Genomic DNA, 52,722 nt, shown 5'->3' on the forward strand with positions numbered 1-52,722 from the left:
TCGAGCGCGACGGCGAGGCCGGCAGGCCGGAGCCGTGCGCCTGAGGCGCACGCCCGGCGCCGGACGCGCGCCTGCGAGCGGATGGTGCCGGGAGTGGGGATCGAACCCACACGCTCCTCACGGAGCACAGGATTTTAAGTCCCGTGCGTCTGCCAGTTTCGCCATCCCGGCATGGCGGTCCGCCCGACGCCGCCTGCCCGACCCGCCTGTCCATCCGTCATGCGTCATGAGGCATGACGCATGACGCATGACCAATGACTAGTGCACCACCCCGCCCGAGGTGGCGCCCGGCTGCTTGACGGCATCGTTCAGCAGCGCCTCGAGCTTGGCCTGCGTCATCGCGAACGGGCCCGCCACCGCCGACGCACTGTGGATCTCCAGTGCGAGCACCACGCCTTCCTGGTACGGACTCACGATCCAGTTGATCCCGTGGAACGTCGTCACGGGCTCGTCGTCGCGGCCAGGATTGATGGTGCGGTCGATCGCCTTCAGCGTGGAGTGCATCATCGTGCTGGCATCGTCGACGGTCCAGGCCGACGGGTCGGTCCCGCCGATGTGGTGGACCGTCTCGGTGAACACCTTCTCGTCGCCGCGCAACATGATCTCGACCTGGTACGTCATCGTGCCCTCTGGGAAAACGTGCAAGACCTGCAGTGGCCCAGAATTGCACAAAGCGCCCGCCTTGTCAGCGCGCACCGCGCCGGCGACCGCCAGGCGCCGCGCGGGGCCCTGCTACACTCCCCGCGTGTTGACGCCGGGTGAATTCGTGGGCCGCGTGGCCGAGTGGGTGGCGACGTTCAACCGCGGCAGCCTCGACCTGCCCGACGGCCTGCTCCACAAGGACGCCACCTTCAGGCTCAACGGCGTCGCGTACCAGGACACGCTCGGCCGCCCGGCGTCCGATCCCATCGTCCGCCTCGTGTCACGCGGGCCCGGCGGGTACCGGCTCCTGGTGAAGGCCCTGCACTACACGCTGACGACACCCGAGGTCGCGCTGCGCAACCTCGACGTGCACCACGGCCTGGCCACGGGGCACGTCGACCTGAGCGGCGTGCTCCGCGACACCGCCGAGGCGTGGGTGGCCAACGCAGACATCGTGATGACCATCGACCTCGATGGACACATCACCGAAGTCGCCGTGCAGATGGACGACGACCGCGTGGCCCGCCTGCAGCGCGCGCGGCAGTGAGTTCATTCGTCATGCGTCATGCCTCATTCCTCATGAGTCATGAGTCATGACGCATGAGAAGGAACAAGGCAGAAGAAGGCACAAGGGAGAAGGGAAAAGGGAGAAGGGAGACCGGCGGCGTCAGGAATTCGCGTCGCTCGCGAACCAGCGTGCGCGCAGGGTGGCGACGATGGCGGCGTCGACCGGCGCGGCGAAGGTCTCGCCCGTCCGCGCCAGGCGGCCCACGTGCAGTTCGTGCAGCGTCCCCACGGCTGCGAGGGCGGCCACAGCCTCCGACGACACGCCGCCGCCCACGATCACGCGCACCGGGGCGATGTCGCGCTGCAGGGTGGCCAGTGCTGCCGCCCGCTCGGTCCAGTTGGCGCCGGCGCCGGCAGAGAGCACGCGATCGACCTGCGGGCAGCGCCGCAGGGCATCCACCGGGGCAATCGTCAGTCGCTCGACGGCGCGATGCACCGTGATGCGCGCCTTGGGCACGCGTTCGGCGACCAGCGCAAGGGCGTCCTCGTCGAGCGCACGGCCCTCCCCTTCAGCCGGACGGATATAGCCGGTCACCACGTCCACCGGGAGGTCCGAGAACAGCGCCGCATCGCGGGCGATCTCGGCCCGATGCGCGGCGTCGCCCACCTCGAACGTGTTGCGCGGGCGCACCATCACGCGCAGGGGCAGGCGCACCCGCGCCAGCAATGCCTCGACCAGGCGGACGTCTGGCGTGAGGCCATCCTCGTGGATGTCGCGCACGACCTCCAGGCGTGTCGCGCCGCCGGCCTCGGCGGCCAGGCCGTCTTCCAGCGACAGGGCGATGATCTCGAGATGGGTCTCCGTACCGGCCGTGCTCACACGGCACCTCCCAGGTGGCGCGCGAGCGTGTCGGGATCGGTGGTCGGGGCCTGACAGGTGAACCCCTCGCACACGTACGCCGTCGGACGCCCGTCGCGCAGGGTCAGCGTCTCGAGAAACGGCAACAAGTGGGCCAGGTGCGCCTGCGCGTGGCCGGGCGCCACGGGCACCACGACGGAGAACGGCAGGTAGGTCTGCGCCACCACGTCGTGCAGCGCGAGCGTCGCCGGATCGTCGGGCGCGCCAACGATGACGATCTGCCGGAGGCCGGCGTGGTAGGTCGCCAGGTCCGCCAGCAGGAAGGGCACGGCCCGCGCCGCCCTGCCGATGGCCGGGCCACCGCGGGCGAGCGTGCGCTCGACGCGCGCGAGGGCTTCGGGGTCGGGCGCGAGGTGGACCAGGCGGAGCAGGTTCATCGCCGCGACGGCGCTCGCGGCAGGCTCGGCGCCGTCGTAGTCCTCCTTCATGCGCAGGAGGACCGTGGGGTCGTCGCCGGTCGTCGAGAACCAGCCGCCCCCGACGTCGTCCCAGAAGCGCTCGTCGAGTTGCGCCTGCAGATCGCGCGCCCATTCGAGCCAGGCCGCATCGCCGGTCGCCTCGAAGAGTTCGAGCAGCCCCCAGGCGAGGTACGCGTAATCCTCCGCATACCCGTCGATGGCGGCCTCGCCGTCACGCCAGCGACGCAGCAACACGCCGCGGTTGGCGTCCCACAGCGCGGCGCGCACGAACTGGGCGGCGCGCTCGGCGGCGCGCAGCCACGTCGGCGCCTGGGCGCTGCGTCCGCGCAACTGCCGGGCCGCACGCGCGAACGCGGCGATCGCCAGGCCGTTCCACGCCGTGAGCACCTTGTCGTCGAGCGAGGGCCGCGGGCGCTGCCGCCGCGCCTCGTGCAGGCGGAGGCGGGCCGTGCGCAGGTCACGAATGATGTCGTCGACCGAGTGCCCGAACGCCTGCGCCAGGTCCTCGATGTCGCGGGCGACGTACAGCACGTTGCGCCCGCGGAACTCGCCGAGGGGGTCGGCGGCGTTGCCCTCGGGGCGCACGCCGAAGCGGGCGGCCACGAGCGGGGCGAGCGCCTCGCCGACGGCGTCGATCACCTCCTCGAGACTCCAGAGGTAGTACGCGCCCTCGAGTCGGCGCGCGTGCGGACGGTCGGCCTCGTCGGCCGGCACGCTGTCGGCGTCTTCGGCCGACAGGACGCCGCCGTCGACGCCCGTCAGCTCGCGCGCGACGTAGCCCAGCGTGTCCTCGGCCACCGAGACGTAGAACGGGTCGCCGGAGGCCTGAGCGGCTTCGAGCAGGGCCAGCACCATCTGGGCCTGGTCGTACAGCATCTTCTCGAAGTGCGGCACGCGCCACTCGGCATCGACGGAGTACCGGTGGAAGCCCCCGGCCACGTGGTCGCGCAGCCCCCCGGTGCTCATCGCCCGCAGCGTCTCGAGCGTCATCTCGAGCCCCTCGGGATTGCCAGAGAGGGCGTGATGACGCAGCAGGAAGAGGAACTCGGACGGGCGCGGGAACTTGGGCGCCGGGCCAAAGCCGCCGAGGCGCGCGTCGTAGGCCTTCACGTACTCGGCGAGGCCCTCGTCGAGGGCCTGCCGCGGGGCGACGTGTACCCCGCCGTCGGGGGGGGCCTCCGGCCGCGTCGCCTCGCGCAGGCGTGCCGCCAGCGTTGCGGCCGAGGCCGTGACACGCGCGCGCTCGTCGCGCCAGGCGCGGCCGATCTCCTCGAGGACGTCGAGGAACCCGGGGCGCCCGTGACGACTCGTGGGCGGGAAGTAGGTGCCGCCGTAGAACGGCTCGAGGTCGGGCGTGAGGAAGACGCTCATCGGCCAGCCGCCCTGCCCGGTCGTGGCCTGCACGAAGAGCATGTAGACGCGGTCGATGTCGGGCCGCTCCTCGCGGTCCACCTTGATGCTGACGAAGTGGGCGTTGAGCGCGGCGGCGATGCCGGCGTGCTCGAACGACTCGTGCTCCATCACGTGACACCAGTGGCACGTGCTGTAGCCGACCGACAGGAAGATCGGCTTCTGCTCGGCCCTGGCGCGGGCGAGGGCCTCGGGGCCCCAGGGGTACCAGTCCACGGGATTGCCGGCGTGCTGGAGCAGGTACGGGCTGCGCTCACCGGCCAGGCGATTGGCCATCAGGTCATCTTAGCCCTGTTGTAATATCGCCGACTGGAGACCGTGTCGTGACCGCCGATCCTCGCAAGCGAGTGGCCCTGCTGGTGGAAGATGAGTTCGAGGATGCCGACCTGGCCGGCACCGCCGACCTGCTGCGGTCGTCCGGGCTCGAGGTCGTCTTCGTGGGCCCGATCGCGGGCCGCCACTACCACGGCAGGAAGGGCCTCGAGGTCACGGCCGACCTCGCGGCGGGCAAGGCCACGGTGCGCGACTTCGATGCCGTGGTCATCCCGGGGGGCCATGCGCCCGATCGGATCCGCCTGCGCCACGCGATGACGGACCTGGTGCGCGACATGATCGCGGCCAACAAGCCCGTGGCGGCCATCGACCGCGGCGCCCAGGTGCTGATCTCGGTCAAGGCCGTGGGTGGCCGGACGATCACCTGCTGGCCCTCGATCGCCATCGACATCAAGAACGCCGGCGGCCGCTACGTCGACCGCCCGGTCGTCGAGGACGGATGCGTGATCACGGCCCGCAAGGCCGACGACGTGCCCCACTTCGCGGCGGCGATCCTGAAGGCGCTCGGCAACCTGCAGCCGGCGTCCTGAGCGCCCCCCTTCCGTGACCGAGATCCCGCGCCACGACATCATCCGGCACCTGGGCCACCGGCGGACCATCATCGGCGAGGCGCCGGGGCGGGTGAACCTGATCGGGGAGCACACCGACTACTCCGGCGGGTTCGTGCTCCCCACGGTGATTCCGCAGACGACGGCCGTCGCGGTCGCCGCCAACGCGGACGTGGCCTCGCGCGCCTGGAGCGCCTCGGTCCCCCACGACGAGCAGCGGGCGCGCTTCGTGGTCGGCGAGGAACAGCGCCGCGGCGCCTGGGTCGACTACGTGCAGGGCGCCAGCGCCGTGCTGCGGGCGGCCGGCCATCCGGTGGGCGGCTTCGACGCCGTGATCCGGTCCGAGGTGCCGCTCGGCAGCGGCCTGTCCTCGAGCGCGGCCCTCTCGGTGTCGGTACTGCGGGCGCTGCGCGAGCTCTTCCAGTTGCGCATCGACGACGTCGTCCTGGCCGGGCTGGCGCGCCGGGTGGAGACCGACTTCATCGGCGTGCCGGTCGGCGTGATGGACCCGATCGCCTGCGCGCTCGGGGCCATCAACCACGCGCTGTTCCTCGACACGCGGGACCTGTCGTGGCAGCTCGTGCGGATCCCGTCGACGGCCGAGATCGCGGTGGTCAACTCGGGCATCCGGCACAGCATCTCGTCGGGGCACTACCGCATCCGCCGCCAGGAACTCGAGGCCGGCATCCGCGCGCTCGGCGTGCACGAGCCGCGCGAGATCACCGACGTCGAGATGCGCCGCCTCGAGTCGCTGCCGGCCCTGCTGCAGAAGCGCGTGCGCCACGTGATCACCGAGAACGCCCGCGTCCTCGAAGCCGTCGAAGCCCTCCGCAAGCGCGACATCGTCAGGTTCGGCCAGCTGATGAATGCCTCGCACCAGTCGTTGCGCGACGACTACGAGGTGTCGGTGCCCGAGATCGACCGCATGGTGGAGATCGCCCGGGCCCAGCGCGGCGTGCTCGGCGCGCGCATCACCGGTGGCGGGTTCGGCGGGTCGATCGTGCTGCTCACCACGGCCGGCAACGCGGCACGCGCCGCGGAGGCCGTCGCCAAGGCCTCGCGCGACGAACTGCGCCTGACGCCGCAGGTGCTGATCCCACCGGCGAAGTAGACGGCGGTCTCAGGGCTCAGGGCTCAGGGCTCAGGAAGACGGACTAGAATCGGCCGCACATGACCGGCCTCGATTACGGCGTCCTCGCGGCGTACTTCCTGCTCATCTTCGGGATCGGCTTCTCCTTCGCGCGCGGCACCCGCTCCTCGCAGGCGTATTTCCTCGCCGACCGCAACGTCGGCTGGTTCGCCATCGGCACATCGCTGTTCGCGACCAACATCTCGAGCGAGCACTTCATCGGCCTGGCGGGCTCGGGCGCGACCACGGGGCTGGCCGTGGGCCACTTCGAGTGGCTGGCGGTGTTCATGGTGCTCACGCTCGGGTGGGTGTTCACGCCGTTCTACCTGCGAAGCGCCGTGTTCACGATGCCGGAGTTCCTCGAGCGCCGCTATGGCCCGGCGTGCCGGTGGTACCTCACGACGGTCTCCGTGCTGGCCTACATCTTCACGAAGATCTCGGTGTCGCTCTACGCCGGGTCGCTCCTGCTGGAGACCCTGCTCGGCTGGGACTTCTACACGTCGGCGGTGGTGATGGTGGTGGCCACCGGTGTGTACACGGTGGCCGGCGGCCTGTCGGCGGTGATCTACACGGAACTGGTGCAGGCCATCATCCTGCTCGCGGGGGCCGTGGTGCTCACGCTGCTCGGGCTGCGCGAAGTGGGTGGATGGAGCGCATTGCGCGCGCAGGTACCGGCCGACTTCTTCTCGATGATCCGGCCGGTGTCACATCCCGACTTCCCGTGGACGGGCATCTTCTTCGGAGCGCCGATCCTCGGCCTCTGGTACTGGTGCACCGACCAGGCGATGGTGCAGCGGGTGCTCGGCGCGCGCAGCGAGTCGGACGCTCGCGGCGGCACCATGCTTGCCGCGCTGCTGAAGGTGACGCCGGTGTTCGTGCTGGTGCTGCCCGGGATCATCGCCAAGGCGCTCTACGCCGACGTCAACGGCGACAACGCCTACCCGCTGCTGGTGCTGCGGCTGCTGCCGTCGGGGCTCACCGGCCTGATGGTGGCCGCGCTGATGGCGGCGCTGATGTCGTCGCTGGCGGCCACCTTCAACTCGAGCTCCACGCTGGTCACCTTCGACGTGTACCGGAAGCTCCGGCCCGACGCGACCGAGGCACGGCTGGTACGCGTCGGCCAGTTGGCCACGGTGGTGATGGTGGTGCTCGGCATCCTGTGGGTGCCGTTCATCCGTGGCATGAGCTCACAGGTGTTCGTCTACCTGCAGAGCGTGTCGGCCTACATCAGCCCGCCCATCGCGGTGGTCTTCCTGTTCGGCGTCTTCTGGCCGCGCGCCACGCGGCAGGGCGCCGTGGCGGCGCTGGCCTCCGGTGCGGTGATCGGCGGCGCGCGGTTCGTGCTCGAAGTGATCAAGGCGCGCCCGCTGGTGGCCGACAGCCCGGCCCTGACGGCGTTCGTGACGATCAACTTCCTGCACTTCGCGATCGTCCTGTTCCTGATCGCGACGACGCTGCTGGTGGTGGTGTCGCTGGCGACCCCGCCCCCGCCCGCCGCGCAACTGCGCGGCCTGACGTTCGCCACGCTCGAAGGCGGCTACGCCCGCACGCCCGCCGAGCGCGCCACGATGCGCTGGCAGGCGCCGCTCTCGATCGCGCTGATGCTCGGCGTCATCGTGCTCTGGGTGGTGTTCAGGTAGGGAACGGCAGTCGGCGGTCGGCAGTCGGCAGTCTGAACCGTCCGCTGGGGCTGCCAGAGCCGGTAGGGTCGGCCATCTCCCCCGCATTCGGCGTTCGGCGTTCGGCGTTCGGCGTTAAGCGTCAACCGCCGCGACCTGCTGCCGCGCCATGCGCCTGATCTGGGCGTAGGCGACGGTGAGCTCGACGCCGTACAGCAGGACCGCCGCCGACACGTACACCCAGAGCAGGAACACGACAACGCCGGCAATCGTGCCGTGGACGCTGAAGCGCGACAGGTCGTGGACGTACCAGCTGAACCCGGCCAGGGCGGCGCGCCACAGCAGGCCGGCGATGATGGCGCCCGGCCACACGTCGCGGAAGCGCACCTTGTTGGTGTTGGGCACGAAGTAGAAGATCAGGCCCGTCACGGCGATGAACATGAAGGTGCTGGCCCAGCGCCCCCAGAAGCCCCGCACCCACGCGGCGGCCGGGGTCTCCCCCACCCGCGCGGCGAACCAGTTGGACTCGACGACGCTGCCGACGCTGATGATGGCCAGGGCCACGACCAGCAGCACACTGGCGGCGGCGAGCATCAGGAACGCGACGAGCTTGTGCTTGAGGAACGTCGGCTGCCGCTCCACCCGCCAGGCGTAGTTGACGGCCGTGGTGATGGCGCCGAACACCCCGAGCGCCGACCAGATCATCAGCAGGCTCGCGAAGAACCCCAGTTGGAAGCGCTGCTGGCGGAAGGCGTCGATCTGCGCCGAGAGGAAGTCGAACTGCCGCGGGAAGTACCGGAGCACGAAGCCGAGCACCCGGAGCCGCGCGTCCTCGTCGGTGGTGACGCTGCCGACGATCGAGAACAGCACGAGGAACAACGGGAACAGCGACAGCAGCGCGTAGTAGGAAATCGACGACGCGTAGGTCAGGTTGTCGCTGTTGAAGAAGCGGACGAGGGCGCGCCACGAGGCCACCGCCACGGCGCGCGGCACCGACAGGACCAGGCGCCAGGCCTGCCAGGGCCACGGCGAACGCTGATCGCCCGGGGCGGGCACGGCGGCAAGGGCGTGGCGTCGGCGCACGGTGAAGGGCGGGCGGGGCCTGGCCCCGCCCGCAACGGAATCACGCGGGTCAGCTGAAGGGCTGATCCGGGTCGGCGATGGCCTCGGGGTCGCGTCCCTCGCGAACGGCCTGGGCGGCTTCGCGCGCCTTGTCGGCGGCCGTCTGGACCATGGCCTTGCCCCGCTCGGCAAACTGCGCCACGCGATCGGAGGCCGACCCGAGGCCCTCGCGCGCCTTGTCCTTCACGCGCTGCGCCCGCTCGGCGACCTCGCGGCGGGTCTCGTCGCCCGGCTTGGGCGCGAACAGCAGCGCGAGGCCGGCGCCGAGCATCGACCCCGCGATGAAGCCGATCAGGAAGGTCGCACCGCTGTTGCGGCTGGTGTCGTCGTGGCTCATGAGTCTCTCCCCGGGCTAGGCGCGCCCGGATTCCCGCGTGATGTCGCGCAGCGCCGACCAGCTCTGGTCGGCCACGCCCCGGGCGTGCTGCACCGAGGTCTGCAGGTCCTGCAGCCGCCCGATCATGTCCTCGAGTCCGGGCCCGAGCTGGTCGCGCAACTCCCGTCCGTCGCGGGTCAGGAACAGGTAGCCCGCCACCGCACCGCCCAGGGCGCCTGCGACAGCGGCCAGCATGATCTTCGTCCGATCGGTCACGCGCTCGATCCTCCGGCGTCGCCGCCCCGGGCTCCCCGGGGGTGCGGCACGCGTCCAGCCATTTCACCACGGGGACGCCGTGGGAGCCAGCGCCCCGGGGCGCGTCAGGCCGGTGGCTCGCTCGGCACCTCTGCCGCAAGGCGCCGTCGGGGCCGCGGCGGTGAGGTGATGCCGTGCTTCTTCATCTTGCTGTACAGCGTCGGCCGGTACAGGCCGAGCTGCTGCGCCGCATCCTGCTTGTTCCAGTTGGTGCGCTGCAGCGCCTGCAGGATGGCCATGCGCTCGATCGCGGCCAGGGTCGCCGTGGCCGGGAGGAGGTCGGGCGCCCCTCCCGCCGGCGTGGCGAGCGCCGTCACCGAGTCGGGCAGGTCGTCGGGCTGCAGGTCCGGGCCGCGTGCCACGAGGACACCGCGCTCGATCACGTTCTCGAGTTCCCGCACGTTGCCCGGCCAGCGATGCTGCATCAGCCGGTGGTACGCCGCCGGGCTGACACCACGCAGGTTCCGGCCATGCCGTGCGTTGTACAGGCCCAGGAAATGCTGGCACAGCGGCGCGAGGTCCTCGAGCCGCTCGCGCAGCGCCGGGACGCGCATCGTGATGGTGTTGATGCGGAAGTACAGGTCCTCGCGCAGGCGTCCGTCACGCAACGCGGCCTCGACGTCGACGTTGGTCGCGCAGATCAGGCGGAAGTCGACGCGTACGCTGCGATCGCTGCCGATCGGCCTGAACTCCCGCTCCTGCAGCACCCGCAGCAGCTTGGCCTGCAGGTACGACGGCATCTCGCCGATCTCGTCGAGCAGCAGCGAGCCGCCCTCGGCCATCGCCAGCAGGCCCGCCTTGTCGGTGAACGCCCCGGTGAACGCGCCGCGACGGTAGCCGAACAGCTCGGCCTCGATCAGCTCCTTGGGCAGGGCCGCGCAGTTGATCTTGATGAAGGGGCCGTGCGCCCGCGCGCTGTGCGTGTGGACGGCGTTGGCGATGAGTTCCTTGCCCGTCCCGTTCTCGCCGAGCACGAGGATGTTGGCGTCGCTCCCGGCGACGGCGCCCACCAACTCGTAGAGCTCGAGCATCTTCTTGCTCTGCCCGATCATCTCCGGGAAGCGACGGGGCGCGTCGAGCTGGCGCCGCAGCTGGCGATTCTCGGCGCGCAAGCGCACCCGCTCGGCCGCACGTTCGAGTTCCTCGGCGAGTTCGTCGGCTTCCACCGGTCGGCTCACAACGGCGAACGCACCGACGCGGAGCCACTCGGCGGCGCGCAAGGAGTCGTCGGCTGGACGCACGACGACGGCGTCGGTCTCGGGCAGGTGCTGGCGCCAGTGCCGCAGCGCCTCCGGGCCATCGACGGCACGACCGCTACCGATCACCAGCAGGATGTCGGGCGCCCAGGCCTCCGACGCGGCTTCGACCCCGTCGGCGTCGGTGGCCCGGAGGTCTACGACCCGACGCTCCTGGAGCCGATCCAGTCCGATGCGGATGCCGGCATCGGGCACACCCACCATCAGCAGCCGCAGGGGCGCGTCAGTCGGCATGTCGTCCTTGCAGACAGAGGCCGACGCTCACTCTGTCTCGACTCCAGACGCTCACTGTCAGCTTTACATGCATGAGTCCGGCCAGCGTATCAAACATGAACGGTCATGACCTAACGAAGGACGTGACCGGTCGCGCCTATCAGGCCTGGCTGCGTTCGAGCCGCCGGCCCGCTGCGGCCTATAATCCGGCCATGCCTCAGGATGCCGAGTCCCGGCCGGCCCCCCAGCCGCGCGAGACGACGCCCGCCCGACCGCAGCCCGCGTGCGATCCGCCGACGGTGTGCGACCGGTGTGGCGCCGAGATGTTCCGGATGCACGCCGTCTGGCGCTGCCCTGCCTGCGGCTACAAGACCGACTGCTGCGGCTGGTGATCGCGTGGACCGCCTGACGTCGGCCCTCGATCCCCGCAGCGATACGTTCACGCGCAACGCGGCCCGGATGCGGGCCCTCGTGGACGACCTGCGCGCCCGGCGAGACGCGGCGCGGGCGGGCGGTGGCGCCGAGGCGCAGGCGCGACAACGGGCGCAAGGCAAGCTGACGGTCCGGGAGCGACTGGATCACCTGCTCGACCGCGGCACGCCATTCCTCGAGTGCTCGCCGCTCGCGGCCGACGGCCTCTACGACGGCGACGCGCCTGGAGCGGGCCTGGTGACCGGCGTCGGGCGCGTGTCGGGGCGCGAGGTCCTGATCGTGGCCAACGACGCCACGGTCAAGGGCGGCACCTACTTCCCCCTCACCGTGAAGAAGCACCTGCGCGCGCAGGAGATCGCGCTCCAGAACCACCTGCCGTGCCTGTACCTGGTGGACTCCGGGGGCGCGTTCCTGCCGCTGCAGGCCGAGGTGTTCCCGGACCGCGATCACTTCGGCCGGATCTTCTCGAACCAGGCGCGCATGTCGGCGGCAGGCCTGGCGCAGATCGCCGTCGTCATGGGCTCGTGCACGGCCGGCGGCGCCTACGTGCCAGCCATGTCCGACGAAACCATCATCGTCAACGGCACCGGCACGATCTTCCTGGGCGGTCCGCCGCTCGTGAAGGCCGCGACCGGCGAGGACGTGACCGCCGAGGCGCTGGGTGGGGCCGACGTCCATACGCGGCTGTCAGGCGTGGCCGACTACTACGCCGAGGACGACGCGGAGGCGCTGCACCTGGCGCGGACGATTCTGTCGACCGTCCCCGTGCGTCGCCGCGATCCCGTGGCACGCGCCACGCCCGAGCCGCCCGCCTTCGATCCCGCCGAGTTGTATGGCGTGCTCCCCCAGGACCTCCGGACCTCCTACGACGTGCGGGAAGTGATCGCGCGGCTGGTCGACGGCTCGCGCTTCGACGAGTTCAAGGCGCGCTACGCCCCGACGATCGTGACGGGCTTTGCGTACCTGCACGGCTACCTGGTGGGCCTCATCGCCAACAACGGCGTGCTCTTCTCCGAGTCGGCGCTGAAGGCCACGCACTTCGTCGAGCTGTGCGACCAGCGCGGCCTTCCACTCGTGTTCCTGCAGAACATCACCGGCTTCATCGTCGGGCAGCAGTACGAACGCGCCGGCATCGCCAAGGACGGCGCCAAGCTGGTCCACGCCGTGGCGACGACGCGGGTGCCGAAGTACACGGTGGTGATTGGCGGCTCGTTCGGCGCCGGCAACTACGGCATGTGCGGCCGGGCGTTCGATCCCCGCCTGCTGTGGATGTGGCCCAACGCCCGCATCTCGGTGATGGGAGGCGAGCAGGCCGCCGGCGTGCTGGTGACGGTGAAGCGCGACCAGCTCGCACGGCAGGGACGCACGCTGTCGCCCGAGGACGAAGCCGCCATCAGGGATCCGATTCGCCAGAAGTACGAGCACGAGGGTTCGCCGTACTACTCAACGGCGCGCCTGTGGGACGACGGCATCCTCGATCCGCTGGAGACGCGCGATGCCCTGGGGCTCGGGATCGCCATGAGCCACAACGCGCCGCTGGCTCCGCGCGGCGTGGGCGTGTTCAGGATGTAGGGACGGAACGGGAATCGGGAGTCGGGAATCGGGAATCGGGTAGCGGGTAGCGGGTAGCGGGGGATCGGACACGCCATGGCCGGACTGCAGGTTGAACGCCGGGGACAGACTGTCTGGCTCACGCTGGATCGGCCCGAGGTGCGCAACGCCCTCGACGACCGGCTGATCGCCACCATCAGGGACACGGCGCGGGCGCTCGCGGGCGACGGCACGGTGCGAGCGGTGGTACTGGCCGGCAACGGGCCGGCCTTCTGCGCGGGCGCCGACCTCGGCTGGATGCAGCGCATGCGCGAGCACGACGAGGTCCGCAACCTCGACGATGCGATGGTGGTCGCCGAGATGTTCCATGCAGTGGCGGCGTTACCGATGCCGGTGGTGGCGCGCGTCCACGGCCCGGCGCTCGGCGGCGGCGCCGGACTCCTGGCGGCGAGCGACATCGTGATTGCGGCCGACGACACGACCCTCGGCTTCACCGAGGCGCGCGTCGGTATCCTGCCTGCGACCATCGCGCCGTACGTCATCCGCCGGATCGGCCTGGCCGCCGCACGACGGCTGTTCCTGCGGGCGCACCGCCTCGACGCCGCGGAGGCCCGCGCCGTCGGCCTGATCGACGAGGTCTGTCGGCCGGAGGCGCTCGACGAGACGGTGCAGGCGCGCCTCGAGGAGCTGGCGCTCGGCGCGCCGTCGGCCCATCGCGCCACCAAGGCACTGCTCGCGCAGTTGGCGCCGCTTCCCGACGCCGCGACGCGGCAGCGCACCGCCGAGGCCATCGCGCGCCAGCGCGTGAGCGACGAGGGCCAGGAAGGCCTCCGGGCGTTCCTCGACCGCCGCCGGCCGCGCTGGCAGGCCGCGGACTCCGATGCGTAAGGTCCTGATCGCCAATCGCGGGGAGATCGCCGTGCGCGTCGCGCGCGCCTGTCGCGAGCGCGGGCTGGGCGTCGTGGCGGTGTATGCCGGCCCCGATGCGACACGACCGCACGTGCTGATCGCCGACGAGGCCGTGTGCCTCGACGCGCCCGGCGACGAACGGCCCGTGTCCGCCTACCTGTCGGTATCGCGGGTGATCGACGCGGCACGCGCGACCGGCGCCGACGCGGTGCACCCGGGCTACGGCTTCCTCAGTGAGCGCCCGGAACTGGCCGCGGCGTGCCGCGACGCGGGCCTGACGTTCATCGGGCCGCCGGCCGACGTCATCGCGCGCATGGGCTCGAAGCTCGAGGCCCGCCGCCTGATGGAGGCCGCGGGCGTGCCGTGCGTGCCGGGCGCGCGACCGCAGGACCAGTCGCTCGACAGCCTGCGGGCGGCCGCCGTCGCCGTCGGCGTGCCGTTGCTCGTGAAGGCGTCAGCGGGCGGCGGCGGGAAGGGCATGCGCCTGGTCACGCAGTTGGCCGACCTCGACGAGGCGCTCGGTGCGGCGAGGCGGGAAGCCGAGGGCGCCTTCGGGGACGGCACGTTGTACGTGGAGCGCGCGCTGATCCAGCCGCGTCATGTCGAGGTGCAGGTGATCGCCGACGAGGCCGGCACGGTGTTGCACCTCGGCGAGCGCGAGTGCTCGCTCCAGCGCCGCCACCAGAAAGTGATCGAGGAAGCGCCCTCGCCGGTCGTGTCGCCAGCGCTGCGGCAGCGCCTCGGCGCGGCCGCCGTGGCTGCCGCGCGAGCCGCCGGCTACCGCAACGCCGGCACCGTGGAGTTCCTCCTGCACGGCGACGGCGACGCGGCCACCTTCCACTTCCTCGAGATGAACACGCGCCTGCAGGTGGAGCATGCGATCACCGAGGCGGTCACCGGCCTCGACCTCGTGCACCTGCAACTGGACGTGGCCGAGGGGCGCGCGCTCGCGTTGGCCCAGGACGCCATCACGCCGCGGGGACACGCCTTCGAATGCCGGGTCTACGCCGAGGACCCCGACGCCGGCTACCTGCCGCAGTCGGGACGCGTGCTCCGCTATCGGGAGCCGCAGGGCCCGGGCGTGCGCGTCGACAGCGGCATCCGCGAGGGCGACCTCGTGACGCCGGACTTCGATCCCCTGCTCTGCAAGCTCGTGACGCACGCGCCGACGCGTGGCCTCGCCCTCGACCGCATGCGCGTCGCCGTGCGATCGAGCGTCGTGCTCGGACTCCGCACGAACCTGCCGTGGCTGGCACGCGTGCTGTCGCATCCCGACGTGGCGTCGGGCGCCGTACACACCGGGTGGCTGGCCGAGCACCAGGCGCCCCTGTCCACGCCGGCCGTGCCGTGGCTGGACTCGCTCGCGCAGGCGGTGGCCAGCGTGCAGGGACGCGAGGCCCGCGCGCCCGGGGCCGAGGCGACAGCCGACGCGCCGACGACCCCGTGGGACACGCTGGGAGGCTGGCGTGCCTGAGTGGACGCTGACGCGCCGCGGCGACGGCACCTGGGACGCCCGGCGCGAGGATGGCACGCGCTGCGTGGTGCTGGCCGCGACCGACGCCGACGGCGTCGTCTGGGTGCACGCAGCCGGAGAAGTGAGCGTGGTTCGGCCACCGGAACGGGCCAGGCGCGCCGCCGCCGGTCACGGCCATGCGCTGCTCGAAGCGCCCATGCCCGCGCAGGTGACGGCCGTGCTCGTCGCTGCCGGCGACACGGTCGTGGCGGGCGCCGCCCTCGTCCTGCTCGAGGCCATGAAGATGGAACTGCCGCTCCGCGCGCCCACGGCCGGGCGCATCGGCGCGGTGCACTGCGCGGTGGGCGACCGGGTGGCTCCCGGGCGCGTGCTCGTCGACATCGAGCCGGGAGACGACGCGTGAGCGACGCCGTGTCGATCGTCGAGCTCGGACCACGGGACGGCTTGCAGAACGAGGCCGTCGCGCTCGACGTCGCCACGCGCGCCGCGTTCGTGCGGGCCCTGGCCGCTGCGGGTCTCCGCCGCATCGAGGCCGGCGCGTTCGTCCGCCCCGACCGCGTACCGCAGATGGCCGGCAGCGACCAGTTGTGCTCGACGCTCACCGCCGATGCGGCGCTTCTCGGTGCGGGCGTGCGTCTCTCCGCCCTCGTGCCGAACCTGAAGGGCCTGGAACGCGCCGTGGCCGCCGGCGTGCGCGAGGTGGCGGTCTTCCCTGCCGCGTCGGAGACCTTCAGCAGGCGCAACCTGAACCAGGGCGTGGACGAGGCGCTCGCGTCGGCCGCCGAGGTGTGCGCGGCCGCGACGCGCCAGGGCCTCGCGGTGCGCGGGTACGTGTCGACGGCGTTCGGCTGTCCCTACGAGGGGCCCGTCCCCGTCGCTGCCGTCATCCGCGTGTGCGAGCACCTCCTCGCGGCGGGCGTCCACGAGGTGGCCGTCAGCGACACCATCGGCGTCGCGCACCCGGGGCAGGTCCGCGACGTGCTGTCCGCCATGCTGACGGCGGTGCCGCGCGAACGGCTCGCGCTGCACTTCCACGACACGCGCGGGACGGCGCTCGCCAACGTCCTCGTGGCCCTGGACGCCGGCGTGCGCACCTTCGATGCCTGTGCCGGCGGGCTCGGGGGCTGTCCCTTCGCGCCCGGGGCCACCGGGAACCTCGCGACCGAGGATCTGGTCTACATGCTGCAGGGCCTGGGCCTCGCCCGCGACATCGACCTCGACGCCCTCGTGGAGGCCTCGGCCGCGATCGAGGAGGCCATCGGCCACCCGCTGCCGTCGCGCTGCTACCGGGCGACGCTGGCGTCCCGTCGGGTTCGCTCCCGATAGCGGCGCCCGTCATCCTTCACGCCATGGAAATCGAGACCACCTGCCCCTCCTGCGGTGAACCCGTCACGCTGGTGATCGACGTGACTGCCGGTCGCCGGCAGACCTACGTCGAGGATTGCTGGGTCTGCTGCCGACCGATGCAGGTCGCGGTCGTCGTGCACACCCGCGACGACGTGGACGTCGACGTGAGCAGCATCGAGCAATAGGCTGCCGGATCAGGCATCTGGCGGTGCCGCAGGGCCGTCGTGCGTCGCACGCACGCGGTGCCCCGTCGGCGTCATGACCGGCGCCGGTCGATCCTCGTGCGGGCGCCACTCCCCCGCCATCGGCACGCCGGCTCCCATCGCGTACACCACGGGCCGCTGCCGAGGATCGAGTCCGAGCGAGGCCTCGATCGCCGAGTCGGCGAGTGCGGCCGTACAGAAGGGCCCCACGCCGAGGGCCGTCGCCACGAGGCAGAACGTCTGGGCCAGGTGGCCAGCCTCGATCAGCACCACGCGATACGCGCGGGCCGAGCGGTAGCGCCAGGCCACGCGCGCCAGTTCGCTGGCGAGGACCACGACCACGGCCGCGCCGTCGTAGCCCTCCTGCATCGGTAACCATTCGGTGACGCGCGTGGGCGAGGGTGCGTCGAGGCGCGTGAGCACGTGGGCCTCTGGCCGGTAGTGGTAGAGCGCGGACGGCAGGCCGACCACGTCGCGCGCCCACACCCACGCCTCGAGACTGTGCCGGGCGCCACCCGATGGCGATGTCTTCAGGGCGAGCGGGCCCTCTGCGGTCGACGCCCACGCCTGCACGCCGAACGTCGCACCGAGCAGCGTGCCGAGATCGGCCAGGCCGAGGGGCTGCGCGGCGAAACGGCGATGCGTGCGGCGGTCGGCCAGCGCCGCCGCCAGCGCGCCGGGCACGACCGGGGACGGCAGCGGCACGTCGCTGGTGCCCTGCGCGGGGAGCACAGGCGGCGGACGCAGCGGGCGCGGGGATGTGTCGTCGGCGGGGCGACGAGCGAACGCGACGTCGCGCGTCGCGAGATGGAAGGCCTGCGCGACGGGCGCCCAGGTGTCCCATGGCGTCGGCACGGAGGCGATGGACTCACCCGGGGGTGACGGCGCCGCCTCGAGCAGGTCGTGCGCGAGCAGGCCGTGCACCAGCGCGTCGACCGCGACGACCGGCAGGTCCAGCGCGAGGGCGAGGGCCTCGACGGTGGTCCAGTCGGCGAGGCGGTCGAGAACCGTCTGCAGCAGCGGCGAGAGCGGGAGTCCCTCGGCACGTGTCGGTGTTCGCGCCGTGAGCCCCCCGCCTTCCCAGGTGCACCACGCCCCTGGTGCCCGGCGAACCCACAGCGCCGGCGCCCCCTCGCTGGTCACGTCAGGCGGGGAACTCGTACACGGATTCGTTGGCGTCGCGGCTCCAGCATTCCGCGCGCAACATCAGGGCGGTGCCCTCGAGCGAGGCCTTCATGGCTCGCGCACGCTGCTTCCTCTTGGAGTCGGCGGGCTCCTCCATCGTCTCGAGTTCCTTCAGCAATGCGTCGATGGCTTCGACGACGGGACGGAACGACACGGGTGGCTTGGTCATCAACGGGCTCCTTGCGACAGGCGCGGCGGCCTCATGCCGGCGCGGGTGTCCTGCATCAGGCAGGGGATTCGTACAACTCGACGATACGCGTCCAGCGCGGGTCGGCGCGCACGACCATGAAGCGCGGGTCGACACGCAGGTAGGCCAGTCGGGAGCTCTTGCCGCGGGCGGCGAGTTCGAGCCACTTGAACACCTGGTCCGACTGCTCGAGCCCCGCATACGCCGTCGCGAGGAAGAACGCCAGATCAGGGCGTTTGGCGGGGGGGGCCGCCTCGTGCTGGGCCTGGATCCGGGCCAGTTGCGCGGCCGACTCGGCGTGCTTGCCCAGGCGACCGAGCGCGGCGGCGATCTGCGCCTGCGCGAACGCATCCTGCCCATTCCGGCGCACGAGCAGTTGCCGGCAGGTGGTGAGGGCCTCCTCGAACTTGCCGACGACCGTGAAGATGCGGCACTGGCCCACGAGGGCGGACTCGAGCGACGCATCGACCACGCGCAGTTGCTCGAACATGGTCAGGGCTTCCTCGTCGCGTCCGGCGTAATGCAGGCTCATCGCGAGGTAGCCCTTGAGGGTGGTCGACAACGGCGCGAGCCGGCGGGCCTCGAGCAGTTGCTCGACGGACTCGGCCGTGCGCCCGCGTCCGGCCAGGAGCATCGCGAAGCGCGCCCGAGCATAGACGTTGCTCCCGTCCAGCGCGAGTGCCTGCTGGAACTCCTGCTCCGCGCGCGCCCAGTCGTGCGTGTCCTCCGCGTAGAGGTCGGCGAGCGCGGCATGCGCATCGGGGTTGTTGGCGTCGCGGGCCAGGGCCGTCGAGGCCACCAGGCGCGCATGGTCGAAGACCACGAGCGCCGGAATCGTGTTGAAGCGGTACTGGGTCAGCAGGCACTGTGCCCAGCGCGCGTAGCCGGCCGCGAACCCGGGATCGGCGTCGGTGGAGGCCTTGAAGGCCTGGCACGCCTGCGCCGTACCTTCGGCGCTCTCGGTCGCGCTGAGCCGCAGGCCGCGTGCGAAATGCTCCAGGGCCTCGGCATTGCCGCCGGCCGCAGGCGGCGCCCCGCCGTGCAGCGCCCCCGGGTCGAGCCGCAGGTGCGGGGCCAGGGCGCTCGCAATGGCGTCGCCGAGGCTGTCGAGGGTCGCCGAGGGGCCGACCGATGGCAACGTCACGGGCACCATACCGGCCATGAGCACGCGCACGGTCGCGCGATAGCCGTCGGGAAGCTTGCGCACGGGCTGCACTTCCACGAGCGCGTCGGCCTGCAGCAGCGCGAGGATCGCCGCGCTCGGCGTCGCAGCATCGTTGAGCGCCGCCACGGCGTCGGGACTGGTCACCCGCACCTCGGGCGACGACCGCAGCCGGGTGCCGAGGCTGCCCGCCACGCCATACGTCAGCGGATCGAAGGTCGAGGCCGAGGCCGTGACGGGGCGGACGGCGACCACCGGCGTGGTCGCGGTGGCCCGCTGGAGCCCGACAGGCGCCTCGCGCGGCAGCAGCCAGGCGACGAGCGCCACCAGGATGGCGCCGATCAGGAATCCCGCCGCCGCGATGTGCCACCAACGGAAGGTCCACGCGCGGGGACTCGTCCCCGGCAGAGGCGCCGCCGTCTCGGATGCCGGCAACGCCGCCATGGCCGCGGCGAGCGCGTGACGATCGACGGTGACCGTGCTGTCGAGCCCGAGCGAGCGGGCCAGCGCCTCCTGCAGCGCGCCCGCGCTGGTGTAGCGGCGCGTGGCATCGGGATGGCACGCGCGCTCGACCACCCGTGCGAAGTCGTCGGCCAGGTCGGGCCGTGCGTCGTGCAGGCGGAACCGACGCCCCTCGCGATGCGCCTGGCGCAGGTCGTCGAGCGACGAGGCGCTCACGGGGTACTGTGCCGTGACCAGGTGGAACAGGAGCACGCCGAGGCCGTAGATGTCGGACCGGACCGTCGCCTCGCCGCCGCGGAGCAGTTCGGGCGCGAGATAGAGCGGCGTCCCCGTGAGGCGCCCGCTCGTGGTCGGACCTACCGCGTGCACGTACTGCCCCGCCCCGAAATCCATGAGCACGAGGCGCCCGCCCTCCTCGCGCATCACGTTCTGGGCCTTGATGTCGCGATGCACGAGACCGGCCTTGTGCACCGCCGCAAGGGCCCGGCACAACTCCTGGCCGATCAGCGCCGCCTCGCGCGCGCCGAACGATCCGGTCGAGCGCAGGAGTTGCTCCAGCGTGCGCCCGCGGATGTACTCCATCCACAGGCCGATGCGGCCATCCTGCTCCTCCACGCCGAAGACGGTCACCACGTTGCGGTGACGCACACGCGCGAGGATCCGGCCCTCGTGGAGGATCTTGTCGGCCAGTTCGGCAGTCTGGCGGCCCTTGCGCAGCAGCTTCAGGGCGACGTCGCGGTCCAGCCGCGTGTCGCGCGCCCGGTAGACGTTGCCGAACGAGCCCTGGCCGATCTGCTCGATGAGCTCGAGGTGGCCCCAACGGTCCACCGGGCCGGTGGCGGGCGGCAGCAGGACATGCTCCTCGACGGTGGGCCCATCCGTCTCGGTGAGCGGCGGCCCGATACGCCCGACGACGCGACCACGCCTGAGGCGAGCCGTCGAGGAGGCCGACGAGGGCGGATCGGACCGGTGCAGTTGGGCGACGCCGGCGAGGACCCGGAGGTCCTGCAGGAGCTGGCGGTCCTCCTCGTCCTCGACCGAGGCCTCGAGGCGCGACCAGTCGATGTCGGCGGTGCCATCGGCGACCGAGGCCGCGAGCTCGAGCAGGTGCGTGCGATGGGCGCCCATGAGGTGGCAGATGCGCGGCCAGCAACACCCAACCGCTTCGATAGCAGAAAACGTTATACGGAGTCGGAACGAACCGTGAAGGCCGATTGTGGGGCTTCCCGAGGGCCCCCGACGAGCGCCTTGCGGTTCTTCCTTGACTTTGACGTGTCTTGGGTTCATTTTTTGATTAGTCAAAATATGAGCCCGTCCTTGCTGGCCCTGTTCGTCCTGGCCCTTGTGCCGCCCCCCGCCCCCTGCCCCATGCCCCTCGAGGTGCGGGATGCGGCCGGCATGGTGGTGCCCGGGGCGACGGTCGCGACGGCCAGGGGGCAGGTCATCGCCGTCACCGGTGCGGACGGCACGGCGTGCGTGGCACCGGCGCAACCGGTGCGCGTCGAGATGCCGGGCCTCGGCTCGGCCGACGTCGCGGCGACGGCCGGTCCGGTGTCGGTCGTGCTGGCCCCGGCGTTCAGCGCCGACGTGGAGGTCGCGGCGGAGCGGCGCGACGCCCGCCTGCGGGATGCCCCGGTGCGCACCGAGGTGGTCTCGCGCGAGTTCGTGGAGCAGGTGGGCGCGCGCACGCTGGCCGACGCGGTGGAGTACACGACCGGCGTTCGCGTGGAGAACAACTGCCAGAACTGCAACTTCTCCCAGGTGCGTTTGCTGGGGCTCGAAGGGCCGTACACGCAGATCCTCATCGACGGACAGCCGACGCTGTCGTCGCTGGCGCAGGTCTACGGCCTCGAGCAGATCCCCGCCCGCCTGATCGACCGCATCGAGGTCACCAAGGGCGGCGGCGCCGCGTTGCTCGGGCCAGGGTCGGTCGGCGGCGTCATCAACGTGGTCACCCGCGAACCCGCGACGCCCGGCTACCAGGTCGACACGACCGTGGGGACATCCGGCGGCGCACCGATGATGAGCACGTCGGGCGCACTGGACTGGGTGAGCGGCGACAAGCGGAGCCTGCTGACCGCCTACGGGCAGGCCGACCGCGTGTCCCCGGTCGATCTCACCGGCGACGGCTACACCGAGATCTCGCGGCGAGCCCTGGAGGCCGGTGGCGTCCGGGCGCACCGCGTGCTGCTCGACAGTCGGGCCCGACTGACCGTGGATGCCAGCGCCATGCACGAGGCGCGGCGCGGCGGCAACGCGCTCGACCTGCCGCCACATGAAGCCGACGTGGCCGAGGACATCGACACGCGGCGCGAGGCGGCGACGGTCACCTGGCTGCATGCGCCGACCGCGCGGAGCGACTACCGCGTGACGCTGTCGGCCGCCGACACGCGCCGCGACAGCTACTACGGCGTCGGCCGCGACCCGCTGGCCTATGGCGACACCCGGAGCCGTCTCGGCGTGGCCGATCTCCTGATCAACCGCTACGCCGCGCGCCACGTGGTGAGCGGCGGCGCCCAGATGACCCTGGAGCGGCTGCAGGACTCCCAGCCCGGCTACGGCCGCGCCCTCGACCTGCGGTACCAGCAGGTGGGCGCCTTCGTGCAGGACGAATGGACGTTCCGGCCGGGGTGGCAGCTGCTGACCGGCCTGCGGGTCGATCGTCACTCGGCGCTGCCGCGCGCACAGGTGCTGCCCCGGGCGGCGCTGCGCGCCTCGCCACGCCCCTTCCTCGACCTGCGGGTCTCCTACGCCCAGGGGATCCGCGCCCCCCAGGTGTTCGACGAAGACCTGCACATCGCCTCGGTCGGTGGCGAGGCGCGCGTCGTGCTGATCGACCCGTCGCTCCGGCCGGAACGATCCACGAACTGGATGGCAGGGGCCGAGTGGAAACCGACGCTCTGGGGCGGTCAGGCCCTGGTCGAGGCCAACGCCTTCCACACGCGGCTGCGCGACCAGTTCCACCTGCAGGAAGACGACCTGCCCGGCACGGATGTGCACGAGTTCCTGAAGGTGAACCTCGGCACGGCCACCGTGCGCGGCGTGGAGACCAACCTGGGCTGGGGGCGCGGCGACCACCTCGTGCTGCAGGGCGGCCTGGTGCTGCAGCGCAGCTCGTTCGGCCAGCCCGACCCCGACTTCGGCAGCACGCGCTTCTTCCGCACGCCCGACGTGTACGGCAACGCCTCGATCACCATCAGGGAGGTGCTGCCCGTGGAGGTGTTCGCTGGCCTGCGCTTCACCGGTCCGATGCTCGCGCCACACTTCGCCGGTGCGATCCCGGAGGACCGGCTCGAACGCACGCCGTCGTTCACCCAGGTGGACGTCTCCGTGTCGCGTCGCCTGACGACGACGGTGGCGCTGACGCTCGCGGTGCGCAACGTGACCAACGCCTACCAGCGGGACCTCGACCAGGGCCCGCTGCGCGACTCGGCGTACGTGTACGGACCACGCTTCCCGCGCACGGTGCAGCTGGCGCTGCGGGTGGGTCGATGACGACGAGGACGGGCCTGATCGCGCTGGGCCTGGCCGCCCTCCTCGGCACGGCGGCGGTCGCCGACACCGCGCCCTCGGCGCCCGCGCCCGCGACGGTCTCCGGCGGCGAGGCCTTTCCGGAGACGCTCCGGCTGGTGGACATCGACGGACGCCGGTGGACGGCCGCCGACCTGCGGGGCCGGGTGGTACTGGTGGACTTCTGGGCCACGTGGTGCGCGCCCTGCCTCGCCGATCTGCCACGATTGCAGCGGCTGCACGCGCGCTACGGCCGAACCGACCTGACCATTCTCGGCGTCAGCGTCGATCGGAGCGCGGCACGGGAGTTCCGGAGCTGGCTGCAGCGTCAAGGCATCGGCTGGCCGCAGGTGCGTGAGTCCGGTGGGTTCGAGGGTCCGCTGGCGCGCACGCTCGGCGTGCAGGCGGTACCCTCGACCTTCGTGTACGACAGGCAGGGCCGGCTCGAGGCAGCGCGGCTGAGCGGCGCGGCGCTCGAAGCGCGCGTCACGCGGTTGGTGGAGGCACGATGACGGGTCCGATGATCGGGTGGGTCGTGGTGGCCATGGTCCTGGTGGCGGCAGCGCTGTGGCCGCGGCACGGCGTGCTGGCGCGCGCGCGCCGGGGCGGGGCCAGCCGGCAGCAGGAACGCGGCGACAACGCCCTCAAGCACCTGTTGCAGGAGGCGCAGGCCGGACGCGCGGGCTCCTTCGCCTCGCTGAAGGGCACGCTCGGCCTCGGCGACCAGGCGTTGCTGCGCGTGATGGAAGGGTTGCGGGCTGGAGGCTTCACGGCATCCGAAGGCGGCCGCTTCCGGCTCACGCCTCTCGGCGAGCAGCGGGCCCGACACCTGGTGCGGGCGCATCGCCTGCTCGAGCGGTACCTGGCCGACGAGGCACGCCTGCCGCTGACCGACGTCCATCGCGTCGCAGAGCGGCTCGAGCATCGCCTGTCGGAGGCCGAGGCCGACCGCCTGTCGGCCTCCCTCGGTCATCCGGAGCGCGACCCGCACGGCGACCCGATTCCGTGGGCCGGTGAAGGCTCCGAGGATCCCGGCACGCCCATCACCGCCTGGCAGCCCGGCCAGGATGGACGGATCGCGCACCTCGAGGACGAACCCACGGCCACCTTCCGCGCCCTCGTCGCCCTCGGGCTGCAGCCTGGACAAGCCTTCCACGTGATCGACGCGACCGCCGACGCGTTGCACCTGCACGTCGAGGACCGCGACGTGACCCTCCCGCTCGAGCACGCGGGCAACGTGTTCGCGCAGCCCCTCGAAGCCGCGGCGCAGGAGACCACCGGCCTGCTGCGGCTGTCGACGCTGCCCCCCGGCCAGGATGGCGAGATCGTGTCGCTGTCGCCGACCTGCCAGGGCTTCACCCGTCGTCGTCTGCTCGACCTCGGCTTCACCCCGGGCACGCGCGTGCGCCCGGTCCTCGAGACGTTTGCCGGCGATCCGCGCGCCTTTCGCGTGCGCGGCACCACGATCGCCCTCCGACGCGATCAGTCGTCGGCGGTGATCGTGCGACGCACCACGACGGGCACCGGCCCGATCGCCCGGGAGGCACAGGCATGAGTGGACACGACTGCGAAAGCTGTCCGGTGGCCGCGGAACTGGCGCCGATGGGCGTGCAGCTCGGCGCCGTGGATCGGGTCATCGCGCTGGCAGGCAACCCCAACACGGGCAAGAGCACGCTGTTCAACGCGCTCACCGGGTTGCACCAGCACACCGGGAACTGGCCGGGCAAGACCGTGACCCGCGCCGAGGGCGGGTTTGCCTGGGCCGACGTCCGGTACAAGATCGTCGACCTGCCCGGGACGTATTCGCTGCTCTCGGCCTCGCAGGACGAGGAGGTCGCGCGCGACTTCATTCTGTTCGGCCAGCCGCACGCGGTGATCGTCGTCACCGACGCCAGCGCCCTCGAGCGCAACCTGAACCTGGCGCTGCAGGTGCTGGAGATCACCGACCGGGTGATCGTCGCGGTCAACCTCATGGACGAGGCCCGTCGCAAGGGCATCGACGTCGACACGCGCAGCCTGGCGCGCGACCTCGGCGTGCCCGTCGTGCCCATCGTGGCCCGGACCGGCGAGGGGCTGCAGGCGTTGCTGGCCGCGGTCGACGGGGTGTCGAGCGGCGCCACCGAGACGTCGCCGCTGCGCGTGACGGGCACACCGGAGTTCGAGCATGCGGTCCGCGAACTGATGACCCAGGTCGAGGCCGCGGCGCCCGGCGTGCCCAACAGCCGCTGGCTCGCCATCCGGTTGCTCGACGGTGACGCGCGGGTCGAGGAGGCGCTGCGCACGGGCGAACTGGCACGACTGGTGTCGCGCCAGCAGCAGCGCGACGCCAGGTTCAGCCGGCAGATCGCCCTGCAGGGCGCGCAATAGGCCCAGGGCTCAGGGCTCGAGGCTCAGGGCTCAGGGCTGGGTGTAGCCGTCGGGCTTGCCCGACGGTCAGGAGTGACGTCGCCCGTTGGCTGGCAGGCACGTCGACTCGGTAGGCACGATCGAAGACGAAGACACGACCATGAGCGAGACCATCGACCGTACGCCGCCCAGTCCCGACGAGGTGCTGGCGCGGGCGCGCGAGTTGCGCCGGCAACTCAGCGGCGGATTCCGCGAGGAGGCCGTGAAGTCGCTCTACGCCGAGGCCGAGCGCGTGGCGCGGCGCGCCGTCTCGCAGGACGGCGACACCGGCGCCCTCGCCTTCGAGCAGCGCATCGATCGGCTGGTGACCTCGCCGTGGCTGGGCCTGCCCATCATGCTGGTGCTGCTGGCGATCGTGTTCTGGCTGACCATCGCCGGCGCCAACGTGCCCTCGGCGCTGCTGGCGCAAGCCCTGTTCTGGGTGGAGGATCAGGCCGTTGCGCTGTTCGACGCGGCGGGCGTGCCGTGGTGGATCACCGGGTTCGTGTGGCACGGGGTGTACCGCGGGCTGGCCTGGGTCGTGAGCGTGATGCTGCCGCCCATGGCGATCTTCTTCCCGCTGTTCACCGTGTTCGAGGACCTCGGCTACCTGCCGCGCGTGGCGTTCAACCTCGACTTCCTGTTCCGGCGCGCCGGCGCCCATGGCAAGCAGGCGCTGACCATGGCCATGGGCTTCGGCTGCAACGCGGCCGGCGTCATCGCCACACGCATCATCGACTCGCCGCGCGAGCGGCTGGTCGCGATCCTCACCAACAACTTCGTGCCGTGCAACGGGCGCTTCCCCACCCTGATCATGCTCGGCACCATCTTCGTGGGCGCGTCGTTCGCGCCGGCCTTCGCCTCGGTGGCAGCCGCAGCCGCCGTGGTCGGCGTGGTCATCCTCGGCATCGGCTTCACGCTGCTGATGTCGTGGCTGCTGTCGCGCACGATCCTGCGCGGCGAGGCCTCGGCCTTCACGCTGGAGCTGCCGCCGTATCGCCGCCCCGACATCGGCCGCATCTTCTACACGTCGCTCATCGACCGCACCCTGTTCGTGCTGTATCGCGCCATGTGGACGGCTGCGCCCGCCGGTGCCGTCATCTGGCTGCTGGCCAACATCTACTGGGGCGACCGCACGCTGGCGGCCATCACTGCGTCCTGGCTCGACCCGCTCGGTCGTGCCATCGGCCTCGACGGCGTGATCCTGCTCACGTACATCATCGCGATCCCCGCCAACGAGATCGTCGTGCCCACCCTGGTGATGGCCTACATGGGCGCCGGGATGATGACCGAGATGGAAGGCCTCGCAGACCTGAAGCGCCTCCTGGTCGATCAGCAGGGCTGGACGACCCTCACCGCGGTCAACCTGATGCTGTTCTCGCTGTTGCACAACCCGTGTGCGACGACCATCGTGACGATCTACAAGGAAACGCTCAGCACGAAGTGGGCTGCCGTCGGCGCCTTGCTCCCGCTCGGCACCGCCTTCCTCGTGTGCTTCCTCACCGCCACCGTCGCGCGGGCGCTGGGCTGGGGGATATAGGCTCAGGGCTCAAGGCTCAGGGGCTCAAAAAGCATCCTGCCTGCCAGCAGGCTTTCTGAGCCTTGAGCCCTGAGCCTTGAGCCTGCCTACGGTGTCGGCTTCTTCTTGAACAGCGACGTCTCCGGCTCGGTGGTCGAGACCGGCGGCGCCGGCACGGCCTCGACAGCCGCGGGCCCCACCCACTCGTGGACGAACACCCGGGTGGGGTCGTCCTCGGGCATCAGCAGGACGTGCTTGCCGGCCACGGCGATGCCCTCGTGCGTGAGCACCACACCGCGGTCGGTGGCGCCGACGACGATGCGTTCGCGCAGGTCGAGGGTGGGCCACTCAAGGAGATCGATGACGCCCTGGTCGCCGAGGAGTCCCCCCGCCAGGAGGGTGTCGCCCATCCACTGCAGGTCCTGGTAACGCGCCGACCCGTCGTGCTCCACGACGCGCACCTGCCGTCCCTCGAAGCTCCACTCGTAGAAAAGCCGCGCGTCCCAGTTGCACCCGATGAGCGACGAGGGCGTCGGGGCCACGGCCCCCACGTGGTCGGCCACCGGAAAGCTGGCACGCAGCGCGAGCGTAGCGGCGTCGCGTGCCTGCACCACGCTGGTCGACGACCGGCGGTACTCCGCCACCGGGAGCCACAGCGTGTCGCCAAGGCGCTTGAGGCCACCCGGATGGTAGCGCTGGCCGTCCTGCACCTCCTGCCGCTGCAGGAGGCTGCCGTCGCCCGCGCGGAACGACGCGAGCAGGCCTTTCTGCTCCTTCCGCAGCACGGACGTCACGTACCAGGTGGTGCCGTCGGGACTGGCGGTGATGCCCTGGGGGTGGTCCAGGGTGGCCGCGAGCGGCACGACCCGAGCCCGCGCGCCGAGGGTGCCGGAGCGCACCGACACCTGCCCGCCGTGGGCGCGCACCGGATGGGTCAGGAGGGCCGGCGCGGCCAGGCCGGCGGCGGCCAGGAACGCACGGCGGGAGGGGACGCGGACGGGATCGGGCATGCCCGCAGCGTGGACCGGCGGGGGCCCGCCGCGCAAGCCCCCGATGTGTCTTGCGGATCCCGCAGCCCGGTGGCAGACTCACGACGTTGACCTCACCCCTCGCGTCCCAACGGCCGCGGTCGGGTCGCGCGTCGCGCCCCCCCGAAGTGCCGGTGCCGTTCCGGTACCAGTTCAGCGAGGCCGACTGCGTCCCCACCACGTTCCTCAACGGCATCGCCCGGCTGTTCGGCCGCGGCGAGATCCCGCCGCTGGTCATCCAACGCGTCTACACCTACACGCTCAACGGGGTCAGCCGCAGCAACACGCTCGGTGACGGCACGGACGAATGGGGCATCCGCGTGACCTCGGAGTGGCTCGGGTCGTACCGCGAGGGCAAGTTCGCGGTGAAGACCGAGTACCTGCGCGGCACCGAGGTACACGTGCGCCGCGGGAATCAGCTCGTCGGCTGCCTGAACACCGGCGGCGTCGCGCTGTGCAACATGCACATCGGCGGCGGCGTGTGGCACTACGTGATGGCCCTCAAGTCGGACCCGGACGGCCTGTCGTTCTTCGACCCGTATTTCCAGCGCACCGTGAAGGGCCTCAACGGCGAGGCGCAGCGGCTCCACGACGATCCGGACGGCGCGAACCTGTGGGTGGCGCGCGACTGGCTCGACACCTACAGCAACCGCAAGCGCTACTGCTTCGGCACGATTCGCAATCGCGAGGCCGTGCTCCTCTGGCGCCGCAAGCGCTGATCGATGCCCGCCTCGCCATCCACGAGCATCCCCGCCTCGCGCCTGGCCCTCCTCACGGGCGTGACGCGTGAAGAGCGGCCGGCACTCGCCTGGAGCTTCTTCTACTTCTTCTCACTGCTGTGCGCGTATGGCCTGTTGCGGCCCCTGCGCGAGGAGATGGGCGTCAGGCACGGCGTCAACAAGCTGCAGTGGCTGTTCAGCGGCACCTTCGCCTGCATGCTGCTGGCGCAGCCGCTGTACGGTGCGCTCGTGTCGCGCTTCGAGCGCCGCATCTTCCTGCCGGTGGTTTACGGCTTCTTCATCGCCTGCCTGCTGGGCTTCTACGTCGTCTTCCGCCTCGACCGCGGCATGACCGTGGCGGTGCCGGCGTTCTTCATCTGGGTCAGCGTCTTCAACCTGTTCGTGGTGTCGGTGTTCTGGAGCTTCATGTCCGACATCTTCACCTCCGAGGAGGCCAAGCGGCTGTACGGCATCATCGCCGCCGGCGGCACGTGCGGCGCGCTGGCCGGGCCGGCACTCACGGCGCTGCTCGTGCAGCGGGTGGGCGTGCCACAGCTGATGCTCATCTCCGCGCTGCTGCTCGTGGGCGCGCTGGTCGCCATCGTCCGCCTGCTCCCCTGGGCGACGCAGCGGCGCGGCGCAGACACGGCCATCGGCGGCACCGTGCTCGCGGGCGCACGCCTGGTGGCGGGGTCGCCGTTCCTGCGCGCCATCGCGGGACTCCTGCTGCTCTACGTCACCGTCAACACGATCCTCTACTACCAGCAGGCGGCGGTCGTCGCGGCGGCCTTCACCGACTCGGCGGCGCGGGCGGCCTACTTCGCGCGGATCGACTTCGCCGTCAACGCGCTGACCGTCGTCACGCAGGTGGTCGTGACCCGTGTGCTGCTCACGCGGTTCGGCGTGACCCCGTTGCTGATGCTGTCGCCGTTGCTGGTGGCGGCGGGCTTCGCGTGGCTGGCGTCGGCGCCAGGCCCCCTGCTGCTGGCCGGTATCCAGATCGTCCACCGCGCCGGCAACTTCTCGCTGATCGCGCCGGCCCGCGAGAGCCTCTTCACGCGCGTCGATCGCGAGAGCCGGTACAAGGCCAAGGCGTTCATCGACACCGCGATCTATCGTGGCGGCGATCTGGTGGTGGGCTGGTGCATGGCGGTGGTGACGTCCATGAAGCTGCCGCTCGGCCAGGTGGCCCTCATCGGCCTGGTCGTCGCCTGCGTGTGGGCGCTCCTCGGCTGGCGCGTCGGCCGCACGCACGATGCGCATCTCGCGGCCGCCGCACCGCCGTCCACGTCATCAGCACGCCCGGTCGTGTCGTAACGATTGCGGCGGGTAGCGGGTAGCGGGTATCGGGTAGCGGGTACGCCGCGACCCGCACCCGGAACCCGGTACCCGGTACCCGATTCCTGAGCCTGACACCATGCCCCACACCCGACGCTCGTTCCTCGCCTCGTCTCTCGCCGCCACCGCCGCTGCCGCGCTGCCGGGCCGCGTCCAGGCCGCCGCGCCGCTGAAGGTGCTGATCATCGGCGGGACCGGATTCCTGGGGCCGCACGTCGTGCGGCGCCTGCAGGAGCGCGGCCACACGGTCACGCTCTTCAATCGCGGCCGCACGAATCCGCAGCTGTTTCCCGACGTCGAGAAGCTCCGCGGCGACCGCAAGACGGACCTGAAGGCGCTCGAGGGCCGCAAGTGGGACGCTGTGCTCGACCCGTCCGCGTACATTCCGGCCGACGTCACGGCGAGCGCGACGTTGCTGGCGCCCAACGTGCGCCACTACCTGCTGGTCTCGACGATCTCGGTCTACGCGGCCCTCGACAAGCCTGGGCTCGACGAGTCGGCGCCCCTGGCGACGCTGAAGGATCCGACCGTGACGCAGGTCACCGGCGAGACCTACGGCGGACTGAAGGTGCTGTGCGAGCAGGCCGCCGAGAAGGCGATGCCTGGCCGCACCACCGTCATCCGTCCCGGCCTGATCGTGGGCCCTGGCGACACGACCGACCGCTTCACCTACTGGCCCGTACGCGTCGCGCGCGGCGGCGAGGTGCTCGCCCCCAACACGCCGACCGACTTCGTGCAGTGCATCGACGTGCGCGACCTCGCCAACTTCGTCGTGCACTGCCTCGAGGGCACCGTGACGGGCATCTACAACGCCGATGCCCCGCAGGGGAGCCTGACCATCGGGCGGTTGCTCGACACCTGCAAGCAGGTCTCGAAGTCCAACGCGTCGTTCGTGTGGCTGCCGAAGGACTTCATGGAGGCGCAGAAGGTGCGTCCATGGAGCGACATGCCGGTATGGCTGCCCGCCGAGGGTGAGACGGCCGGCGAGGGGCAGGTGAGCGTGAAGGCGGCCATGGCCAAGGGCCTCACCCATCGCCCGCTGGCCGAGACCGTGCGCGACACGCTGGCCTACGTCGAGACGTGGCCGGCAGAGCGAAAGGCCAAGCTCAAGGCCGGGCTCTCGCCCGAACGCGAGGCCGAGGTGCTGGCCATCTGGAAGAAGCGCGCAATTTGAAATTGGACATTCGAAACTCCGGGCGGCTCGGCCTTTGGCCTTCGCTCGCTCGCGATATCTCGAGGCGCGTGACCGAAGGTCGGCGCCCGGAAATTTCGAATGTCAAATTTCCAATTGCTTCAGTCGTGTCAGCAGGTAGTCACACGACCGCACCGTGAGCGCCATCATCGTGAGCGTGGGATTCACGTAGCCCACGCTCGGCATGCTGGCCCCGTCCACGACGAACAGGTTCTTCACGTCGTGCGTCTGCTGGAACTGGTTGAGCACCGAGGTCTTCGGATCGGCGCCCATGCGGGCGATGCCGACCTCGTGGCTGGCCCAGCGCGGTGCCCAGGTGATGCGGATGTCGGTCCCGCCCGACGCTTCGAGCATCTCGGCGGCCTGCTCCGCGCCGTCGCGCATCATCGCCTGATCGCTGTCGGACATCCGCATGTCGATCCGCACGACGGGAATGCCGTAGGCGTCGACCACGTGCGGGTCGATCGTGACGCGGTTCCGTGCATCGGGCACCGGCTCGCCGAACCCCTGCAATGACACCGTGGTGCGCCCGCTCTCGCGCACGGCACGCACGTAGTCTTCGCCGAATCCGGGCTGGCCCGTCTGGATATCGGTCGAGCCACCGCCCTGAAAGCCGTAGCCGCGCGTGAAGCGCGCATCGGCGGGCTGCCCCGGCAGGTTACGGAAGCGCGCCACGAACAGGCCCGTCGGCTTGCGAGGCGCGTTGACGTCGGCCTTGCGGTTGAACGCCGGGAACGTCGCGGTCGCCCCGAACCCCGTGAAGTGCGACAGCAGGTACTGCCCCAGCACACCGCTCGAGTTGGCCAGCCCTGCCGGATCCTGGGCCGTCGCCGAATTGAACAGCAGGCGCACCGACTCGAATGCTTGCGCCGCCAGCACGACGACGCGGCCGTGCACTTCGTGGTGCGCACGCGTGGGCCGGTCGACGTAGCGGATGCCGGTCGCCTTGCGCGTCGCCGGGTCCATCAGCACCTGCGCCGCCATGGCGTGCGTCACGACGCGGCACCGCCCCGTCTTCTCCGCATCCAGCATCGTCGTGTACGCGGCGTTGAAGTAGGAGAAGGTCGCGCACCCCCGCTCGCACGGGCCGCACATGTGGCACTTCGGGCGTCCGTTGATCGACTCCGTGAGGTTGGCCGTGCGCCCCTGCGTGGCGGTGCGCGCCAGACGGCCCTTGATCGTGTCGCGCACGTGCGACTCGACGCACGAGAATCCCATCGGCGGCTGCAGTTGCTGGTCGGGCAACTGCGGCACACCCTCGTTGATGCCCGTGATGCCGACGTAGCGTTCGACCAGGTCGTACCACGGCGCGAGATCGGCGTACGACAACGGCCAGTCGATGCCGAACCCGTCGCGCGACGCCGCGCGAAAGTCGATGTCGCTGTAGCGGTAGCTCTGACGGCCCCACACGTGCGTGCGGCCGCCGACGACGCGGGTGCGCCCCACCCAGGGGAAGGGCTGCCCGGGCGCCGTCGTGTAGGGCTCGTCGATGTCGTTGACGTGCCAGTCGGCATTCCACTCGGTGCAGGCGTAGCCCGCGGCCTGCTGGGGGCGTGTCCTGGCGATCTCGGCCTTGGTGCGGGCGCGTAGCGGCAGCGCGTGCGCCGGGATGTGCTCGCGGAAATCCTCGGGCCCGAACGGGCGGCCGGCGTCGAGGACCACGACCTGGAGCCCCGCTTCGGCGAGGCGCTTGGCCGCCCACCCTCCAGTGGCTCCCGCGCCGACGATCACCACGTCGGCCGGATTGGCCTTCGTGCCCACCGGGCGACTCCCGACGCCCGACTCCCGACTTCCGACCTGCGCCATATCCCTGCATCGTACCGCCGTCGGTGCGATACGCTCTCCGACCGAGCGAGAGGAACAGGCCCATGCGAACACGCGTCATCGTCGTCACCATCGGAGCGCTTGCCGCGCTGTGGGCATCGGGAGGCGTACGGGCGCAACGGCAGATGCCCCCGGCCTGGCCCTACGCCCAGCCACAACTGCCGCCAGGTGTGGTCCCTGACCAGGTGCCGGCGCAGGTGACGCCGCCGTACCGCCCGCCGACGCCGCCAGACCCGAGTGCACCGCCGCCCGAGCTGCTGCAGGCCAACGGGTCGACACTGCGATTCACGCAGCAACAGGTCAGCAACAGCTACGGCCCCGCGGACTGGTTTCCCGAGAGTCACGCACCGATGCCCGACATCGTGGCGAAGGGCAAACCGCCCGGAGCGCGCGCGTGCGGGTTGTGCCACCTGCCTGACGGACGCGGGCGCCCAGAGAATGCGCCGGTCCAGGGCCTGCCGCGCGACTACATCGTGCAGCAGTTGCGCGACTTCCAGCAGGGCTTGCGACACAGCGCGGATCCGCGCAAGGCCAACACGGGGGAGATGGAGAACGCCGCCAAGGCGATGACCGACGCGGAGATCCAGCAAGTGGCGCGCTACTTCTCGTCGATCAAGGTGCCGAAGTACATCCGCGTCGTCGAGACCGCGATGACCCCGGCCATGAAGATTCAGGGCGAGATCTACTTCCCGATCGGTGATGGCCTCCAGGAGCCGATCGGCACGCGGATCATCGAGACGCCGGAGGATGTGGCGCAGACGAGACTGCGCAATCCGCGATCGGGCTTCATCGCCTATGCGCCCATTGGCAGCGTGAAGCGTGGTGAGGCCCTGGCGACCACCGGTGGCGGCGGCAGGACCACGGCGTGCGCGGTCTGCCATGGTCCTGGCCTCAAGGGTCTCGGCCTGGTGCCCAATCTCGCCGGCCGCTCACCGAGTTACCTGGCCCGGCAGATGTACGACATCAAGCTCGGCACGCGCAGGGGCGCGATGGCCGCGTTGATGGTGCCAGTGGTGGCCAACCTCACCGACAGCGAGATGGTCGACATCATCGCCTACGTGTCGTCACTCGAACCGTAGGGCAGGCCCCCGCGAGCGGGCCGTGTGTGGCCCCGTTACGCAGCGAGCGCCGTCAGAATCTCGGCGCCGTTGGCGGTGACGATGATGGTGTGTTCCCAGTGCGCGGCCCAGCCGCCGTCGCGGGTGGAGAGGGTCCACTTGTCGGACGCAAGACGGATGGCGCCCGAGCGTTCCGCCACCAGCGGCTCGACGGCGATCACGAGCCCCTCGGTCAGCAGCGGCGACCGGCCACCGGGATCGTAGTTGGGCACCTCGGGCGGCTCGTGGATGGTGCGTCCCACGCCGTGGCCGGTGAGGTCGCGGATGACGGAGAAGCCATCGCGCCGGACATGGCGGTCGATCAGCGCACCGAGCGCGTGGACCGGCAGCCCAGGCCGGACCTCGGCGAGGGCGGCCATCAGCGCCCGCTCCGCCGACCGCGCCAGCCGGCGCCCCCGTGAGGTCGACGGCTCGACGGCCACCGAGATCGCGCCGTCGGCGACGAAGCCGTCGACCAGCGGCGTGACGTCGATCTTCACCAGATCCCCAGCCCGCAGGGGCGTGCGGCTGGGCAGCCCGTGGACCACGGCGTCGTTCACGCTCACGAACGCCGCGCAGGGCGCCCCGTAGACGACCATCGGCGCCGCGCGGGCCCCGAGCGCGCGCAGCGTGGAGGCTCCCACCGCCTCGATGTCGGCCGGCGTCGCCCCGACGACCGTCGCCTCCTTCATGGCGGCCAGAGCCCTGGCCACGACCTGCCCCGCGCGACGCATCCCGACGAGCTCGTCTGTGGTGGTGATGGACATGGGGCAGGGTACAACAGCCGGGGGCGGGTTACGGGAAGCGGGTCACGGGGAGCGCAGTTCGCTGTTCCGGCGATCCGCTCCCCGATACCCGCTCCCCGATACCCGATACCCGATACCCGTATTCTGATACCGTCATCCCGCTCGCGCATTGGGGCGCGACCGCCTATTCGGAGACGCCGATCGTGAAGGGTGTGTTCTCGGTACTCGCTACCCCATTTCGCAACGGGGGCGAGGTGGACGTGGAGAGCCTGCGGCGCTACGTCGAGCATTTCATCGGGGCCGGAGTCACCGGCTTCACCGCCCTCGGTGTGTTGGGTGAGGCGGCCCGGTTGACCGAACGCGAGCGTGCGCTGGTGCTCGACACGGTGCTCACGCAGGTGAACGGGCGGGTGCCGGTCGTGGTCGGCACCACCACGGAAGGCCTGCATACCTGCCTGGAACTGAGCCGCGCGGCACAGACGGCGGGAGCGACGGCGGTGATGGTCAGCCCGCCGCGCGCGCCGAAGCTGAACTCGGCCAGTGTCAAGGCGCACTTTGCCGCCCTCGCGGACGCCCTCACGATCCCCATCGTCATCCAGGACTTCCCGCCGGTGTCGGGCTTCGCGATGGAAGCATCGCTGCTCGTGCAGATCGCGCGAGACATCCCCGCCGCCCGCACGATCAAGCTCGAGGATCCGCCGACGCCGCTCAAGACCGCGCGCCTGCTCGAGGCCGCCGGCGACGTGCCGCTGACGATCTTCGGCGGGCTCGGCGGCGTCTACCTGCTCGAGGAGTTGATGGCGGGCTCTGCCGGCGCCATGACCGGCTTTGCCTATCCCGAGATCCTCGTCGGCATCGTCAGCAAGTGGCACGCGGGTGACCACGCGGGCGCGGCCGACCTGTTCTACAAGACCGTGCCGCTGATGCGCCTCGAGTTCCAGGAAGGCATCGGGATGGCGGTGCGGAAGGAAGTGCTCAAGCGGCGTGGCCTCATCACCGATGCGGCGACGCGCGCGCCCGGCGCCACGCTCGACGCCGGCACCAAGGCCGCACTCGATCAGTTGATCGCCTGGACGGCGGCACAGGAAGGACTCGCATGGATCTCGGCCTGACGGGCAAGGTGGCGATGGTCGGCGGCGCGAGCCGCGGGCTCGGATTCGCCGTGGCGAAGGCGCTGGTGGCCGAAGGCGCGCAGGTGTCGATTGCCTCGCGCGACGCGGCGCGCATCGACGCGGCAGCAGAGGCCCTTCGCGCGGCGACGCCTGGCGCGCAGGTGCTGGCGGTGCCCGGCGACCTCCGCACGGCAGCCGACATCACCACGTGGCACGACGCAACGATGGAGCGCTTCGGCGGGGTGGACCTGCTCTTCGTGAACACGGGCGGTCCGCCCCCGGGCCCGTCCTTGTCATTCGACGACGCGGCGTGGCAGGGCGCGGTCGACCTGTTGCTGCTCAGCGCGGTGCGGATGGTGCGCCTCGCGGTCCCCGTGATGGCGGCGCGCGGTGGCGGCAGCATCCTGATGACCACGTCGTCGGCGGTGCTCGAGCCGATTCCGAACCTCGCGCTCTCGAACGTCGTGCGCGCCAGCGTGGCCGCGCTCGTGAAGACCCTGTCCAACGAGCTCGCGCCGCAGAAGATCCGCGTCAACAACCTCGTGCCCGGCCGCATCGACACCGACCGCGTGCGCGAGCTCGACGAGGGCCGCGCCAAGGCGTCCAACATCGACCTGCCGGAGCAGCGTCGCCGCATGGAGGCCAGCATCCCGCTCGGTCGCTATGGCGCGCCAGACGAGTTCGGCAAGGCGGCGGCGTTCCTGCTGTCGGATGCGTCGGCCTACACCACCGGCGCCTTCCTGCAGATCGACGGCGGCATGATCAAGGGCGTCTGGTAGCAGGCAGGGCGCTGGTTCACCCCGCCCTGCAATTCACAATTCAGAGTTCAGAATGAAGGCCAGCTTGGCCCGGGCGATGTGCCCTTCATTCTGAATTCTGAATTCCGAGTTCAGGCTGCTGGTCGTCGAGCAGCCTGATGGAGGACATTGTCGATGCACCCCGTGCGCAGCATTCTGCTCGCCGCCTCCGAGAACCGCTGGATGCGGACCAACGCGACCAAGCTGCCGGTCTTCCGGAAGGCCGTGAAGCGCTTCATGCCCGGTGAGCAACTCGAGGACGCCCTCGGCGCCGCGCAGGTGCTGGCGCAGCAGGACCGCATTGCGACGGTCTTCACGCGCCTCGGCGAGAACGTCACCGAGATGGCCGAGGCCGACGCGGTCACCGATCACTACGTGGACGCGTACGGCCAGATCGCACAGCGCCACCTCGACACGCAGATCTCGGTCAAGCTCACGCAGCTCGGGCTCGACATGGACAAGGCGCGCTGCCGGGATCATGTCCGCCGGCTCGCTGCGCGCGCGGCCGAGGCGGGCTCCATCCTCTACATCGACATGGAGCAGCACCCGTATGTCGATGCCACGCTGGAGCTGTATCACGCGGTGCTGGCCGAGCACCGCAACGTCGGCGTCTGCCTTCAGTCGTACCTGTACCGCACCGAGAAGGACCTGCAGGCCATCGTCGCCGCCGGCGGCGCCGTGCGGCTGGTGAAGGGCGCCTACAAGGAACCGGAAAGCGTCGCCTTCCCGAAGAAGGCCGACGTCGACGCAAGCTACCTGTCGCTCGCGAAGACGATGATCGGCGCCGAGGCCCGCGCGAAGGGGTTCCGCGCCGTGTTCGGCACGCACGACACGTCGATCATCGCGGCCATCCAGCAGCACGCGCAGGCCACCGGCGTGCCGCGCGACGGCTACGAGTTCGCGCTGCTCTACGGCATCCAGCGCAGCGTGCAGTTGCAGCTCGCGCGCGACGGCTACCAGCTCCGCGTGCTCATCAGCTACGGCGACTACTGGTTTCCCTGGTACATGCGCCGCCTCGCCGAACGCCCCGCCAACGTCTGGTTCGTGGCGAGGACGATGTTCAGTTGACGCCTATGGCTCAAGGCTCAGGGCTCAAGGCTCAGAGAGCATCCTGAACGATCCCGAGGAACTCGAGTCCCGACCCGTCGGCCCCGAGCCTGTGCTTTTCGAGCCCCGAGCCCGTGCTGTTTGAGCCAGGAGCCTTGAGCCGTGAGCCTGTTCCTTGAGCCCTGAGCCCTGAGCCACCTGTGAACAGAATCGATTCCCACCAGCACCTCTGGCAGTACGACCCGGTCGAGTACGGGTGGATCGGCGCGTCGGCGACCGCCCTCCGCCGCGACTACCTGCACGCGGACCTCGCGCGCGAGCTCGACGCGGCGCGCATCGACGCGGCCGTCGCCGTGCAGGCGCGGCAGTCGCTCGCCGAGAACGACTTCCTGCTCGCGCAGGCCGAGGCGTCGAAGGGACGCATCGCCGGCGTGGTGGGCTGGGTCGACCTGCAGGCCGACGATGTGAACGCGGTGCTGGAACGGTACGCCGCCCGTCCGCGGTTCGTCGGCGTGCGGCACGTCGTGCAGGGCGAGTCCGATCCCGGGTTCCTCGCGCGGCCGGCGTTCAACCGGGGCATCGAGCGCCTGCGGGCCCACCGCCTCGTCTACGACGTGCTCGTCTACGCCCCGCAGCTACCGGCCGCCATCGTGTTCGTGGATCGCCACCCGTCGCAGCCGTTCGTGCTGGACCACATCGCGAAACCCGCGATCGCGTCGGGACGGTTCGACGAGACCTGGGCACGGGACTTCCGCGAGATCGCCAAGCGACCGCACGTCGTGTGCAAGCTGTCGGGGGTCGTCACCGAGGTGCGCGACGCCTCGTGGTCGCCGGCCCTGATTGGCCCGTACCTCGACCTCGCGCTCGAAGCCTTCGGACCGGCCCGCCTGATGTTTGGCAGCGACTGGCCGGTCGTGCGCCTCCGCACCGAGTACATCGACTGGGTCCGTACGCTCGAGGCGATTACCGCTACGTGGTCGCAGGCCGAGCAGTCGGCGTTCTGGGGCGGCAACGCGGCGCGCGCCTACGGCCTTCGATAGCGGCCCCTCGGGAACAATCCCGATGCCTCTCCGCATCGGGTGGACGGCGACACCTCGCGGCCTCGAGCGGCTGGGCGTGGGTCGTGTCGTACCGCTACTTCGGGCTGGCCTTCGGAATCGCCGTGTCCCAGCCCGCCATGTCGGACGGCTTCATCCCCTTGACATGGCCGTCGAAGGCAAACGTCGTCGGGCGGAATGGACCAACGAAACTGATGTTGCCGTCCGGACGGATTGCCGCATCGAGCCCCGCAGCCCAGAGCGTCGCGTTGACCGCCATCCGCCGGAAGCCGTCGTTGAGGAGATCCTCTGACGCACCGTGGGTCGTCGTGAAGACGCGGCCGGGCTTGCCGGGCGTCTGCTCGTACGTCCGGTACCAGGCGACGGGCACCTGTTTTTTGTCTTCTGCAGGAGGAGCGTCGGCGGTCATTCCGTTCAGGATCTGACCGACCGCCAGGACGGTGCTGCCGGCGATGGGATCCGCCGTGTAGCCGCCGGACTGGACCCAGACGTCCTTGACGCCGCGCAGGATGGGATGACTCATCTGGTCGGGCTGCAGAACCAGGCGTGAGCTCTGCGTGTGGTTGCGACCGTAGTGCGACACCCACGTCTCCCCGAGAATCTGGCGGCCGAAACCGCCCGGGAAGTCGGCGGCGGGGTCCTTCGCGCCGTTGTTCCAGGTGTACTTCAGAAACTTCGCGTCCGGTCGCTTGATCTGAAACGCATGCGTCGAGGTGCGGTACCCGACGACCGGCCCGCCGCGATCCAGGTAGTCGACGATGTGTTGCATCTGATCGTCGGGAAAGTCCTGGAAGCGCAGGAAGAGGACGAGGAGATCGGCCGTCTTCAGCGCCTCGAGCCCCGAGATGTTCGAGCTGCCCGGCTCGATGAACCCGGTCTTCGGGTCGGTCGTGAAGAACACGCTGCACTTGAAGCCGTAATGCCGCGCCATGATCCGCGCCAGCGCCGGCAGCGACTCCTCCCCGCGGTACTCGTGGTCGCCCGCCAACCACACGATATGCTTGCCGACCCCCGGCCCCTTGTCGCCCTGATAGACGACCATGTGCGGATTCTGGGCCATCGCCAGCGATGGGAAGAGCAGGCAGGTCGCGGCCACCAGCAGCAGGACCGCAAACGCTGTCATCCGGGATGTGATCCTCTGACGCATGCGGGTCGATCCTACACCCCGGCTGATCCGACGCGTCCATCGCCACGTCCTCGGACGTCAGCGTGTCCCTACCCTCGTCGGAACGGCTGCGTCAGGAGCCGGTCCACCCGCTGGTCCTTCGCGCTGCGGAACCGCGAGACACCCAGCGTCATCGTCTCGTGCGGATGAAGGGGCTGCGCACGGTAGGTGCCGAACAGGCGGTCCCACCATGGCAGGTTGAAGCCGTAGTTGGTATCGGCCTCAGCGCGATCGACCGAGTGGTGCACGCGGTGCATGTCGGGCGTCACGAGAAGCCACCGCGTGACGCGGTCGGCCGTCGGCGACAGTCGCAGGTTCGCGTGGTTGAACATCGACGTCGCGTTGAGCAGCACCTCGAAGAGCACCACCGCGCCGGCCGGCGCACCGAGCGCGACGATCACCGCGGCCTTCCAGCCCAGCGACAGCAGGTACTCGATCGGGTGGAAGCGCACCCCTGTCGTCACGTCCACGTCGACGTCGGCGTGATGCACCCGGTGCAGGCGCCACAACACGTCCACCTTGTGCATCGCGACGTGCTGGGCCCAGATGGCGAGGTCGAGCACGAGCACGGCCGTCCCCCACGCGACGACCGGCGCGGCATCGACCGCATGGAGCAGCCCCCACCCCTGCCGAGCGGCAAGCATCGCCGCGGCCACGGCGCCGGCCGGGGCCACCACGCGCATGGCCACGGCGCCCGCGGCCACCAGGCCCAGGTTGTGCGGCCAGCGCTCCACGCGCCGGAGCGCCCGGGCCCGACGGGGGCGAAGCGTTTCCGCCACGGCCAGCGCCCCCAGGACACCCACGAACACCGCCAACCGGACCATCGTCTCGCCCTGCATCACCCTCCCAGAGTATGCTGTGCCCGTCTTCCGACTCCCGTGCCGGCGCCCTCCGCCTGTTGCCCGCCGACACCGTCGGGCCAGTCGTCTTCACCGTACGACGCTCACGGAGAGTGCCATGACCCGCCAACCCTCGCGGCGACGTTTCCTCACCCAATCGGCGGCCGGCGCGGCTGCCACCCTCGGCGCCGCCTCGGCCGGCTCGTCCGTGCTCTCGGCGGCATCGCAGGATCGCGTCGCGGGCGCGAACCGGCGCGTGCGCGTGGCGCTCATCGGGTGCGGCGGCATGGGCAACAGTGACCTGCGCGACATGCTCAAGGCCGGGGCACAGCTCGTCGCCCTGTGTGACGCCGACGACCGCCAGGTCACCAAGACCGCGGCCTCGATGAGCAAGCAGTTCAGCCAGACCGCCGAGTTCACCACGCGCGACTTCCGCAAGGTGCTCGACCGGAAGGACATCGACGCCGTCATCGTGGCCACGCCCGACCACTGGCACGCGCTGCCGACGGTGCTGGCCTGCCAGGCCGGCAAGGACGTGTACGTCGAGAAGCCGCTGGCGCTGACCATCGGCGAGGGCCGCGTGATGGTCGACGCCGCGCGCACCTACGGCCGGGTCGTGCAGATGGGCACGCAGCAGCGCAGCGCGAAACACTTCACCGATGCCGTCGAGTACGTGAAGAGCGGCGCGCTCGGCAAGATCCGCGTCGTGAAGACCTGGGCCTACCAGGACTGGATGGGCAACATCCCGGTCAAGCCCGACGGCCCCGCGCCGTCCGAGGTCGACTACGACATGTGGCTCGGCCCCGCCAAGCTGCGGCCGTTCAACGAGAACCGCTTCCACTTCAACTTCCGCTGGTACTACGACTACTCGGGCGGCCTGATGACCGACTGGGGCGCCCACATGATCGACATCGCCAACTGGGGCATGGGCGTGAAGGCGCCGAAGTCCGCGGTGTCGGTGGGCGGCAAGTTCGGGTTCCCGGACGATGCCGAGGAGACGCCCGACACGCAGCAGGCGCTCTGGGAATGCGACGGCTTCTCGATGATGTGGGAGCACGCGACGTCGATCGGACAGGGCCCGTACATGCGTGACCACGGCGTGGCCTTCCACGGCAACAACGGCGTGCTGGTCGTCGACCGCGGCGGCTGGGAAGTGCTGCCGGAGACCGAGACCGTCAAGGGCAAGAAGTCGTACCGCATGACCGGCGAGCCGCGGAAGGGCACGGGCGGCGAGGACTCGCACCTCAAGCACGTGCAGGACTTCCTCGACTGCATGGACACGCGCAAGGCGCCGCGCTCCGACGTCGAGGTCGGTCACAACTCGATGATTGCCTGCCACCTGGCCAACGTCGCGTTCCGCCTGAACCGGCGCGTGCAGTGGGATGCCGACAAGGAGCAGTTCATCGGCGATCCCGAGGCGCAGAAGCTGCTCATGCCGACGTATCGCGGCCCCTGGGCGCTGCCGAAGATCAGCAAGCCGACCTCGTCGGCGTCGAGGTAGGCGCCCCGGCGCCGGTCCGGCGCCGACGACCAACTAAGGTTTGCCCGCCCGGCGCCGAATTACCGGGGTAAGGCAAACCTCGTGCGGTCGTCCCGGCGCTGGCCCCCTCCCTTGGTCGTCTTGGTCGCCATTCTGGCGGCGCGCTGTGGCGCGCCGCCCGGGGACGCCCCGGCGACCGACACCGGCATCGCCGCGGCCCGCAGCGGACGCGCGCTCGAGGTCGAGGGCGTCGTGACGTACGCCGACCCGACGTGGCAGCTCTACCTGCTGGCCGACAGCACCGGCGTCATCCACGTGCAACCGGGCGTCGCCGAGCCTCATTTCCGTCCCGGGTCGGTGCTGCGCCTCGCGGGATCCGTGCGCCTGGTCGACGGCCATCCCGTGCTGGTCGCCGAGCGCTTGCTCGCTGCGAGGGACGCCGAACTGTCGGAGGCGCCGACCGTGTCCGGCAGCGCGGTCGCCGAGGGCCGATTCGACGGGCGGCGCGTGCGGGTCTCCGGGGTCATCGATGCCGCCCGGATCGAACAGGCCCGGCTCAGGCTGGACATCGTCACCGCCGACCGCCGCATCGTCGCGTGGCTGCGTCAGGGGTCGGCCTCCGACGCCGGGCCATTTCTCCATCAGGCCGTCACTGTGGTCGGGGTGCCATTCCGGTAGACCCGCGACGCTCGCACGCGCGGCGCGTCGGAACTGCTCGTGGAAGGCATCCCCGATCTGCAGCGCAGCCGTGCCCAGACGCTCGCCTCCGACACCGCACACCCGCAGGCCCCCGAATACCGCGACGCTGCGACGTTGCGCAGCGAGTCGCACGCCTCGGCCCTGCTCGGCCGTCCGGTCACCTTGCGCGGCGTGGTGACCTACTACGACCCGGCGTGGCGACTGCTCTTCCTCCAGGACCACACCGCCGGGATCTTCGTCGACCTGCAGGGACGGGACCCCGGCGTGGGGGCGGGCGATGCCGTCGTGCTGCGCGGCACGAGCAGCCCGGGCGATTTCGCACCCTCGGTCATCGCAGAATCCGTGACCCGGATCGGCAGCGCCTCATGGCCGCCGCCGGTGCAGCCAGCCATGCCGCACCTGGCGGCAGGACTGCTGGATTCGCAGTGGATTCGGGTCGCCGGCATCGTCCGGCGCGTGCGGGCGGATCGGCAGCAGCACCTGCAGATGACGATGGTCGTCGACGGAACCCGCCTGGAGGTCCAGGTGCCGTCGTTCACGGGCGCCGCGCCTGCAGAGTTGGTGGACGCGCACGTGCAGGTGGACGCGGTCGCCGGCGCCATCTTCAACACGCGGGGACAACTGACGGGCATCCAGTTGCTCGTGCCCAGCCTGGACCGCGTGCGCGTGCACACCGCGGCGCCGAGTTCCCCCTTCGCGTCGCCGGTACGCGCCACCGATACCCTGCAGCGGCTCGTTGCCCCCGAGCGACTCGGTCATCGCATCCGCATCAGGGGCGTCGTGACGCACGCCAACGGCACGACCGTGTACGTGAGCGATGCCGTGGGTGGCGTCGAGGTACAGACCTCGGAGCGGCACGGGGTGGCCCCCGGCGACCTGGTGGATGCCCTCGGCTTCGTCGGACGGGGTGCGGTGAGCCCGATCCTGGAGGATGCCGTGCTGCGGGTGGCCGGGCGGGCCGCCCTGCCGACACCGGCCGTACTGGACGCCGTGCGCGTGCGCGAGGACGTGGTCGACAGCCAGCGGGTGCAGGTGGAGGGGCGGCTCGTCGAGCGCGTGTCGATGCCCGATGGGATCCAGTTGTTGCTCGAGGATGGCGGTGAGGTGTTCTCCGCGATGCTGGATGTCGGCGCCGGAGCCCGGCAGGCGCCCTGGCGCATCGGCAGCCGGATCAGGGTCGTTGGCGTGTGCAGGCTCCTGACGCCCCGCGATGGTGGGACGACGGCGCGGAAGGCCGAGGTGCTGGTCAGCAACGCCGACGACCTCCTGCTGCTGACCTCGCCCCCGTGGCTCACGCTGCGCGCCGTCCTCCTGACGCTGGCGATGACCAGCGTGGTGGCGCTGCTGGCCAGCGCCTGGATCATCCTGCTGCATGCGCGTGTCCGGGCGCAGACCCGCGAGTTGCAGGACGCCAAGGACGCCGCCGAGGCCGCCAGTCGTGCCAAGAGCGAGTTCGTGGCCAACATGAGCCACGAGATCCGGACACCGATGAACGGCGTGCTGGGGATGACCGAAATCCTCCTCGGCACGCGTCTCGATGGAGACCAGCGGCAGTACGTCGAGACGGTGCGCAGTTCGGCCGACGCGTTGTTGCACGTCATCAATGACGTGCTCGACTTCTCGAAGATCGAGGCGGGCAAGCTCGAGTTGGTGCGGGCGCCGTTCGATCCGCGCGAAATCGTGGGCGAGGCCCTTCAGGCCCTTGCTGTACAGGCGCACGGCAAGGGGCTGGAGCTCACCTGGCGCGTCGCGCCCGCGGTCCCTGTCGCGCTCATGGGCGACGGCGATCGACTGCGGCAGGTGCTGCTGAACCTCGTCGGCAACGCCATCAAGTTCACACACGACGGCGCGGTCACGGTGGAGGTGACACCGGCGGCGGCCGGCGCGTCTGCCCGTGACGGCGCGGCGCGGGCGGTCCTCTTCTCCGTGCGCGACACGGGCATCGGCATTCCGCCCGAAAAGCAGCAGTCGATCTTCGAGGCCTTCACGCAGGCCGACGGCTCCACGACCCGCAGGTACGGCGGCACCGGGCTGGGCCTCTCCATCTCGCTGCGGCTGGTGAAGATGATGGGCGGATCGCTGACCGTGGAGAGCGCGCCTGACCGCGGCAGCGTCTTTGCCTTCACCCTGCCGCTGCAGGAGGCCGAGGCCGCGGCGCCTGCGCGGGTGCTCGCGCCGCTCGGCGGCCGGCGGGTGCTGGTGGTGGACGACCACGACGTGAACCGCGAGATTCTCGCCGAGCTGTTGGGCTCCTGGCGTGTCGCGGTGGCCACCGCCCCGGACGGCGCCACGGCGATGCGCCTGCTCGACACCACCGAGAGCGACCCGCCGTTCGACCTCCTGATCGTCGACCGGCACATGCCGGGCGAGGACGGCTTCGCGCTGATCGAGCGCGTCCGCGCCCTTCCCCGCCGGCCGGCCGTCCTCATGCTGACGTCCGACATCGAGGTCGGAGACCTGGCCCGTGGAGAAGCGCTGGGCGTGGCGCGTCACCTGACCAAGCCCGTGCGCCCGGCGGCGTTGGCGGCCGCGATGAGCGAGGTGCTTGGCGGCGTGGCCGTCGAGGCACACCTCGCAGCGGACGCCGTGACACCGACAGCCGCGCAGGTGTTGCGCGTGCTGCTGGCCGAGGACAACCAGGTGAACCAGCGTGTGGCCTGCGCGATGCTCCGCAAGCGGGGCCATCACGTCACCGTCGCCAACAACGGGCGCGAGGCCGTGGACGCGGTCGCCCGAGAGACCTTCGATGTCGTGCTGATGGACGTCCAGATGCCCGAGATGAACGGGTTCGAAGCCACCCACAGCCTCCGCGAACGCGAGCGCGGGACGGGCAGCCGGTTGCCCATCCTGGCAATGACCGCGCACGCCATGACGGGCGACCGGGAGCGATGCCTTGCCGCGGGCATGGACGGGTACGTGACCAAGCCGATCACCTACGCGGCACTGGTGGCCGAACTGGAGCGATTCGGCTCCGGCCGCGAGGCACGGCTGGAGGCCGCAGGGTAGAGCCCGGCCGAGGACCGGGCACGTTGCGGGCGCGTTGGCGAATCGTCACGCGGGTGGCGTATAAACGCCGCATGCCGTTGCTTTCGTCGCCCTCGTCCCGCCGCCAGTTCCTCGCCGCCACCGCCGGCGCGGCGGCCGCCAGCCTCACCTTCCCCGCCGCGTCCAGCGGCTCGCAGGGCGGCGCGGCGCGTCCGCTGCGCCTCGCGCTGCTGTCGGACACGCACATCCCGGCCGATCCCGCCGAGCGCTATCGGGGCTTCTCGCCGGTCGAGAACCTCACGAAGGTGGTGCCGCAGGTCAGCGCGGCCAAGGTCGACGGCCTGATCCTCGGCGGCGACCTCGCGCGCCTCAAGGGCCTGCCCGAGGACTACGCGCGGCTCAAGGATCTGCTGGCCCCGCTGACGAGCACGCTGAAGACGGGCATGGTGCTCGGCAACCACGATCACCGCGCGAACTTCCTGCAGGCCTTCGGGGCGACGGTGCCCGCGGCGGCCGTGCAGAACAAGTACGCCACGACCAACGAGGCCGGCGGCCTGCGGTTCGTGCTGCTCGACTCGCTGCTGGCGCCCGACGTGACGCCCGGACAGCTCGGCTCCGCCCAGCGCGCGTGGCTCGGCACGCAACTGGCCGCGTCGACGACGCCCACGGTGATCGTGGTGCACCACACGCTCGGCGCCAACGACGGCGAACTCGTCGATGCCGAGAAGCTCTTCGAGGTGCTGCGCCCGCACACGCACGTCAAGGCCATCATGTACGGCCACTCGCACAAGTACGAAGTGATCGAGCGCGAGAAGATCCAGCTCATCAACCTCCCAGCCGTCGCCTACAACTTCAACGACAGCGAGCCCACCGGCTGGATCGAGAGCGTGTGGACGCCCGAGGGCGTGGACCTCACGCTGCGGGCCATCGGCGGCAACATGGCCGCCAACGGCCAGACGACGTCGGTCCACTGGGCTCGGTAGGGTCGTGCGGGACGAACGGTCGCACTGAAGTGCGACCGCCACGAACTGATGTTTCGTGGCCGTCGAGAATCGAGGGTTCGTGGCCGTCGACCTTCAGGTCGACGGTCAGTGATGCGACGCGGAGCGCCTGACGGCCCTTACGGCACCCGCACGAACCTGACGCTGCCGGCGACGTCGGTCAGCCCCACCACGACGAACGGGCGTGGGGGCTCGGCCGAGGCAGGCACCTCGGCAAGGGGCGTGGCCGTCCACTCCACCACGATGCCGCCCGGCTCGGTGGTGACGCGCGTGATGCGCGGCGTGACGGGCGGCCCATCCTCCGCCACCACGGCGAGCAGCGTGACCCGGTCGAAATCGATGTTCGGCGCCGCCTGACGCGTCGGCAGCGTTCGCCAGAACGTCATCCACTCGGCCTCGGTCCTGATCACCAGGGGCCCTCGACGCGCCGTGCGCGCGAGCGGCCCGGTCGCCACCGAGAGCGGCGTCAGTGTCCGCGGCGCGGGAGGTGTGGTGGCCGACGGTGCCGCGGTGCCTGCCTCGCCGACCGGGGCCGAGGCGGGCTCCTCGCTGGCCGAACTGACCACGCGCGAGGCCGACGGCACGCCGACGGCCCCCACCTCGAGCCGCACCGGGATCGCATGCGCGCTCGTGCGGCCCTTCTCGCCGTCGACGGCTTCGACGAGGAGGGTGTACGCGCCAGCCGGGATGCCGTCGGTGGTGAGCACACCCGTGGCGCGCAGGCGCGACGGGCCACTGAGCTCCGTCTGTGCCACGACTTCGCGCACGTCCTTCCCCGTCGCGTCGAGCAGGCGTGCACGAACCGCCGCGCGCGCCTCGCGCACCGCGTCGCCAGCGACTTCGACCTGGTACGCGAGCGGATGCCCCGGCGGGAACGCGCGCGCCAGCGTCGGACGCACACCGTCGGCGTCTTCGCCGAGCAACGTGGGCACACCGAGCACGAGAGCGCCAGACGGCGTCCGCATGTCGATCGGGTGCAGGAGCAGGCCGGTGCGCTGGCCGTCGGGCGTCGACGCCGCCACGCGGAGCTGGTACTGCCCCGGCTCCAGTGTCAGCGTGATGCTGCCTTCCCACGCGTCGGCGGTCGACGGGCGACGCATCGCGAAGCGCTCGACACTACCCACCTTCCCCGTGTCATCGGCGGCCAGCACGAGCAGGTCGATCGACTCGGCATCGACGGCAGTGTCGGGCTCTACACGCACCGTCACCAGCGCTCGGGCCGGTCCATCGGTCGCGAACTGCGGTGCCACGTGCGCGCGCAGCGCGAGGGTGCCGAACGGCACCCCACCCTGGATCACCTCGCGCAGGCGCGCCGTCGCGACATCGGTCGATGCGGGCGGCGCGGCCGGCGCCGCGCTGGGGGGACCGACGATGAAGGCGCGGCGCGACGACACCTTCGCACCTCGGCGCTTCACCTTCACCTCGATGCGGTGGCGTCCCTCGATGGCCGACGCCACCGACTCGTAGGCGAGGACGTACGACGCGAGGTTCTGCCGCACGACCTCGGCCGCGAGCTTCTCGACGTTGTTGGCGTTCTGGATCCAGCGGCCGCCGGTGTCGCGGGCGATCTGCGTGAGCGGCACACGGACCATGTCGTCGGTGCCGAGCGTCATCATGGATCCGCCTGGCCCCTGGAACGTCGTGGCGCCCGTGCCCATCCGCACGCGGCCTCCGGTTCGGCGATCCGGCCGGCCCATGCCGCCATTCGGTCCGGGGATGCTCACCGCGTTCTCCTGCGGGTCGATGGCATAGACGGTGACGTCGCCGCCCAGCAGGCGCTGGAGACCGGCAAACTGCGCCTGCTGGTTGCCCTGCGGGTCGAGTGGCGAGACGCCCATGTCGGTCACGACCCACACGAGGACCTTGCGGCGGGACCCGGTACGCGAGAACAACTCGCCGACGGCCTGCAGGGCGCGGGCCCGACGAGCCGCGCGCGTCGGGTCGGCGCAATCGGGCGAGTTCACCACCTCCGACCCGACACCGCACGGCGCATCCACCGAGCTCGGCGTCGTGGCAATGCCCATCGGGTTGGCCAGTTCCGCGCCGACCATCACCAGTTGCCCGCGGAAGGCCTGGACGCGCTCGACGTGCCCCTGATTCGGCCGTCCGAGGGTGACGAGCGCGCCACCCTCGCCGCTCGTGTTGACGACGCTGACGAGCGCGTCCGGCGGCATCGCGCCGAGCACGCCGAGGCCCGCGCGAATGGCGCGGTGCGAGTCGTAGGCGCTGATGTTGAGGTCGTCGAGGAGCAGCACGAACGCCGGTGCGTCTGCGAGGTCGCGGTTGGTCACCACCTCATCGAGCCGGGTGCCCCGAGGGAGCGGCGCGGTGGCCGCAGGTGGCGCGCCGGCGCGCGTCGCATCGAGGAACCGCAACGAGGCGATGGGCCGGCGCTCGCCGTCCTCGAGCACCTCGAAGTCGTCCTTCGTGAGCCCGACGACCACCTGCTCGTCGTCGCCGGTGACGACAGCCGAGACTTCGACCAGCGAGATGCCGCCGCGAAACGTCGGCCGCTCCTGCGGCGCGGGTTGCTGTGCGGACGTGCTCAGCGACAAGGCCGCCACGGCAGTGCCCACGAGGGCGATGTGAGGTGCCCACCGCCCGGTCCGGAGTGCCATGCGCTCGATTCCCGACTCCTGCTCCGCGCTGCCGACTGCCGCGAATCGGCCGGCTCGGAGAGCCGGCCCTACCGTACCCCGTACCCGGAACCCCGTACCCGGAACCCGGTACGCGGTGCCTACGGCGTCATGACCTTCTTCGCCTCGGGATCGACGAACGCGGTCGGCTTGGGCGACTGGTTGAGCGCCATGAGGGCGGCCGCATTGGCCGGCGCGCCGGCCTCGACGGCGATGTCGAGGTACATCGACCCGCCACGCCCCGAGCGCTGGTCGACGGTGGCCACGCGCACCTGATGAATCCCCGGCGCGAGGTCGATGCACCAGATGGTGCGCAAACCGAGTGCCCCGAGCATCTCGACCTGCTGCGGCCCCACCTTCAGCTCCGCCTTCTTCTGCGTCGCGTTGGCGATCTTGCCGTTGTCGTCGATGCTGAGGATGGCCTGCTCGATCGACACGCGGTCGCCCTCGATGCCCTCGACCAGCGGTCCCCCGGCCGTCTCCGTGACGACCGCGTAGCGCGTCTTGCCCTTGTGTTCGCCGATGGCAATCATCTGCACCACCATGGGCAGGGCGTCGATGGGCACGATGCCCGAGAGCAGCGTCCGCATGTTGGCCGACAGGCTGCCCGGCACCTTGAGGGTGTCGGGGTTGGCAGGCGGCGGCATGTAGCCCTTGCGCGTGTACACCTTCACGCCAGGCCGCTTGACGCGCACCTCGATCGGGCGGATCTTGCTGCCCTTCACTTCCTTGTCGGGCTCGTAGCTCACCACGTAGTAGTCGCTGGCATCGCGAAGCACGCGGTCGACGGCTCCACCGAGATCGTTGGTGTCCACCAGCGACACGCCACCGGTGAGCGCCGCGAGGTCGCGCAGCTGGTTCTTGGCCTGGATGAACTGCGTGAGCACGTTACTCAGGTCCTCGTGCGCAATCTCGCGGCCGCCGAACCCGCGCGTGCCGGCCTCGCTGCCGACGTCGACCTGGCGCGTGAATCCCTCGATCATCCGGTCGGTTGGCAGGTCGAGTCCCGCGGGGTTCATCGGGTAGACGGCGAGGTCGGCAACGGAGGCTTCCGCCAGTGCGTCGAGCATGGCGCCAGTCGTGTCGGCACTGAGCGCGCCCGAGGTGGTGATCGCGCCACCCACCGAAGACCCCTCGGTGAGGAAGACCAGCGACTTGCGCCTGCCGCTCACGTCGCGCACCGCCGCCGCGATGCGACCGATGGCGTCGTAGGTGTCCTCGAGACGCATGGCCCGCTGCTGCTCCGAGGCCGCGAGACCCGGCGTGCGCGTGCCGTTCAGGAGCGGGTTCGAGTAGGTCTGCGGCGTCTGCCGCATCTCCAGCGTGGGGTCGGGCAAGCGCAGCCCACCGAACGAGTCGATGATCTCCAACGCGCGGCGCCGGTCGCGCACGAACCCCGCCGTGGACATCGTCGGCGCACTCGTCAGGCCGACGAACAGGAGGTCCGATGGCGCCAGGTTGGCCACGAGGTACCGCGCCGCCTCACGGGCCTTCTGGGTGCGGCGCGCGTCGATGTGCAGGTCGTCGATCAGGATCCCGATGACCCGCGACGAGGAACTCCAGGCGTTGGTGACGAGCGCCGTGGCCGCGTTGGGGTCACTCGGCGAGTCGACCGTATCGAGGGGGATGGATCCGCCGTGGTACGTGTAGGCGACGAACGACTGCAGGTCCTGCTTCCGGCCGCCGTCGTAGATCTCCACCTCGTCGGCGCGCAGGTCGCGCACCGGCTTGCCCTCGGCGTCCACCACCAGCGCGCTGACCTCGACGCGGGTCACCTTCATGCGGAAGGTCGGCCGCGCATCGGTCCCCACGTTCGTGTCGAGCGGCATCGTCGGCAGGTCGCGCGACGTGGGTTGGTTCCGCATGCCGCTCATGATCTGGGCGGACACGGACGACGACAGGCACAGCACGGCACACGCCACAATCGGCGCAACGCGGAGAGTCATGGTTCCTACCTCGACGCGGGCAGCGGCAAGCGGTGAAGGTTCAGTGTAAGGCCGAATGCCGGGAATGCGGCGAATGCACGAATTCAGGGGGCTGGGGGCTGGGGGCTGGGGGCTGGGGGCTCGGGGCTTGGGGCTTGGGGCTTGGGGCTTGGGGCTCGGGGCTCGGGGCTGGGGCTTGGGGCTTGGGGCTTGGGGCTTGGGGCTTGGGAAGGCGGAAGGCGGAAGGCGGAAGGCGGAAGGGAGGTAAGGAGGAAGGGCGAAGGGGAAGGACGACGGGCGCGGCAGGTGCGCCCGCCAGGGGGGCCGTCAGGGGCGCTTGCCCCGCCGCGCCGGACGCGTCTCGCCCGACGGCAGATCGACGATCTGGTCGAAGTCCGCGTCGGCGTGCAGCAGGTCGGCGGCGTGATGATGCGCGCACGCCATGACCAGCAGGTCGACGGCCGGCACGCTCACGCCAGTCGTGCGGCAGGAGCGCGCCAGCGAGTACACGTGGTCCCACACGTCAGCTGTGACCGGCAGTTCGGGCACGACCCGCTCGAACTCGCGCAACAGCGCCTTCTCGCGGTCGCCGCCGGCGCCATTCCACAGCTCGAGCCGCACCGGCGGGCACCACCTGGCGTCGCCGGCGCGCAGCGCGGCCTCGACCTCCCGCCGGACGCCGGGGTCGCCGTCCGGGCGGAGGAAGTGGATCCAGGCCGACGTGTCGATGAGGACCACGTCAGGCCTGACGCCGCAACGCCTGCAACTCGGTGGTGCCGATCAGGTCGGCGCAGGTGCCGGCGTGCTTGACCAGCTCGGCCATGCGGCGCCGCGCGTTGAACTCGGCGATCGCCGTCACGATGGCCTCCCGCTTGGTGGGCGCCTTCGTGAAGCGCATGACATCCGCCAACTCGTCGTCGGGAATATCCAGACTGGTCTTCATGAATCCAGACTAGCGTC

General features: G+C 70.9%; 47 protein-coding genes and 1 tRNA gene. 28 read left to right on the plus strand and 20 right to left on the minus strand.

The window, feature by feature from the left end; all coding sequences use genetic code 11:
* Positions 1–82: 82 nt before the first annotated feature.
* Positions 83–171 (minus strand) — tRNA-Leu (locus ACIRDX_RS04565).
* A gap of 87 nt (positions 172–258) precedes the next feature.
* Positions 259–621 carry a hypothetical protein gene (locus tag ACIRDX_RS04570; RefSeq protein ID WP_396624218.1) on the minus strand — a complete coding sequence of 121 codons (363 nt, stop codon included), beginning with the start codon at positions 619–621 and terminating at the stop codon, positions 259–261.
* 124 nt (positions 622–745) lie between these two features.
* Between ACIRDX_RS04570 and ACIRDX_RS04575 the strand changes: the two genes are divergently transcribed.
* The gene (locus tag ACIRDX_RS04575; protein WP_396624219.1) at positions 746–1,189 is read left to right on the plus strand and encodes a hypothetical protein; all 444 of its coding nucleotides are present in this window, start codon (positions 746–748) and stop codon (positions 1,187–1,189) included.
* Between the two features lie 120 nt (positions 1,190–1,309).
* Here ACIRDX_RS04575 and ACIRDX_RS04580 read toward each other — a convergent pair whose 3' ends face one another.
* Complete coding sequence (locus ACIRDX_RS04580; RefSeq protein WP_396624220.1) at positions 1,310–2,029, minus strand: copper homeostasis protein CutC; 720 nt, start codon at positions 2,027–2,029, stop codon at positions 1,310–1,312.
* A complete protein-coding gene (locus ACIRDX_RS04585; protein ID WP_396624221.1) occupies positions 2,026–4,173 on the minus strand; it encodes a thioredoxin domain-containing protein in 2,148 nt (715 codons plus the stop codon). The genes ACIRDX_RS04580 and ACIRDX_RS04585 overlap by 4 nt, the downstream gene beginning before the upstream one ends.
* Positions 4,174–4,220: 47 nt before the next feature.
* Here ACIRDX_RS04585 and ACIRDX_RS04590 point away from each other — a divergent pair, with 47 nt between their 5' ends.
* The 3 genes from ACIRDX_RS04590 to ACIRDX_RS04600 are packed head-to-tail and all read left to right on the plus strand — an operon-like array spanning position 4,221 to position 7,547.
* Positions 4,221–4,760 carry a DJ-1/PfpI/YhbO family deglycase/protease gene (locus ACIRDX_RS04590; protein ID WP_396624222.1) on the plus strand — a complete coding sequence of 180 codons (540 nt, stop codon included), beginning with the start codon at positions 4,221–4,223 and terminating at the stop codon, positions 4,758–4,760.
* Between the two features lie 13 nt (positions 4,761–4,773).
* Positions 4,774–5,889, plus strand: a complete 1,116-nt coding sequence (galK, locus tag ACIRDX_RS04595; RefSeq protein ID WP_396624223.1) for a galactokinase — start codon at positions 4,774–4,776, stop codon at positions 5,887–5,889.
* A 59-nt stretch (positions 5,890–5,948) separates the two neighbouring features.
* Positions 5,949–7,547 (plus strand): sodium:solute symporter, encoded by a 1,599-nt coding sequence (locus tag ACIRDX_RS04600; RefSeq protein WP_396624224.1) that lies wholly within the window; start codon positions 5,949–5,951, stop codon positions 7,545–7,547.
* 114 nt (positions 7,548–7,661) lie between these two features.
* Here ACIRDX_RS04600 and ACIRDX_RS04605 read toward each other — a convergent pair whose 3' ends face one another.
* From ACIRDX_RS04605 to ACIRDX_RS04620, 4 genes are all read right to left on the minus strand, one after another.
* Positions 7,662–8,609: a YihY/virulence factor BrkB family protein gene (locus tag ACIRDX_RS04605; RefSeq protein WP_396624225.1), complete on the minus strand. Its 948-nt coding sequence runs from the start codon at positions 8,607–8,609 to the stop codon at positions 7,662–7,664.
* A 49-nt stretch (positions 8,610–8,658) separates the two neighbouring features.
* Positions 8,659–8,985 carry a YtxH domain-containing protein gene (locus ACIRDX_RS04610; protein ID WP_396624226.1) on the minus strand — a complete coding sequence of 109 codons (327 nt, stop codon included), beginning with the start codon at positions 8,983–8,985 and terminating at the stop codon, positions 8,659–8,661.
* 15 nt (positions 8,986–9,000) lie between these two features.
* Positions 9,001–9,240, minus strand: coding sequence for a hypothetical protein (locus ACIRDX_RS04615; RefSeq protein ID WP_396624227.1), 240 nt, complete (start codon positions 9,238–9,240; stop codon positions 9,001–9,003).
* 104 nt (positions 9,241–9,344) lie between these two features.
* Positions 9,345–10,769: a sigma-54 interaction domain-containing protein gene (locus tag ACIRDX_RS04620; RefSeq protein WP_396624228.1), complete on the minus strand. Its 1,425-nt coding sequence runs from the start codon at positions 10,767–10,769 to the stop codon at positions 9,345–9,347.
* A 191-nt stretch (positions 10,770–10,960) separates the two neighbouring features.
* Here ACIRDX_RS04620 and ACIRDX_RS04625 point away from each other — a divergent pair, with 191 nt between their 5' ends.
* The 7 genes from ACIRDX_RS04625 (at position 10,961) to ACIRDX_RS04655 (ending at position 16,646) form a co-directional block, all read left to right on the plus strand.
* Complete coding sequence (locus tag ACIRDX_RS04625; protein ID WP_396624229.1) at positions 10,961–11,140, plus strand: hypothetical protein; 180 nt, start codon at positions 10,961–10,963, stop codon at positions 11,138–11,140.
* Between the two features lie 4 nt (positions 11,141–11,144).
* The gene (locus ACIRDX_RS04630; RefSeq protein WP_396624230.1) at positions 11,145–12,752 is read left to right on the plus strand and encodes a carboxyl transferase domain-containing protein; all 1,608 of its coding nucleotides are present in this window, start codon (positions 11,145–11,147) and stop codon (positions 12,750–12,752) included.
* Between the two features lie 75 nt (positions 12,753–12,827).
* On the plus strand, positions 12,828–13,619 hold the full coding sequence (locus ACIRDX_RS04635) for an enoyl-CoA hydratase-related protein (protein ID WP_396624231.1): 792 nt from the start codon (positions 12,828–12,830) through the stop codon (positions 13,617–13,619).
* Entirely contained in the window at positions 13,612–15,114 is a 1,503-nt protein-coding gene (locus tag ACIRDX_RS04640; RefSeq protein WP_396624232.1) for an acetyl/propionyl/methylcrotonyl-CoA carboxylase subunit alpha, read from the plus strand. Before ACIRDX_RS04635 ends, ACIRDX_RS04640 begins: the two co-directional genes overlap by 8 nt.
* Positions 15,107–15,517, plus strand: coding sequence for an acetyl-CoA carboxylase biotin carboxyl carrier protein subunit (locus ACIRDX_RS04645; protein WP_396624233.1), 411 nt, complete (start codon positions 15,107–15,109; stop codon positions 15,515–15,517). Before ACIRDX_RS04640 ends, ACIRDX_RS04645 begins: the two co-directional genes overlap by 8 nt.
* Complete coding sequence (locus tag ACIRDX_RS04650) at positions 15,514–16,440, plus strand: hydroxymethylglutaryl-CoA lyase (protein ID WP_396624234.1); 927 nt, start codon at positions 15,514–15,516, stop codon at positions 16,438–16,440. The genes ACIRDX_RS04645 and ACIRDX_RS04650 overlap by 4 nt, the downstream gene beginning before the upstream one ends.
* Positions 16,441–16,463: 23 nt before the next feature.
* A complete protein-coding gene (locus tag ACIRDX_RS04655; protein WP_396624235.1) occupies positions 16,464–16,646 on the plus strand; it encodes a CPXCG motif-containing cysteine-rich protein in 183 nt (60 codons plus the stop codon).
* Between the two features lie 9 nt (positions 16,647–16,655).
* On the opposite strand, the gene ACIRDX_RS04660 is transcribed toward ACIRDX_RS04655, so the two are convergent.
* The 3 genes from ACIRDX_RS04660 to ACIRDX_RS04670 are packed head-to-tail and all read right to left on the minus strand — an operon-like array spanning position 16,656 to position 20,788.
* Complete coding sequence (locus tag ACIRDX_RS04660) at positions 16,656–17,807, minus strand: SagB/ThcOx family dehydrogenase (protein ID WP_396624236.1); 1,152 nt, start codon at positions 17,805–17,807, stop codon at positions 16,656–16,658.
* Between the two features lies 1 nt (position 17,808).
* Positions 17,809–18,018: a hypothetical protein gene (locus ACIRDX_RS04665; protein WP_396624237.1), complete on the minus strand. Its 210-nt coding sequence runs from the start codon at positions 18,016–18,018 to the stop codon at positions 17,809–17,811.
* A 55-nt stretch (positions 18,019–18,073) separates the two neighbouring features.
* Positions 18,074–20,788 (minus strand): protein kinase, encoded by a 2,715-nt coding sequence (locus tag ACIRDX_RS04670; RefSeq protein WP_396624238.1) that lies wholly within the window; start codon positions 20,786–20,788, stop codon positions 18,074–18,076.
* A gap of 240 nt (positions 20,789–21,028) precedes the next feature.
* On the opposite strand from ACIRDX_RS04670, the gene ACIRDX_RS04675 reads away from it, so the two are divergent.
* The 5 genes from ACIRDX_RS04675 (at position 21,029) to ACIRDX_RS04695 (ending at position 27,095) form a co-directional block, all read left to right on the plus strand.
* On the plus strand, positions 21,029–23,155 hold the full coding sequence (locus ACIRDX_RS04675; RefSeq protein ID WP_396624239.1) for a TonB-dependent receptor plug domain-containing protein: 2,127 nt from the start codon (positions 21,029–21,031) through the stop codon (positions 23,153–23,155).
* Positions 23,152–23,682 (plus strand): TlpA family protein disulfide reductase, encoded by a 531-nt coding sequence (locus ACIRDX_RS04680; protein WP_396624240.1) that lies wholly within the window; start codon positions 23,152–23,154, stop codon positions 23,680–23,682. The genes ACIRDX_RS04675 and ACIRDX_RS04680 overlap by 4 nt, the downstream gene beginning before the upstream one ends.
* Positions 23,679–24,725, plus strand: coding sequence for a FeoA domain-containing protein (locus ACIRDX_RS04685; RefSeq protein ID WP_396624241.1), 1,047 nt, complete (start codon positions 23,679–23,681; stop codon positions 24,723–24,725). The genes ACIRDX_RS04680 and ACIRDX_RS04685 overlap by 4 nt, the downstream gene beginning before the upstream one ends.
* Positions 24,722–25,537: a FeoB small GTPase domain-containing protein gene (locus ACIRDX_RS04690; RefSeq protein ID WP_396624242.1), complete on the plus strand. Its 816-nt coding sequence runs from the start codon at positions 24,722–24,724 to the stop codon at positions 25,535–25,537. The genes ACIRDX_RS04685 and ACIRDX_RS04690 overlap by 4 nt, the downstream gene beginning before the upstream one ends.
* A 139-nt stretch (positions 25,538–25,676) precedes the next feature.
* Positions 25,677–27,095 carry a nucleoside recognition domain-containing protein gene (locus ACIRDX_RS04695; RefSeq protein WP_396624243.1) on the plus strand — a complete coding sequence of 473 codons (1,419 nt, stop codon included), beginning with the start codon at positions 25,677–25,679 and terminating at the stop codon, positions 27,093–27,095.
* Positions 27,096–27,181: 86 nt separating this feature from the next.
* Here ACIRDX_RS04695 and ACIRDX_RS04700 read toward each other — a convergent pair whose 3' ends face one another.
* Positions 27,182–28,084, minus strand: coding sequence for a DUF6454 family protein (locus ACIRDX_RS04700; RefSeq protein ID WP_396624244.1), 903 nt, complete (start codon positions 28,082–28,084; stop codon positions 27,182–27,184).
* A gap of 146 nt (positions 28,085–28,230) precedes the next feature.
* Here ACIRDX_RS04700 and ACIRDX_RS04705 point away from each other — a divergent pair, with 146 nt between their 5' ends.
* The 3 genes from ACIRDX_RS04705 to ACIRDX_RS04715 all read left to right on the plus strand — a co-directional run bounded on the left by ACIRDX_RS04705 (position 28,231) and on the right by ACIRDX_RS04715 (position 31,333).
* Positions 28,231–28,821: a hypothetical protein gene (locus tag ACIRDX_RS04705; RefSeq protein ID WP_396624245.1), complete on the plus strand. Its 591-nt coding sequence runs from the start codon at positions 28,231–28,233 to the stop codon at positions 28,819–28,821.
* A gap of 3 nt (positions 28,822–28,824) precedes the next feature.
* Positions 28,825–30,138, plus strand: a complete 1,314-nt coding sequence (locus ACIRDX_RS04710; RefSeq protein ID WP_396624246.1) for an NTP/NDP exchange transporter — start codon at positions 28,825–28,827, stop codon at positions 30,136–30,138.
* A 100-nt stretch (positions 30,139–30,238) separates the two neighbouring features.
* A complete protein-coding gene (locus ACIRDX_RS04715) occupies positions 30,239–31,333 on the plus strand; it encodes an NAD-dependent epimerase/dehydratase family protein (protein ID WP_396624247.1) in 1,095 nt (364 codons plus the stop codon).
* A 102-nt stretch (positions 31,334–31,435) separates the two neighbouring features.
* On the opposite strand, the gene ACIRDX_RS04720 is transcribed toward ACIRDX_RS04715, so the two are convergent.
* Positions 31,436–33,157, minus strand: a complete 1,722-nt coding sequence (locus ACIRDX_RS04720; RefSeq protein WP_396624248.1) for a GMC oxidoreductase — start codon at positions 33,155–33,157, stop codon at positions 31,436–31,438.
* Positions 33,158–33,219: 62 nt separating this feature from the next.
* Between ACIRDX_RS04720 and ACIRDX_RS04725 the strand changes: the two genes are divergently transcribed.
* Complete coding sequence (locus tag ACIRDX_RS04725; protein WP_396624249.1) at positions 33,220–34,254, plus strand: c-type cytochrome; 1,035 nt, start codon at positions 33,220–33,222, stop codon at positions 34,252–34,254.
* A gap of 35 nt (positions 34,255–34,289) precedes the next feature.
* On the opposite strand, the gene map is transcribed toward ACIRDX_RS04725, so the two are convergent.
* Positions 34,290–35,039 carry a type I methionyl aminopeptidase gene (gene map / locus ACIRDX_RS04730; RefSeq protein ID WP_396624250.1) on the minus strand — a complete coding sequence of 250 codons (750 nt, stop codon included), beginning with the start codon at positions 35,037–35,039 and terminating at the stop codon, positions 34,290–34,292.
* A 182-nt stretch (positions 35,040–35,221) separates the two neighbouring features.
* Between map and ACIRDX_RS04735 the strand changes: the two genes are divergently transcribed.
* The 4 genes from ACIRDX_RS04735 to ACIRDX_RS04750 all read left to right on the plus strand — a co-directional run bounded on the left by ACIRDX_RS04735 (position 35,222) and on the right by ACIRDX_RS04750 (position 39,014).
* Entirely contained in the window at positions 35,222–36,130 is a 909-nt protein-coding gene (locus tag ACIRDX_RS04735) for a dihydrodipicolinate synthase family protein (RefSeq protein ID WP_396624251.1), read from the plus strand.
* Positions 36,115–36,909, plus strand: coding sequence for an SDR family oxidoreductase (locus tag ACIRDX_RS04740; protein WP_396624252.1), 795 nt, complete (start codon positions 36,115–36,117; stop codon positions 36,907–36,909). Before ACIRDX_RS04735 ends, ACIRDX_RS04740 begins: the two co-directional genes overlap by 16 nt.
* Before the next feature lie 162 nt (positions 36,910–37,071).
* Complete coding sequence (locus tag ACIRDX_RS04745) at positions 37,072–37,995, plus strand: proline dehydrogenase family protein (RefSeq protein WP_396624253.1); 924 nt, start codon at positions 37,072–37,074, stop codon at positions 37,993–37,995.
* Between the two features lie 179 nt (positions 37,996–38,174).
* Positions 38,175–39,014: an amidohydrolase family protein gene (locus tag ACIRDX_RS04750; RefSeq protein WP_396624254.1), complete on the plus strand. Its 840-nt coding sequence runs from the start codon at positions 38,175–38,177 to the stop codon at positions 39,012–39,014.
* 94 nt (positions 39,015–39,108) lie between these two features.
* Here ACIRDX_RS04750 and ACIRDX_RS04755 read toward each other — a convergent pair whose 3' ends face one another.
* Both ACIRDX_RS04755 and ACIRDX_RS04760 read right to left on the minus strand, forming a co-directional pair.
* Positions 39,109–40,128 carry a ThuA domain-containing protein gene (locus tag ACIRDX_RS04755; RefSeq protein WP_396624255.1) on the minus strand — a complete coding sequence of 340 codons (1,020 nt, stop codon included), beginning with the start codon at positions 40,126–40,128 and terminating at the stop codon, positions 39,109–39,111.
* Positions 40,129–40,247: 119 nt separating this feature from the next.
* Complete coding sequence (locus tag ACIRDX_RS04760) at positions 40,248–41,036, minus strand: sterol desaturase family protein (RefSeq protein ID WP_396624256.1); 789 nt, start codon at positions 41,034–41,036, stop codon at positions 40,248–40,250.
* Between the two features lie 118 nt (positions 41,037–41,154).
* On the opposite strand from ACIRDX_RS04760, the gene ACIRDX_RS04765 reads away from it, so the two are divergent.
* The 4 genes from ACIRDX_RS04765 (at position 41,155) to ACIRDX_RS04780 (ending at position 47,183) form a co-directional block, all read left to right on the plus strand.
* Positions 41,155–42,537: a Gfo/Idh/MocA family protein gene (locus ACIRDX_RS04765; protein ID WP_396624257.1), complete on the plus strand. Its 1,383-nt coding sequence runs from the start codon at positions 41,155–41,157 to the stop codon at positions 42,535–42,537.
* A 120-nt stretch (positions 42,538–42,657) separates the two neighbouring features.
* Positions 42,658–43,194 carry a hypothetical protein gene (locus ACIRDX_RS04770; RefSeq protein ID WP_396624258.1) on the plus strand — a complete coding sequence of 179 codons (537 nt, stop codon included), beginning with the start codon at positions 42,658–42,660 and terminating at the stop codon, positions 43,192–43,194.
* Between the two features lie 39 nt (positions 43,195–43,233).
* The gene (locus ACIRDX_RS04775) at positions 43,234–46,221 is read left to right on the plus strand and encodes a response regulator (RefSeq protein ID WP_396624259.1); all 2,988 of its coding nucleotides are present in this window, start codon (positions 43,234–43,236) and stop codon (positions 46,219–46,221) included.
* A gap of 71 nt (positions 46,222–46,292) precedes the next feature.
* Entirely contained in the window at positions 46,293–47,183 is an 891-nt protein-coding gene (locus tag ACIRDX_RS04780; protein ID WP_396624260.1) for a metallophosphoesterase family protein, read from the plus strand.
* A 137-nt stretch (positions 47,184–47,320) separates the two neighbouring features.
* Here the strand turns inward: ACIRDX_RS04780 and ACIRDX_RS04785 are convergent, their stop codons facing one another.
* The 4 genes from ACIRDX_RS04785 to ACIRDX_RS04800 all read right to left on the minus strand — a co-directional run bounded on the left by ACIRDX_RS04785 (position 47,321) and on the right by ACIRDX_RS04800 (position 52,705).
* Entirely contained in the window at positions 47,321–49,819 is a 2,499-nt protein-coding gene (locus ACIRDX_RS04785) for a VWA domain-containing protein (protein ID WP_396624261.1), read from the minus strand.
* A 119-nt stretch (positions 49,820–49,938) separates the two neighbouring features.
* A complete protein-coding gene (locus ACIRDX_RS04790; RefSeq protein WP_396624262.1) occupies positions 49,939–51,783 on the minus strand; it encodes a VWA domain-containing protein in 1,845 nt (614 codons plus the stop codon).
* Positions 51,784–52,089: 306 nt separating this feature from the next.
* Positions 52,090–52,500 carry a PIN domain-containing protein gene (locus tag ACIRDX_RS04795; protein WP_396624263.1) on the minus strand — a complete coding sequence of 137 codons (411 nt, stop codon included), beginning with the start codon at positions 52,498–52,500 and terminating at the stop codon, positions 52,090–52,092.
* Position 52,501: 1 nt separating this feature from the next.
* Positions 52,502–52,705: a type II toxin-antitoxin system VapB family antitoxin gene (locus tag ACIRDX_RS04800; protein WP_396624264.1), complete on the minus strand. Its 204-nt coding sequence runs from the start codon at positions 52,703–52,705 to the stop codon at positions 52,502–52,504.
* Between the last annotated feature and the right edge of the window lie 17 nt (positions 52,706–52,722).

Origin of the sequence: Luteitalea sp. (assembly GCF_044337415.1) — a bacterium.
In the GTDB taxonomy this organism is placed as follows: domain Bacteria; phylum Acidobacteriota; class Vicinamibacteria; order Vicinamibacterales; family Vicinamibacteraceae; genus Luteitalea.

What these genes read in the sequence shown, in the direction of transcription:
- ACIRDX_RS04740 (WP_396624252.1), top strand. Translation starts at nt 36,115, where the DNA reads ATGGATCTCGGCCTGACGGGCAAGGTGGCGATGGTCGGCGGCGCGAGC.
- ACIRDX_RS04690 (WP_396624242.1), top strand. Translation starts at nt 24,722, where the DNA reads ATGAGTGGACACGACTGCGAAAGCTGTCCGGTGGCCGCGGAACTGGCG.
- ACIRDX_RS04665 (WP_396624237.1), bottom strand. Translation starts at nt 18,018, where the DNA reads ATGACCAAGCCACCCGTGTCGTTCCGTCCCGTCGTCGAAGCCATCGAC.
- map (WP_396624250.1), bottom strand. Translation starts at nt 35,039, where the DNA reads ATGTCCATCACCACCACAGACGAGCTCGTCGGGATGCGTCGCGCGGGG.
- ACIRDX_RS04710 (WP_396624246.1), top strand. Translation starts at nt 28,825, where the DNA reads ATGCCCGCCTCGCCATCCACGAGCATCCCCGCCTCGCGCCTGGCCCTC.
- ACIRDX_RS04695 (WP_396624243.1), top strand. Translation starts at nt 25,677, where the DNA reads ATGAGCGAGACCATCGACCGTACGCCGCCCAGTCCCGACGAGGTGCTG.
- ACIRDX_RS04765 (WP_396624257.1), top strand. Translation starts at nt 41,155, where the DNA reads ATGACCCGCCAACCCTCGCGGCGACGTTTCCTCACCCAATCGGCGGCC.
- ACIRDX_RS04720 (WP_396624248.1), bottom strand. Translation starts at nt 33,157, where the DNA reads ATGGCGCAGGTCGGAAGTCGGGAGTCGGGCGTCGGGAGTCGCCCGGTG.
- ACIRDX_RS04675 (WP_396624239.1), top strand. Translation starts at nt 21,029, where the DNA reads ATGCCCCTCGAGGTGCGGGATGCGGCCGGCATGGTGGTGCCCGGGGCG.
- ACIRDX_RS04700 (WP_396624244.1), bottom strand. Translation starts at nt 28,084, where the DNA reads ATGCCCGATCCCGTCCGCGTCCCCTCCCGCCGTGCGTTCCTGGCCGCC.
- ACIRDX_RS04635 (WP_396624231.1), top strand. Translation starts at nt 12,828, where the DNA reads ATGGCCGGACTGCAGGTTGAACGCCGGGGACAGACTGTCTGGCTCACG.
- ACIRDX_RS04785 (WP_396624261.1), bottom strand. Translation starts at nt 49,819, where the DNA reads ATGGCACTCCGGACCGGGCGGTGGGCACCTCACATCGCCCTCGTGGGC.
- ACIRDX_RS04715 (WP_396624247.1), top strand. Translation starts at nt 30,239, where the DNA reads ATGCCCCACACCCGACGCTCGTTCCTCGCCTCGTCTCTCGCCGCCACC.
- ACIRDX_RS04585 (WP_396624221.1), bottom strand. Translation starts at nt 4,173, where the DNA reads ATGGCCAATCGCCTGGCCGGTGAGCGCAGCCCGTACCTGCTCCAGCAC.
- ACIRDX_RS04625 (WP_396624229.1), top strand. Translation starts at nt 10,961, where the DNA reads ATGCCTCAGGATGCCGAGTCCCGGCCGGCCCCCCAGCCGCGCGAGACG.
- ACIRDX_RS04655 (WP_396624235.1), top strand. Translation starts at nt 16,464, where the DNA reads ATGGAAATCGAGACCACCTGCCCCTCCTGCGGTGAACCCGTCACGCTG.
- ACIRDX_RS04780 (WP_396624260.1), top strand. Translation starts at nt 46,293, where the DNA reads ATGCCGTTGCTTTCGTCGCCCTCGTCCCGCCGCCAGTTCCTCGCCGCC.
- ACIRDX_RS04570 (WP_396624218.1), bottom strand. Translation starts at nt 621, where the DNA reads ATGACGTACCAGGTCGAGATCATGTTGCGCGGCGACGAGAAGGTGTTC.
- ACIRDX_RS04680 (WP_396624240.1), top strand. Translation starts at nt 23,152, where the DNA reads ATGACGACGAGGACGGGCCTGATCGCGCTGGGCCTGGCCGCCCTCCTC.
- ACIRDX_RS04725 (WP_396624249.1), top strand. Translation starts at nt 33,220, where the DNA reads ATGCGAACACGCGTCATCGTCGTCACCATCGGAGCGCTTGCCGCGCTG.
- ACIRDX_RS04685 (WP_396624241.1), top strand. Translation starts at nt 23,679, where the DNA reads ATGACGGGTCCGATGATCGGGTGGGTCGTGGTGGCCATGGTCCTGGTG.
- ACIRDX_RS04670 (WP_396624238.1), bottom strand. Translation starts at nt 20,788, where the DNA reads ATGGGCGCCCATCGCACGCACCTGCTCGAGCTCGCGGCCTCGGTCGCC.
- ACIRDX_RS04790 (WP_396624262.1), bottom strand. Translation starts at nt 51,783, where the DNA reads ATGACTCTCCGCGTTGCGCCGATTGTGGCGTGTGCCGTGCTGTGCCTG.
- ACIRDX_RS04610 (WP_396624226.1), bottom strand. Translation starts at nt 8,985, where the DNA reads ATGAGCCACGACGACACCAGCCGCAACAGCGGTGCGACCTTCCTGATC.
- ACIRDX_RS04760 (WP_396624256.1), bottom strand. Translation starts at nt 41,036, where the DNA reads ATGCAGGGCGAGACGATGGTCCGGTTGGCGGTGTTCGTGGGTGTCCTG.
- ACIRDX_RS04800 (WP_396624264.1), bottom strand. Translation starts at nt 52,705, where the DNA reads ATGAAGACCAGTCTGGATATTCCCGACGACGAGTTGGCGGATGTCATG.
- ACIRDX_RS04640 (WP_396624232.1), top strand. Translation starts at nt 13,612, where the DNA reads ATGCGTAAGGTCCTGATCGCCAATCGCGGGGAGATCGCCGTGCGCGTC.
- ACIRDX_RS04620 (WP_396624228.1), bottom strand. Translation starts at nt 10,769, where the DNA reads ATGCCGACTGACGCGCCCCTGCGGCTGCTGATGGTGGGTGTGCCCGAT.
- ACIRDX_RS04600 (WP_396624224.1), top strand. Translation starts at nt 5,949, where the DNA reads ATGACCGGCCTCGATTACGGCGTCCTCGCGGCGTACTTCCTGCTCATC.